Annotated in this window: 53 protein-coding genes and 1 pseudogene (2 of these 54 running past the window's edge); 40 read left to right on the top strand and 14 right to left on the bottom strand. The window is 63.6% G+C overall.

All coding sequences use genetic code 11. From position 1 onward, the window contains the following. From BGRAMDRAFT_RS15135 to BGRAMDRAFT_RS15115, 5 genes are all read left to right on the top strand, one after another. Positions 1-757 carry the 3' portion of an SMP-30/gluconolactonase/LRE family protein gene (locus BGRAMDRAFT_RS15135; RefSeq protein ID WP_006049647.1) on the top strand. It extends 194 nt beyond the left edge of the window, so 757 of the gene's 951 nt are visible here — the last part of the coding sequence; its start codon lies off the left edge, out of view; it ends in the stop codon at positions 755-757. 299 nt (positions 758-1,056) lie between these two features. Beyond that, complete coding sequence (locus tag BGRAMDRAFT_RS15130; protein ID WP_006049646.1) at positions 1,057-2,226, top strand: extracellular solute-binding protein; 1,170 nt, start codon at positions 1,057-1,059, stop codon at positions 2,224-2,226. Positions 2,227-2,310: 84 nt separating this feature from the next. Then, a complete protein-coding gene (locus BGRAMDRAFT_RS15125; protein ID WP_006049644.1) occupies positions 2,311-3,396 on the top strand; it encodes an ABC transporter ATP-binding protein in 1,086 nt (361 codons plus the stop codon). Beyond that, positions 3,393-4,298, top strand: coding sequence for an ABC transporter permease (locus tag BGRAMDRAFT_RS15120; protein ID WP_006049643.1), 906 nt, complete (start codon positions 3,393-3,395; stop codon positions 4,296-4,298). Before BGRAMDRAFT_RS15125 ends, BGRAMDRAFT_RS15120 begins: the two co-directional genes overlap by 4 nt. Next, positions 4,298-5,227, top strand: a complete 930-nt coding sequence (locus tag BGRAMDRAFT_RS15115) for an ABC transporter permease (protein WP_006049642.1) — start codon at positions 4,298-4,300, stop codon at positions 5,225-5,227. The genes BGRAMDRAFT_RS15120 and BGRAMDRAFT_RS15115 overlap by 1 nt, the downstream gene beginning before the upstream one ends. 49 nt (positions 5,228-5,276) lie before the next feature. Here BGRAMDRAFT_RS15115 and BGRAMDRAFT_RS15110 read toward each other — a convergent pair whose 3' ends face one another. Then, positions 5,277-5,882 carry a short chain dehydrogenase gene (locus BGRAMDRAFT_RS15110; protein ID WP_006049641.1) on the bottom strand — a complete coding sequence of 202 codons (606 nt, stop codon included), beginning with the start codon at positions 5,880-5,882 and terminating at the stop codon, positions 5,277-5,279. Positions 5,883-6,092: 210 nt separating this feature from the next. Next, positions 6,093-6,545, bottom strand: coding sequence for a DUF3005 domain-containing protein (locus tag BGRAMDRAFT_RS15105; protein WP_006049640.1), 453 nt, complete (start codon positions 6,543-6,545; stop codon positions 6,093-6,095). Between the two features lie 219 nt (positions 6,546-6,764). Here BGRAMDRAFT_RS15105 and BGRAMDRAFT_RS15100 point away from each other — a divergent pair, with 219 nt between their 5' ends. From BGRAMDRAFT_RS15100 to BGRAMDRAFT_RS15090, 3 genes are all read left to right on the top strand, one after another. Then, the gene (locus tag BGRAMDRAFT_RS15100; RefSeq protein WP_006049639.1) at positions 6,765-6,998 is read left to right on the top strand and encodes a hypothetical protein; all 234 of its coding nucleotides are present in this window, start codon (positions 6,765-6,767) and stop codon (positions 6,996-6,998) included. 129 nt (positions 6,999-7,127) lie between these two features. After that, positions 7,128-8,054: a serine O-acetyltransferase EpsC gene (gene epsC / locus BGRAMDRAFT_RS15095; RefSeq protein ID WP_006049638.1), complete on the top strand. Its 927-nt coding sequence runs from the start codon at positions 7,128-7,130 to the stop codon at positions 8,052-8,054. Beyond that, positions 8,054-8,899 (top strand): AraC family transcriptional regulator, encoded by an 846-nt coding sequence (locus tag BGRAMDRAFT_RS15090; protein ID WP_006049637.1) that lies wholly within the window; start codon positions 8,054-8,056, stop codon positions 8,897-8,899. The genes epsC and BGRAMDRAFT_RS15090 overlap by 1 nt, the downstream gene beginning before the upstream one ends. 60 nt (positions 8,900-8,959) lie before the next feature. Here BGRAMDRAFT_RS15090 and BGRAMDRAFT_RS15085 read toward each other — a convergent pair whose 3' ends face one another. Both BGRAMDRAFT_RS15085 and BGRAMDRAFT_RS15080 read right to left on the bottom strand, forming a co-directional pair. Further along, positions 8,960-9,478, bottom strand: a complete 519-nt coding sequence (locus tag BGRAMDRAFT_RS15085; protein ID WP_006049636.1) for a metal-dependent hydrolase — start codon at positions 9,476-9,478, stop codon at positions 8,960-8,962. Between the two features lie 170 nt (positions 9,479-9,648). Continuing rightward, positions 9,649-10,005: a hypothetical protein gene (locus BGRAMDRAFT_RS15080; protein WP_006049635.1), complete on the bottom strand. Its 357-nt coding sequence runs from the start codon at positions 10,003-10,005 to the stop codon at positions 9,649-9,651. Positions 10,006-10,421: 416 nt separating this feature from the next. Here BGRAMDRAFT_RS15080 and BGRAMDRAFT_RS15075 point away from each other — a divergent pair, with 416 nt between their 5' ends. Together BGRAMDRAFT_RS15075 and BGRAMDRAFT_RS15070 are read left to right on the top strand one after the other, a co-directional pair. Beyond that, the gene (locus BGRAMDRAFT_RS15075) at positions 10,422-10,979 is read left to right on the top strand and encodes an SH3 domain-containing protein (protein WP_006049634.1); all 558 of its coding nucleotides are present in this window, start codon (positions 10,422-10,424) and stop codon (positions 10,977-10,979) included. A gap of 211 nt (positions 10,980-11,190) precedes the next feature. Continuing rightward, positions 11,191-13,146 carry a PhoX family protein gene (locus tag BGRAMDRAFT_RS15070; RefSeq protein WP_006049633.1) on the top strand — a complete coding sequence of 652 codons (1,956 nt, stop codon included), beginning with the start codon at positions 11,191-11,193 and terminating at the stop codon, positions 13,144-13,146. A 66-nt stretch (positions 13,147-13,212) separates the two neighbouring features. On the opposite strand, the gene BGRAMDRAFT_RS15065 is transcribed toward BGRAMDRAFT_RS15070, so the two are convergent. Further along, a complete protein-coding gene (locus BGRAMDRAFT_RS15065; protein ID WP_006049632.1) occupies positions 13,213-13,680 on the bottom strand; it encodes a hypothetical protein in 468 nt (155 codons plus the stop codon). A gap of 355 nt (positions 13,681-14,035) precedes the next feature. On the opposite strand from BGRAMDRAFT_RS15065, the gene BGRAMDRAFT_RS15060 reads away from it, so the two are divergent. The 5 genes from BGRAMDRAFT_RS15060 to BGRAMDRAFT_RS15040 all read left to right on the top strand — a co-directional run bounded on the left by BGRAMDRAFT_RS15060 (position 14,036) and on the right by BGRAMDRAFT_RS15040 (position 18,980). Continuing rightward, positions 14,036-14,731 (top strand): CDP-alcohol phosphatidyltransferase family protein, encoded by a 696-nt coding sequence (locus BGRAMDRAFT_RS15060; RefSeq protein WP_006049631.1) that lies wholly within the window; start codon positions 14,036-14,038, stop codon positions 14,729-14,731. Beyond that, entirely contained in the window at positions 14,728-15,585 is an 858-nt protein-coding gene (locus BGRAMDRAFT_RS15055) for a HalD/BesD family halogenase (RefSeq protein ID WP_006049630.1), read from the top strand. Before BGRAMDRAFT_RS15060 ends, BGRAMDRAFT_RS15055 begins: the two co-directional genes overlap by 4 nt. Beyond that, a complete protein-coding gene (locus BGRAMDRAFT_RS15050; protein ID WP_006049629.1) occupies positions 15,582-16,610 on the top strand; it encodes a lysylphosphatidylglycerol synthase domain-containing protein in 1,029 nt (342 codons plus the stop codon). The genes BGRAMDRAFT_RS15055 and BGRAMDRAFT_RS15050 overlap by 4 nt, the downstream gene beginning before the upstream one ends. Before the next feature lie 27 nt (positions 16,611-16,637). Then, a complete protein-coding gene (locus BGRAMDRAFT_RS15045; protein ID WP_006049628.1) occupies positions 16,638-17,402 on the top strand; it encodes a phosphocholine cytidylyltransferase family protein in 765 nt (254 codons plus the stop codon). Positions 17,403-17,576: 174 nt separating this feature from the next. Continuing rightward, entirely contained in the window at positions 17,577-18,980 is a 1,404-nt protein-coding gene (locus BGRAMDRAFT_RS15040) for an MFS transporter (protein ID WP_006049627.1), read from the top strand. Between the two features lie 35 nt (positions 18,981-19,015). Here the strand turns inward: BGRAMDRAFT_RS15040 and ehuA are convergent. From ehuA to ehuB, 4 genes and pseudogenes are all read right to left on the bottom strand, one after another. Beyond that, positions 19,016-19,845, bottom strand: a pseudogene (gene ehuA, locus BGRAMDRAFT_RS15035) (ectoine/hydroxyectoine ABC transporter ATP-binding protein EhuA). A gap of 62 nt (positions 19,846-19,907) precedes the next feature. Then, a complete protein-coding gene (gene ehuD, locus BGRAMDRAFT_RS15030) occupies positions 19,908-20,567 on the bottom strand; it encodes an ectoine/hydroxyectoine ABC transporter permease subunit EhuD (protein WP_006049624.1) in 660 nt (219 codons plus the stop codon). After that, positions 20,564-21,223: an ectoine/hydroxyectoine ABC transporter permease subunit EhuC gene (gene ehuC, locus BGRAMDRAFT_RS15025; protein ID WP_006049623.1), complete on the bottom strand. Its 660-nt coding sequence runs from the start codon at positions 21,221-21,223 to the stop codon at positions 20,564-20,566. The genes ehuD and ehuC overlap by 4 nt, the downstream gene beginning before the upstream one ends. Positions 21,224-21,309: 86 nt before the next feature. Next, entirely contained in the window at positions 21,310-22,164 is an 855-nt protein-coding gene (ehuB, locus tag BGRAMDRAFT_RS15020) for an ectoine/hydroxyectoine ABC transporter substrate-binding protein EhuB (protein WP_006049622.1), read from the bottom strand. A gap of 279 nt (positions 22,165-22,443) precedes the next feature. On the opposite strand from ehuB, the gene ehuR reads away from it, so the two are divergent. The 11 genes from ehuR (at position 22,444) to ppk2 (ending at position 35,384) form a co-directional block, all read left to right on the top strand. Then, positions 22,444-23,847, top strand: coding sequence for a MocR-like ectoine utilization transcription factor EhuR (ehuR, locus tag BGRAMDRAFT_RS15015; RefSeq protein WP_044021128.1), 1,404 nt, complete (start codon positions 22,444-22,446; stop codon positions 23,845-23,847). Positions 23,848-24,019: 172 nt separating this feature from the next. Next, on the top strand, positions 24,020-25,027 hold the full coding sequence (gene eutB / locus BGRAMDRAFT_RS15010) for a hydroxyectoine utilization dehydratase EutB (RefSeq protein WP_006049620.1): 1,008 nt from the start codon (positions 24,020-24,022) through the stop codon (positions 25,025-25,027). Then, positions 25,024-26,025 (top strand): cyclodeaminase, encoded by a 1,002-nt coding sequence (locus BGRAMDRAFT_RS15005; RefSeq protein ID WP_006049619.1) that lies wholly within the window; start codon positions 25,024-25,026, stop codon positions 26,023-26,025. Before eutB ends, BGRAMDRAFT_RS15005 begins: the two co-directional genes overlap by 4 nt. A gap of 9 nt (positions 26,026-26,034) precedes the next feature. Further along, on the top strand, positions 26,035-27,261 hold the full coding sequence (doeA, locus tag BGRAMDRAFT_RS15000) for an ectoine hydrolase DoeA (protein ID WP_006049618.1): 1,227 nt from the start codon (positions 26,035-26,037) through the stop codon (positions 27,259-27,261). A gap of 5 nt (positions 27,262-27,266) precedes the next feature. Beyond that, the gene (doeB, locus tag BGRAMDRAFT_RS14995) at positions 27,267-28,289 is read left to right on the top strand and encodes a N(2)-acetyl-L-2,4-diaminobutanoate deacetylase DoeB (protein ID WP_006049617.1); all 1,023 of its coding nucleotides are present in this window, start codon (positions 27,267-27,269) and stop codon (positions 28,287-28,289) included. 5 nt (positions 28,290-28,294) lie between these two features. Then, positions 28,295-28,786 carry an Lrp/AsnC family transcriptional regulator gene (locus BGRAMDRAFT_RS14990; RefSeq protein ID WP_006049616.1) on the top strand — a complete coding sequence of 164 codons (492 nt, stop codon included), beginning with the start codon at positions 28,295-28,297 and terminating at the stop codon, positions 28,784-28,786. A 143-nt stretch (positions 28,787-28,929) separates the two neighbouring features. Continuing rightward, positions 28,930-30,432: an NAD-dependent succinate-semialdehyde dehydrogenase gene (locus tag BGRAMDRAFT_RS14985; RefSeq protein ID WP_006049615.1), complete on the top strand. Its 1,503-nt coding sequence runs from the start codon at positions 28,930-28,932 to the stop codon at positions 30,430-30,432. Positions 30,433-30,463: 31 nt separating this feature from the next. After that, on the top strand, positions 30,464-31,870 hold the full coding sequence (locus tag BGRAMDRAFT_RS14980) for an aspartate aminotransferase family protein (RefSeq protein WP_006049614.1): 1,407 nt from the start codon (positions 30,464-30,466) through the stop codon (positions 31,868-31,870). Between the two features lie 140 nt (positions 31,871-32,010). Further along, positions 32,011-33,744, top strand: coding sequence for a gamma-glutamyltransferase (gene ggt, locus BGRAMDRAFT_RS14975; protein ID WP_006049613.1), 1,734 nt, complete (start codon positions 32,011-32,013; stop codon positions 33,742-33,744). A gap of 164 nt (positions 33,745-33,908) precedes the next feature. Continuing rightward, positions 33,909-34,349: a VOC family protein gene (locus tag BGRAMDRAFT_RS14970; RefSeq protein ID WP_006049612.1), complete on the top strand. Its 441-nt coding sequence runs from the start codon at positions 33,909-33,911 to the stop codon at positions 34,347-34,349. Positions 34,350-34,457: 108 nt separating this feature from the next. Then, positions 34,458-35,384 (top strand): polyphosphate kinase 2, encoded by a 927-nt coding sequence (ppk2, locus tag BGRAMDRAFT_RS14965; RefSeq protein WP_006049611.1) that lies wholly within the window; start codon positions 34,458-34,460, stop codon positions 35,382-35,384. Between the two features lie 177 nt (positions 35,385-35,561). Here ppk2 and BGRAMDRAFT_RS14960 read toward each other — a convergent pair whose 3' ends face one another. After that, positions 35,562-37,148, bottom strand: a complete 1,587-nt coding sequence (locus BGRAMDRAFT_RS14960) for an inorganic phosphate transporter (RefSeq protein WP_006049610.1) — start codon at positions 37,146-37,148, stop codon at positions 35,562-35,564. Between the two features lie 215 nt (positions 37,149-37,363). On the opposite strand from BGRAMDRAFT_RS14960, the gene BGRAMDRAFT_RS14955 reads away from it, so the two are divergent. Together BGRAMDRAFT_RS14955 and BGRAMDRAFT_RS14950 are read left to right on the top strand one after the other, a co-directional pair. Continuing rightward, on the top strand, positions 37,364-38,245 hold the full coding sequence (locus tag BGRAMDRAFT_RS14955; protein ID WP_006049609.1) for a CHAD domain-containing protein: 882 nt from the start codon (positions 37,364-37,366) through the stop codon (positions 38,243-38,245). 88 nt (positions 38,246-38,333) lie between these two features. After that, positions 38,334-39,908 carry a GGDEF domain-containing protein gene (locus BGRAMDRAFT_RS14950; RefSeq protein WP_006049608.1) on the top strand — a complete coding sequence of 525 codons (1,575 nt, stop codon included), beginning with the start codon at positions 38,334-38,336 and terminating at the stop codon, positions 39,906-39,908. Between the two features lie 34 nt (positions 39,909-39,942). Here BGRAMDRAFT_RS14950 and BGRAMDRAFT_RS14945 read toward each other — a convergent pair whose 3' ends face one another. Then, complete coding sequence (locus tag BGRAMDRAFT_RS14945; protein ID WP_006049607.1) at positions 39,943-41,019, bottom strand: VTT domain-containing protein; 1,077 nt, start codon at positions 41,017-41,019, stop codon at positions 39,943-39,945. Between the two features lie 241 nt (positions 41,020-41,260). Here BGRAMDRAFT_RS14945 and BGRAMDRAFT_RS14940 point away from each other — a divergent pair, with 241 nt between their 5' ends. After that, complete coding sequence (locus tag BGRAMDRAFT_RS14940) at positions 41,261-42,166, top strand: DMT family transporter (RefSeq protein WP_006049606.1); 906 nt, start codon at positions 41,261-41,263, stop codon at positions 42,164-42,166. 12 nt (positions 42,167-42,178) lie between these two features. Here BGRAMDRAFT_RS14940 and folE read toward each other — a convergent pair whose 3' ends face one another. Both folE and BGRAMDRAFT_RS14930 read right to left on the bottom strand, forming a co-directional pair. Beyond that, entirely contained in the window at positions 42,179-42,829 is a 651-nt protein-coding gene (gene folE / locus BGRAMDRAFT_RS14935; RefSeq protein ID WP_006049605.1) for a GTP cyclohydrolase I FolE, read from the bottom strand. Positions 42,830-42,959: 130 nt separating this feature from the next. After that, positions 42,960-43,889 carry a LysR family transcriptional regulator gene (locus BGRAMDRAFT_RS14930; RefSeq protein WP_006049604.1) on the bottom strand — a complete coding sequence of 310 codons (930 nt, stop codon included), beginning with the start codon at positions 43,887-43,889 and terminating at the stop codon, positions 42,960-42,962. Positions 43,890-44,221: 332 nt separating this feature from the next. On the opposite strand from BGRAMDRAFT_RS14930, the gene BGRAMDRAFT_RS14925 reads away from it, so the two are divergent. The 5 genes from BGRAMDRAFT_RS14925 (at position 44,222) to pcaC (ending at position 48,259) form a co-directional block, all read left to right on the top strand. Then, positions 44,222-44,929, top strand: a complete 708-nt coding sequence (locus tag BGRAMDRAFT_RS14925; RefSeq protein ID WP_006049603.1) for a 3-oxoacid CoA-transferase subunit A — start codon at positions 44,222-44,224, stop codon at positions 44,927-44,929. Between the two features lie 13 nt (positions 44,930-44,942). Then, on the top strand, positions 44,943-45,602 hold the full coding sequence (locus BGRAMDRAFT_RS14920; RefSeq protein WP_006049602.1) for a 3-oxoacid CoA-transferase subunit B: 660 nt from the start codon (positions 44,943-44,945) through the stop codon (positions 45,600-45,602). Positions 45,603-45,693: 91 nt separating this feature from the next. After that, positions 45,694-47,073, top strand: coding sequence for a 3-carboxy-cis,cis-muconate cycloisomerase (locus tag BGRAMDRAFT_RS14915; RefSeq protein WP_006049601.1), 1,380 nt, complete (start codon positions 45,694-45,696; stop codon positions 47,071-47,073). A 5-nt stretch (positions 47,074-47,078) separates the two neighbouring features. Beyond that, positions 47,079-47,870, top strand: a complete 792-nt coding sequence (pcaD, locus tag BGRAMDRAFT_RS14910) for a 3-oxoadipate enol-lactonase (RefSeq protein ID WP_006049600.1) — start codon at positions 47,079-47,081, stop codon at positions 47,868-47,870. Continuing rightward, positions 47,867-48,259 (top strand): 4-carboxymuconolactone decarboxylase, encoded by a 393-nt coding sequence (gene pcaC, locus BGRAMDRAFT_RS14905; RefSeq protein ID WP_006049599.1) that lies wholly within the window; start codon positions 47,867-47,869, stop codon positions 48,257-48,259. The genes pcaD and pcaC overlap by 4 nt, the downstream gene beginning before the upstream one ends. A gap of 94 nt (positions 48,260-48,353) precedes the next feature. On the opposite strand, the gene BGRAMDRAFT_RS14900 is transcribed toward pcaC, so the two are convergent. Then, positions 48,354-49,064 (bottom strand): TetR family transcriptional regulator, encoded by a 711-nt coding sequence (locus BGRAMDRAFT_RS14900; RefSeq protein WP_006049598.1) that lies wholly within the window; start codon positions 49,062-49,064, stop codon positions 48,354-48,356. A 424-nt stretch (positions 49,065-49,488) separates the two neighbouring features. On the opposite strand from BGRAMDRAFT_RS14900, the gene BGRAMDRAFT_RS14895 reads away from it, so the two are divergent. The 6 genes from BGRAMDRAFT_RS14895 to BGRAMDRAFT_RS14870 form a co-directional block, all read left to right on the top strand. Further along, the gene (locus tag BGRAMDRAFT_RS14895) at positions 49,489-51,081 is read left to right on the top strand and encodes a hypothetical protein (protein ID WP_006049597.1); all 1,593 of its coding nucleotides are present in this window, start codon (positions 49,489-49,491) and stop codon (positions 51,079-51,081) included. Between the two features lie 39 nt (positions 51,082-51,120). Further along, on the top strand, positions 51,121-52,065 hold the full coding sequence (locus BGRAMDRAFT_RS14890; protein ID WP_006049596.1) for a UPF0280 family protein: 945 nt from the start codon (positions 51,121-51,123) through the stop codon (positions 52,063-52,065). After that, positions 52,041-52,631 (top strand): amino acid synthesis family protein, encoded by a 591-nt coding sequence (locus tag BGRAMDRAFT_RS14885; RefSeq protein ID WP_006049595.1) that lies wholly within the window; start codon positions 52,041-52,043, stop codon positions 52,629-52,631. Before BGRAMDRAFT_RS14890 ends, BGRAMDRAFT_RS14885 begins: the two co-directional genes overlap by 25 nt. Before the next feature lie 67 nt (positions 52,632-52,698). Next, entirely contained in the window at positions 52,699-53,283 is a 585-nt protein-coding gene (locus BGRAMDRAFT_RS14880; RefSeq protein ID WP_006049594.1) for an amino acid synthesis family protein, read from the top strand. 163 nt (positions 53,284-53,446) lie between these two features. Continuing rightward, positions 53,447-55,399 (top strand): ABC transporter permease, encoded by a 1,953-nt coding sequence (locus BGRAMDRAFT_RS14875; protein WP_006049593.1) that lies wholly within the window; start codon positions 53,447-53,449, stop codon positions 55,397-55,399. Beyond that, positions 55,396-55,726, top strand: the 5' end (the start) of a protein-coding gene (locus BGRAMDRAFT_RS14870; protein ID WP_006049592.1) for an ABC transporter ATP-binding protein. It continues 479 nt past the right edge of the window; 331 of the gene's 810 nt are visible here — the first part of the coding sequence; it begins with the start codon at positions 55,396-55,398; the stop codon falls past the right edge of the window. Before BGRAMDRAFT_RS14875 ends, BGRAMDRAFT_RS14870 begins: the two co-directional genes overlap by 4 nt.

Genomic DNA, 55,726 nt, shown 5'->3' with positions numbered 1-55,726 from the left:
GGACGAAACGAGCGGCGCGGTCAGCACGTTCCGTCAGTCGTCGAATAATGCGAACGGCCATACGCGCGACCGCCAAGGCCGGCTCGTGAGCTGTGAGCATCTGACGCGCCGCGTCACGCGCACCGAATACGACGGCTCGATCACCGTGCTGGCGGATCGTTATCGCGGCAAGCGTTTCAATTCGCCGAACGACGTGGTCGTGAAATCGGACGGCTCGATCTGGTTTAGCGATCCGACCTTCGGCATAGACAGCTTCTACGAAGGCGAGAAGCAGGAGTCGGAGCTGCCGGCTTGCGTGTACCGCATCGACGGCCAGTCGGGCGAAGTGAGCGTGGTCGCCGACGACATACTCGGACCCAACGGCCTCGCGTTTTCGCCGGACGAGTCGTTGCTCTATGTCGTCGAATCGCGGGGCGAGCCGCGCAAGATCCGTGCGTTCGACGTCGATGCCGATGCCGGCGGCAAGGGCGCGGCGCTCTCGAACAATCGCGTGCTGATCGACGCAGGACCAGGCACGCCGGATGGTTTTCGCGTCGACATCCACGGGAACCTGTGGTGCGGTTGGGGCATGGGCACCGACGAACTCGACGGCGTGCGCATCTTCACGCCGCAAGGCGAGCCGATCGGCCATATTGCATTGCCGGAGCGTTGCGCGAACGTGTGCTTCGGCGGGCGTCATCGCAACCGGCTTTTCATGGCGGCGAGCCACGGCCTTTACTCGCTATATGTGAACACGCAAGGCGCGCGCGGCGGCTGATCGCAATCTCAGCTTTCTATGCCGCAACGCTGCGCGCATGGTTTGCCCAGGCTAGTTGCCTGACAAACGCCCGCTGCCTCCATCCACGAATCAGCGGCTCGGGGTTTGCCCTCGTATACAACTTCGCCAAATCATTGACGGCAAAGGCCTTCGGGCCTTAGACAGCGAAATCCCGTGCTACGCGCCAACAAGCACATTTGCTTGACATCGGCTGTTCCGCTTCGCTATGTTGCAAGGGTTGAAAGAGACGCTCGGGGCACTCGACCGGCGGACCTCATACCAAGAAGCGAGGAGACGCAATGACTGTTTCACACAGGTTGGCGCTCAGGCTGGTGTCGGTATGTTTCGCGGCGAGCGCCGCATTCGGGTCCGCCGCGTTCGCGGCCGATCCTGTCACGCTCAATATCGTCGACGTCGCCGGCGATCTTCAACTCACGCAAAAGGGCTTCGAGGCATTCAAGGCGAAGTACCCGAACCTCGTCGCCAATATCACCTACACGAACGCGCCCGCGCCGCAACTGCCGGGCAAGATCAAGGCGATGCAGGGGGCGGGCCGCTCGGACATCGACCTCGTGCTGACCGGCACCGACGCGCTCGCGGCCGGCATCGAACAGAACCTGTGGACGAAGCTGCTGCCCGATAACGCCGCGCAGTTCCCCGGCGTGCTCGACAAGTACGCGCCCGGCCCGCGCAAGATGCAGGAGCTCGCGCAAGGCTTCGGCCTCGAAGTCGCGTATATGCCGGCCGGACCGCTACTCGAATACAACCCGGCCAAAGTCAGCGATCCGCCGAAAACGCCCGAGCAACTGCTGCAATGGTGCAAGGCTCACCCGGACAAACTTATCTACGCACGGCCCGCGAACTCGGGACCCGGCCGCACGTTTCTGATGGGCTTGCCCTATGTGCTCGGCGATAAAAATCCGCAGGACCCGATCAACGGCTGGGACAAGACCTGGGCTTTCCTCAAGCAATTGAACGAGTGCATTCCGTACTATCCCGGCGGCACGTCGGCGGTCATGAAAGAACTCGGCGAGGGCACGCGCGACATGACGGTGACGGTGACGGGCTGGGACATCAACCCGCGCGCGCTCGGCATCGTGCCGGCTGAATTTCGCGTGCAGGCGTTCGACAACATGACGTGGGTGAACGACGCGCACTTCATGGTGATTCCGAAGGGCGTGCCGAAGGAAAAGCTCGACGTGCTCTACAAGCTGATGAATTTCATGCTCGAGCCCGCGCAGCAGGCGTTGACTTACGACGACGGTTACTTCTATCCTGGCCCGGCGATCAAGGGCGTTACCGAAGCACAAGCGCCCGCGCATAGCCAGGAAGTCCTGAAGAAGTACGGGCGGCCCGAGTACGCCAAGCTGCTCGCGGAACGTCCGCACGCGTTGCCGCTCAATGCAGCGGCGATGGTCGCCGCCTTCAAGAAGTGGGACACGGAAGTGGGTGCGCAAAAAACCAAATAGCCACGGCGGACAGCCCGCGCTTCCACTCATGCCAGTGCGATTCGCGCGCGACCCGTGACGGGTCGCGCGCATCAGGGAACCGCCATGAAGCATCACTTTGAACAGTTGCGGCTCGATTCGGTGAGCCGCAGTTTCACGAATGCGGAAGGCCAGTCGATCGCGGCGCTGCAAGGGCTCGATCTGGACATCCGGCGCGGCGAGTTCATCGCATTGCTGGGACCGTCGGGCTGCGGCAAGTCGACGGCGCTCAACTGCATCGCCGGTTTGCAGCCGTTGAGCGGCGGCGGCATCTGGCTCGACGACAAACGTATCGACGTATTGCCGCCGGAAAAACGCGGCTTCGGCATGGTGTTTCAGAACTACGCGCTGTTTCCGCACATGAGCGTGCTCGACAACGTCGGCTTCGGTCTGAAGATGCGCGGCGTCGGCAAAAGCGAAATCATGCGGCGCGCGCGTGAGGCGCTGCAACTCGTGCAGCTCGTCGGCCACGAACGCAAGTTGCCGGGACAGCTCTCCGGCGGCCAGCAACAGCGCGTGGCGATTGCACGCGCCATCGTGATCGAGCCGCCGCTCATTCTGATGGACGAACCGCTTTCGAATCTCGACACGAAGCTGCGCATCGAAATGCGCGCGGAGATCCGGCGCATTCACAGCCAGCTCGAACGCGCGACGCTGTACGTCACGCACGATCAGGACGAAGCGCTTTCAATGGCTGATCGCATCGTCGTGATGAGAGAGGGCGTCGTGCAGCAGGTCGCGACGCCGAAAGAGGTGTACACGCGTCCGCGGAATCTGCATGTCGCGCGTTTCATGGGCTATCGCAATGTCGCCGAATTCACACTCGAAGGCACGCAAGGCGAAGGCGTTCTGGTGAGCGCAGACGGCGTGCGTCTGATCGGCACGCCGATGGCCGGGTTCAACAGCAAGCGCGTGAGCGTCGCGCTGCGTCCGGAAGACATGGAACGCGCGGCGCCTGGCGCGGAGAACGCGTTCGATGCGTTGGTCACCGTCGTCGAATATGGCGGCAACAGTTCGCTGCTGCGCGTGAAGACCGCGTTCGGCGAATTGTGGGCGCGCGTGGCCGGCGAATTCGAAGAGGGCGAGCGCATCAGCCTGCGCGTGCCGCCGTTGCGCACGCTCGTCTACGACGCCGAGGCGGCACAACCATGAATACGCCGACGTATCCCGCGCCCGTTCCGCCGACAGCGCCCACCGCTCGCGCAAGACAGCGCGACGGCAAGGCATGGCTTGTTACGCCTGCGCTGCTCGTCATCGTCGCGTTGTTCATCTATCCGTTCGCGTACGGCCTTGCGTTGTCGTTCCGGCCGATGAACGGCGGCAGTGCATGGGCCAACTATCTGACGTTCTTCACCGACACGTCGATGTGGCCGACCATCATCGTCACGCTGAAACTCGCGGTGCCGGCGACGCTGATCAACGTCGGCGTGTCGGTGCCGGTCGCGTTCGCATTGCGTCGGCATTCGCGTTATCAGAAGTTCGTGACGACGTTGCTGGTGATTCCGGTCACGCTCGGCACCGTGCTGATCGCCGACGGCATGCTCACTTACTTCGGACCCAACGGCTGGTTTCCGCAGGCGCTGCAGGGCCTGCATCTCTATACGCGCGAAGTGCGGCTCACGCATAACTTCTGGGGCGTGCTGATTTCGCTGATCGTGTCCGGCTTTCCGTTCGCGTTCCTGTTGACGCTCTCGTATGTGACCGGCATCGATCCGACGCTCGCGAGCGCCGCGGCCACGCTCGGCGCGAGTCCGTGGGAGCAGTTCCGCCGCATCTATTTGCCGCTGCTGATACCGGGCTTGACGATGGCCGCGTGTCTTTCGTTCGTGCAGGCGTTTTCGGTGTTTCCGTCGGCGGTGCTGCTGGGTGCGCCAGCGGGGCCGACGCGCGTGATGTCGATTGCCGCCGCCGAAGCCGCGTTCGAAAGCTACGACTATTCGCTTGCGTCGGCGATTGCGATGGTGATGGGCTTCGTGCAGCTGCTGGTGGTCGTCGCGATGCTCGGTGCGCGCCGCCTGTCGTATAGCGGCCCGGCAACAGGAGGCAAAGGCTGATGACGAGCGAACATCGCGGCGCGCCGGGCTCATGGCCAAGATCCGCATCCACGCAGCAGGGCGACGACGCTCGCGAACCCCACAAGCGCGCGAAGCAGCGCGCGAGCGTGCCGGGCCGCGTGTGGCGCGTGATCGTGTGGGGCGCGATGGTGTTCTTCCTCGTCAACGTCGTGCTGCTGATCGCGACGGTGGCGGTCAACTCGATCGCGACGCGCTGGTTCGGCACCTTGCTGCCGCAAGGCTTCACGCTGCATTGGTATGCGCAGGCGTGGAGCGATTTTCAACTGGCGAGCGTGCTGTGGGTCACGGTCGAAGTGGTCGGCGCGGTCGTGCTGCTGTCAGTGCTGCTCGGCGTGCCCGCGGCCTATGCGCTTGCGCGCGTGCAGTTTCCCGGCAAGCGCCTCGCGATGCTGATATTCCTGTTGCCGTTGATGGTGCCGCCCGTCACCTATGGCATTCCGATGGCGACCGTGATGTACAAGGTCGGCCTCGCCGGCACGCTGAGCGGCGTGATACTCGCGAACCTCGTGCCCGCGCTGCCGTTCGTGATCCTCGTGATGACGCCATTCATCGAGCAGATCGATCCGAATCTGGAAGCGGCGGCGCGCATCTTCGGCGCCAACACATTCCGCTATTTCCGCTACGTGCTGCTGCCGCTGCTCGTGCCCGGCATGCTCGCCGCCGCGCTGCTCGTGTTGGTGCGGACCATCGGCATGTTCGAGCTGACGTTTTTCACTGCGGGGCCCGCGACGCAAACGCTTGTGGTCGCGTTGTACTACGCGGTGTTTTCAACGGGCGTGCGCGCGCCGCAATCCATCGACGCGATGGCGATGATCTACATGGCGATCACGCTGATCTGGGTGTTGATCGCGCTGCAGTTCGTGAGCCCGACGCAGATCGTCTCGCGCGTGAAGGAGCAGAAGCATTGAGCGGAGCCGCGCATCGCGCGCGGCTCACACGTGGGCCCACACGCGAGGCTTATTCGCCGACGCGATAAACGCGCCCCGTTTGCGCGCCTTCCACGCTGCGCAGATACGCTTGCGCGGCGCGTTGCGCGGTGACCGGCTCGAAGCCGCGGAAGTACGGCGCATAGCTTTCCATCGATTCGCTCAGCACTGTCGGGCTCACGACGTTGATGCGGATGCCGCGCGGCAGTTCGATCGCCGCGCCTCGCACGAAACCCTCTAGCGCGAGATTGACGGTCGTCGCATTCGCGCCTTCGCGGATCGGCTCGTCGGCGAGAATGCCGCTCGTTAGCGTGAACGAGCCGCCGTCGTTCACATAGTTCTGCCCTGCGAGCACGACGTTGATCTGTCCCATCAGCTTGTCGCGCAGGCCGACCCAGAACTGCTCGCTCGTCATTTGCGGCAGCGGTCCGAAATGCACTTTGCCGATGGCCGTGACCACGCCATCCACCTTGCCGATCTCGCGAAAGAGCCGCTCGACGCTCGCAGGGTCGGTGCTGTCCACCTGATACTGGCCGCGCGTCGCGCCCACTTCGATGACTTCATGCCGAGCCTTCAGCTCCGCGCTCACTGCCTGGCCGAGTGTGCCGGTGGCGCCGATCACGAGGATCTTTTTCATTTACCGCTCCGTCGAGTTGATGTGCGCCGATTGTGCACCGGGCCGCATGGCAGAAAAACGCCCGGCGGCGAGCAGGTCTCGCAACCACCGGTTTGTAATCGAAGACATCCGATAAAAAGCGCGCATTGCTATTTAAACGGCGTGCGCGCTGTTATGTCCGGGCCACTCGGCTTCATCGCCGTGATTCAAACACGCGCGCAAACCACATGATTATCTAACTCGATGTATTTCGATCACGCGCGTAGGCCGCAAATGATTAAGGGCATAATGGATGCGGCCGCGTTCACCGCGATTCTCGCCCGCACGCGAATAGTCGAAGAGATCCTCTGCGGAATGGATTCCCTGCGGCTCGACCATGCCTTTGTCGACGACGGTATAGCCAGGCTCGAGCGCAAGCAGCAGATGATTGCCGCCGACCCGGCTGTCGAATCCCGCCATGCCGTCGAGCGCTTCCGCGACGCTGTTGACGAGCGTCGCGTTGCTGGTCGTGATTTCGTCGACGGCAATGGGGCTTTGACCCGCAATGCGCGCGGCTTCGTGGTTCTTGCCGTCGGTGTCCACGGTGCTGTCGTGCGTGCGGTCGTTATACAGTTCCGCGCTGCATGAGTGGCTTTTGACGGTTGCTTTGGGCGCGTCTGCGGAATTGTCGATAGCGCTGTTCATATGCATTCTCCTTTCAGGAAGTGAGGTCCCCGAGAGCAAGGTCCGTTCCTTTTGCAGGGCGATTGCGTTCGCGCGTCTTTCGTTTTTTTTAATGAACGCGCATTTTCTACAGAGTATGATCATACTCCGGCGTGGAATTGCTGCCGCTGTTTGCAAACGCGGCGCGATGAACGCGGGCTTACTTAAAACATTCTACGGGGCCGTCAGGGCGGGTGACATATGCACTTTGATGCTGCATTCACACATCGCGGCTATTTGTTAAATTGCGCACCGGCGCGCGCCGGCGATGGCAAGTGGCAGCCTTACGTGGTCATCTCGCGCTCGAGCGACGGCGAACTCGTCGCCAACCGTTTTTTTCCAACCGACCTTTGCTTCCCCGACGAAGCCACGGCCATCGCCCATGCGCGCGATTGGGCCGTGCGCTGGATCGACGCGAGCAGCGTGACCATCTAGGCGGGCAGTTGCGCCTGGACTTGCACCCGCACTCGCGCTTCGCGCAATGCTGCGCGAGCCCGCGCAAAACGCGGTAATCTCTCGGGACAATCACTCGATACCGTGCTCGCCGCACGGCGCTGTCCGTTTATGCCTAATGTGCCTTCCCAGAACTGGGGCCTAGAACAGATCGTCGCGGACTTGCGCGCGTCGCGTGAAGAACTGCATCGCACGCGGCATCCGCTCGGCATTCGCGAGTTGCCGTCACGCGAAGCGGTGGTCGGCATCGTCGCCGGCTTGCGTGCCGCGCTGTTTCCCACGCACTATGGCGCGCCCGATCTGACTGACGAAACCGTCGACTACTACGTCGGCCATACGTTAGAAAGCACCTTGCGTTTGCTCGCCGAACAGATTCGCCGTGCGCTGCGATTTCTGCCGGAACACGCGCAAACGCCGGAGGCCGAGTTGCGCGAGCGCGCCTTCGAAGTGGCTCGCCAGTTCGGCACGCAGTTGCCGGGCATTCGCGCGCTGCTTGTCAGCGACATTCAGGCCGCGTTCACCGGCGACCCGGCCGCGCAGCACATCACTGAAATTCTGCTTTGCTATCCGGGCGTATGGGCGATGACGCATCATCGTCTCGCGCATGCGCTGCATCGTCTCGGCGTGCCGTTGCTCGCGCGCTTCATCAACGAGATCGCGCACTCCGCGACCGGCATCGACATTCACCCGGGCGCGACGATCGGCCCGAGTTTTTTCATCGACCACGGCACGGGCGTCGTGATCGGCGAAACGGCGATCATCGGCGAGCACGTGCGCGTGTACCAGGCGGTGACGCTCGGTGCGAAGAGCTTTGCCGCCGATGTCGACGGCACGCTCATCAAAGGCAATGCGCGGCATCCTATCGTCGAGGACCACGTCGTGATCTACGCCGGCGCGACCATTCTCGGACGCGTGACGATTGGGCGCGGCTCGGTGATCGGCGGCAATGTGTGGCTCACGCATAGCGTGCCGCCCGGCAGCAGCGTCTCGCAAGGCAAGGTCCGCGAAGGCGAGCGCGGCGACGAAGGGCGGCGCTGATGCCCGCGCGCGACGGGACGCGTGGCCGCGTCCACATGCCCCGTTGCGCGATTGCCGGCGTCGAGGCGACCGTCGCCGAAACCGCGCGCGCGTTTCCGCGACATTCGCATGACCGGTTCGGCGTGGGCGTGATCGTCAGCGGTGGACATAAGTCGGCGAGCGGCCGCGGTCCCGTCGAAGCGCGCATGAACGACACGATCATGGTCAACCCCGGCGAAGTGCACGACGGCAGTCCGCTCGACGAGCGCGGCCGCGCGTGGCACATGCTGTATTTCGAGCCGTCGATGCTCGTCAGCGCCGCAGCCGAACTGAACGCGACCGAAGCCCGCGAGGTCGAGCTCACGCAGCCGGTCGCGCACGATCCGCTACTCAAGCATTTGTTCGAACGATTGTTTGCGATGGCCGTGCAGCCTTCCGCGCGTGACGATCTCGCGTGTGAACAGGCGCTGGTCGAGTTGGTCGCGCATTTGCTGTCCGCGCATGCAACGTGTCGGGCAACCGGTCATGCGCGTATGTTGGGCACGAGTTCGGTTGCGACTATCGCGCACGCGAAAGCACGCATCGACGACGACCCCGCCGCGCCCCTCACACTCGCCGATCTCGCCGATGAAGCGGGCATCAGCCGCTTTCAGTTACTGCGAGCTTTCGCGCACGAAACGGGTTTGCCGCCGCACGCGTACCGGATGCAACGGCGCGTGGTGCTGGCGCGGCAATTGATAGCGCGCGGCGTATCGCTTGCCGACGCGGCGGCTGCGGCCGGCTTCGCCGATCAGAGTCACATGACGCGGGCTTTCGTGCGCCTGCTCGGTGTTACGCCGGCCAACTATGCTGCAGCGATGCGTTAAACAGCGTGGGGGGACGCGTGAGCCGAGCGGCGCTTCGATGCGCGTTCGGCAAGCCCGCCGCTAGAACCGCAAATGCTTCAGCAGATCGAGTTCGCGCATGCCGGGCAGCCCCACATGTCGCCCGATAAACCAGGCCGCGGCCCATGAAGCGGCGACCACGATCAGATCGCAATGTCCGCTATTCCATAGGTTCAACGAATGCCGTCCGGCGATCCACGGTACTCCGAGCGGGTTCGGCCAGTCGGCGAGCAGATGCATCAGTCCGCCGCATGCGAAGCCGAAGGCGGCCGCCGCATAGATGGAGTGCCCGAGCTGGAAGTATGAAACCGCGAGCAATGCGATCCAGCCGATGCCCCAGTGCGTCAACGTACGGTGCGTGATCCACAGCTTGCGTTTGCGCGACCACCAGGCGACTTCGAGCCAGTCGGGCGCCGTGCTTCCCGCGACGCCCGCGATAAAGCTCATCAGTACGCCGAGATAAAACAGGCCGTCGTGGCCGCCGCCCGTGTGCATGACGAGCGCCGCGGCAATGGCGCCGGCCGCGAAACCGGTTGCGTGATGTGCGTTGCTGGATGCCATCGGAATGAGTGGCGCGCCGCGCCGCGTGAAGAAGAAAGGGCGGCTATGTTCGCAGATGCCCGCCCAAAAAAATAGCCGGGACGCCGAACTAAAAGTTCATCTCCCGGCATGGCGCGTGAAGCGCGAGTCATGCGCGCATCACATGAGAACGAGCATGCCTCGCACAAACCTCACGTCGCGCATCGCGCAATGTTAAAGCGCATTTCCGGTTCCGGCGGATCGTCGGGCGCATTGGCCGGATGCATCACCTTGATGACGGAGCCGGCGTTCGACGGCGTCAGCGTCACGAAGTACGAATTGTTCGAGTCGGAGCCGACTGCGATTTCGGTCGCGGTGCCGACGCGCGACAGACGCACTCGCGACAAGCGGCTCTCGAGGCAACTCGCCACGTACGCGGGGGCGCGCTGCGAGGACACATAGATCATGGGCTGCGACGGGTCGCGCGCGGAAGGTCCGCTGGACGAGCCGCAAGCCGCGAGTGTCGTAATGACAGCGGTGGTGGAAGCGAGCAGAAAGATTCGTTTCATGTCGATGTCGTCGGCGTCCGTGCTCGGGCGCGGGAACTTGTGGCGGGCGAAGCATGACGTGCGCCGTGCACTAATCAATGCGCTGGCTAATGCAGCGGCCAACGCAATGCACGCTTCGCGACAAAGCCGCTCTTCGCCGGTTTGACAATCGTGCTGCGAGCACGATTTCAATCGCGAGCAAGAAGCGGACGCCCGAGTATACCCAGCACGCATTCGCGCCGTCACTTCCGTTACAAGCTGATACGTCGCTGCGTTTTTGAGCGGCTTTTATAGAGGCTTTACAAGCGGCCGCGCAAATCGCCAGATGCCCGCTTCGACTTGTCCGTTCGTCATAGTGCGGCGTTCCGCGCGCTCAAGGCAGGTAGAATTGCAGGCTCGACATGTGTACTAGTCCAGCGAAAGTGAGTGAACCTGCAATGACCGACCCCAACCTTCCATCGTCCGATCCTGCTCTTTCCACGACGGAAGGCTCGTCCGCACCGGACGCCGCGCAACTCGAAGGCGAGCTGGACGTGGTGCATGAAGACCGTCTTTGGCGCGACGACGGCTGGACCGCGCGCGTCATCAAGAACGAAGACGACGAAGGCTGGGCCGTCGCAATGATCAAGGACGGCGAAGCGGAACCCGCGCTCGTCGGCCCGTGGACGATGGGCCGCAACAAGAAAGACCCGAAGCCGCTCGACACCGGCGCATTCAACACGCTCGTCAAAACCGCGTCCGAAGTATTGCGCCGTCATGAGCAGCAGTTGCGCGCGCAGCTTCACAAGGCCGTACGTGTGCCGACCGCGGACGGCAACGACGAGCTCGACATCACGCTCGACATCGTGCCCGACGAAGACGAGCCGTACGCGCTGCTGACCGCACTCGACACCTTCGGCGAGCAGCTCGCGCAAGTGCAGGTCGCGCCGAATTTCAAGCTGAGCAAGGCGAGCGCTTCGGCGTGGGTCGAAAACGAATTCCGCCGTCCTGGCTGAAAATCCCGCTCGCAAAGGAATGAGCAGCGCAGGGCAAGGAATGAGCAGCGCAGGGTAGGCGCCGCAAGTATTACCAACGGCTGTCAATATACTTTCACATTCGCTTCATAGAATCCTCGCGTCATAGCGGCGCGAGCGTGAACCATGGTTTCGATCCGGGTCGTGCCGGCTGTGAGTTAACCCACGCCACCACAACCAGGATTACGACAACATGGCAGAGCCGTTCGATCTCTCCCGCCGCAAGGCCCTGAAACTGTTTGCCGGTGTACCGATGCTGCCGTTAGGCGGCCTCGCCACCGCGTCCATGTTGAGCGCCTGCGGAGGCAGCAGCAACGATCTCGCGACGACAGTCAAACCGGTTGCCAACTTCGTGTCGGCGGCTTTCAGTTCGATGGCCGCGCCGACGCTGGCCGACCCCGCGGCGATGGCAAAGACCACGGTCGCCTCCACGCTGACGGTGCAGTTGAGCGACGGCAGCAGCCGCGCGTTCAAGCTGTCGTATCAGCCGTTTTTCATCACCGGCGACATGGTGCCGAACATTCAGGGCGGGACGATTCTCGCGGGCGGCTACGTCGACATCAACAATCAGCCGATCGTCGATCAATCCGTGGCCGGCAAGGAGCGCCAGTTCTATTCCGATTGCCCGGACGGCAGCTCGCTGATTCGCCTCGACAATCCCACGGTCAAGGGCATCAAGGGCAAGGCGGTGTTCGCTGTCGTGCAATTCGAATACGCCACGCGCGATCAGAGCCTCGTGTCGATGTACGGCCAGTTGCCGTCGCCGATTGCCGTGCTCACGCTCGACCAGGACCAGGCGACCGGCAAGCTCACGCTGGTCGGCTATCACAACGTGGATACGTCGAAGGTGCATGGCTTGTGGATCACGTGCGGCGCAAGCCTGTCGCCGTGGAATACGCATTTGTCGAGCGAAGAGTACGAGCCGGACGCGGCGACGATCTCTTCCAATAGCCAGTTCAAGGGCTTTAGCCGCAACCTGTACGGCAGCGACACCGCGGCGAATCCGTATCACTACGGCCATTTGCCTGAAGTGACCGTGAATCCCGACGGCACCGGCAGCATCAAGAAACATTACTGCCTTGGCCGCATCTCGCACGAACTGGTTCAGGTAATGCCGGACAAGCGCACCGTGCTGATGGGCGACGACGCCACCAACGGCGGCCTCTTCATGTTCATCGCGGACCGTGAAGCGGACCTGTCGGCGGGCACGCTGTACGTCGCGAAATGGACGCAGGTGTCGTCGAGCGGCGCGGGCGCGGCGACGCTGTCGTGGATCAACCTCGGCCACGCGACGAGCGCCGAAATCGAGTCGCTCGCGAACACGCTGACCGCGGCCGACATCATGGACGTCAAGACCGCCGATCCCGCCGACGCGTCGTACACGAAGATCAATTTCAACGGCACGTTCAACTGGATTCGCGTGAAGCCGGGCATGAACAAGGCCGCGACTTTCCTGGAGACGCATCGCTACGCGGCGCTTGCCGGCGCGAGCATGGGCTTCACGAAGCTCGAAGGGACGACCGTCAATATCAAGGACAAGGTGCTGTATTCGGCGATGTCGCGTGTCGAGAAGTCGATGGTGCGCGGCAATGCGGCATCGACGGATGTCGCGGTCGACAAGACCATCAGCGCCGGCGCGGTCTACGCGCTGAACATGAAGGGCGGCCAGCTCGACCGCAGCGGCGGCGCGATCAATAGCGAATGGGTGCCGGTCGACATGGCGGCGCCCGCGGCGCTCGTCGGCGAGGATCTCTCCACGGCGGATGCGCTGGGCAACGCCGCGAACCCAGAGCGCATCGCGAACCCGGACAACCTCAAGTTTTCGGAGAAGCTGCGCACGCTGTTCATCGGCGAGGACAGCGGCATGCACGTGAACAACTTCCTGTGGGCGTACAACGTCGACACGAAGACGCTCTCGCGCGTGCTGTCATGTCCGGCCGGCGCGGAATCGACAGGCCTGCACGCGGTCGATGAAATCAACGGCTGGACCTACGTGATGAGCAATTTCCAGCACGTCGGCGATTGGGAAAGTCCGCTGCACGACAAGGTCAAGGCGACGCTCGATCCGCTCGTGCGCGCCAACTATAAGGACCGCTTCGGCGCGACGGTCGGCTATCTGACGGCCGATCCGACGTCGATCAAGCTGTAACTCTCGCACCCGAGGCGGCGCGCGCCTGCATCGAATCGCCCATGCGCGGGGCGCCCATGCGCCGCCTCAGCTCCGCTTGCAGAAGATCGCCGTGATGAGCGGCGCCACGCGGTGCACGATCGCCGTCCCGCCGGCCGACGTCACCGCGTTCTTCACCTTCGATTCGCTCCCGAACACGACCACGCCATAGGCCGAGCGCGCGACCGGCTCGCCGTCTCCCACGCGGAACATCGGGTCGTCCTTTTCGTAGCCGACCACCGCGAAAACGTGAAATCCGAATGCGCTGAGGTCTGCGCCTTGCGCGGGAGAGAATGCGTTGATCGAATTGCTTTCGACCCGCGTCGGTTTCGGATCGATCAGTTGCTGCCCGGCCAGATCGGCGATGAACTGATGGCCGGTTTCATTGCAGGCGAGCGGCGCGTCGAGCGCGGCGGCATGCGCGGCGAGCGGCAGCGCGCCGGCCGCGATAGCGAAGACAGTGAGGACGGCACGGCCTAAGGCACGCGATACGGAAGAAGAAAAAAAGCGTTTCATGGCACGAACGGCGGCATAGTCGATCTGGCGCGATGTAGTGTCGATATAGTGTCGATGTAGCGTGTCTACAACGCGCGGCGCGGCGATAAACTCAGAGCAGGCAGCTCGCGAAGACGTTGCGCATTGGTGCGATCGCGCGAGGCCGGCCCAGCAGGACTCGCACTTTATCGCGGTTCGGCAAATCCTGCTTCATTCGCGGTAGGTGACAAATCATCGCAAGTCGTCGGCAAAGCATTGGCAAATTACCGGCAACCGATCCGCAAACGATTAGCAAACGATTAGCGAGCCGCATAAACCGCAAAGAAACTGACGCGAAGAAAGCAATCTTTCGCGATCCCGTATATATTTCCGGGTTATGAATTCAACACCGCACACTCCAATTAATGTGCCGCCGCCCAGGACCTGGGACGCGCGGCTGGCCCGCCGGCTCGTGACTCCGCTCGTGAACACGCGCGTTTCGCCCAATCATCTGACTACGCTGCGTCTGTTGATCGGCGTCGCAGGCGCGCTGTGCCTCGCGCGCGGCGGCTTCGCATGGGCCAATGCGGGCGCGGTGCTGATCGTGCTCTCAAACTTTGTCGATCACACCGACGGCGAGCTTGCGCGCATCAGCGGCAAGACGAGCCGGATCGGTCATTTTTACGACCTGGCTTCGGACGCGCTCGTCACCGTCATGCTGTTCATGGGCATGGGTATCGGCGCAGGCGCGTCGAATCTCGGCGGCTTCACCGTGGATGCCGGCTGGCTTGGCGCCGTCGCGGGCGTCGCGGTCGCGCTGATTTTCTTTCTGCGCATGCGTATCGAGGAAATGGCGGGCAAGGCGGGCACCAAGCAGGCGGCCGTCGGCGGATTCGAGACCGAAGACGTACTGTATCTGCTGCCCATCGTCACGTTGACGAGTGTGACGATGCCGTTCGTCGTCGCCGCGTCGATCGGCGCGCCGCTCTTCGCGGTGTGGGTCATGATCGACTACTGGCGCGTGGTGCGCCGTACGGCGCAGCCGTCCGCGGCGGCTGCCACCGAAACGACTCAGGCGTGGGCAGGCAAATGAGTACACACGCCGAAGACGACGTGAGCGCATCGATTCCCGAACAACACGCCGCGGCTGCGCTGGACATAGCCCCGGCAGTTCCCGCAGCCCCGGCAGCCCCGGACGCCGACCGTGCCGTCGCGAGCCGCACCCGTGCATTCGACACTCCGCGGCTGCGCAACGACTTCGCCGATCAGGGCGCGTTCCTCTACATGGAGGACTTCCTCGCGCCTGAAGTCACCGCGCAGCTCGTGCACAGCGCGCGTGCGCTGCTCGACGAAGTCAACCGCAACTATCTGCCGGGCCACAAGCAGGGCGGCAGCGTGAGCCGTCATACGATCGACCGCCTCGCGCCGTTCATCGCCGAGCTGTATCGCTCGAAAGAGCTGATCGGCTGGCTCGAACAACTGAGCGGCGACAAGCTGCAAGTGTCGCCGGCCGACGATCCGCACGCCTACGCGCTGTATTACTACACGCGGCCCGGCGATCACATCGGCTGGCACTACGACACTTCGTACTACGACGGCCGCCGCTACACGCTGCTGCTCGGCGTGATCGACGAATCGTCGTGCCGGCTCGACTATGAATTGCATACGCGCAATCCCGATGTGCCGGACCAACCCGGCTCGGTGCAAATTCCGCCGGGCGGCCTCGTGTTTTTCGACGGCGACAAGCTGCGCCATCGCATCACGCCGGCCGGCCCGAACGAAATGCGCGTATCGCTCACGTTTGAATACGTCACGGACCCGAACATGCGTCCGTGGTGCCGTTTGATTTCCAACATGAAAGACGCGATTGCTTATTTCGGCTTCCGCCAGGTGTTTCGTCAAATGACTCAGGCGAATACCCGCGGTACTCGCAAGGACCGCGCATGACTCGCGCGGCCCTGATTCTGCTGTCGATCGGGACGGCGCTGTTTGTCGGCCTGCTCGCATGGCAGGGTTTCGGTTCGGTCGCGTCGACGCTGCTCGCGGCCGGCTGGGGGCTCGCGCTCGTCGCGGCGTTTCACGTCGTGCCGCTCGCACTCGACGCGGTCGCGATCTCCGTCCTGTTGCCGCGCGGCCGCGAGCGGGCGCCTCACCCGCAGCAGCATCTTGCAGTGCGCGACGCGCTGTTCGCCCGCTGGATCGGCGAATCCGTGAACAGCCTGCTGCCGGCCGGTCAGATCGGCGGGCCTGTGGTGATGGTTCGGCAACTGTCGCAGCGCGGCATGCGCATGCGCGACGCGGCCGCGGCCATCACGGTTAGCACGACGGCCCAGGCGCTCGCGCAAATCATCTTCGCGCTGTTCGGGCTGCTGACGTTCGGCGCCTATGCCGCGCACGGCGCGCTGCACGACCTGCAAACCGCGACGTGGATCGCAACGGCGGTGCTCGGCGGCATGATCGTCGGTTTTTACTATGCGCAGCGGCGTGGGCTGTTCGGCCGGCTGCTCGGCGTATTGTCGAAAGTGTTCGGCAAACGCGACTGGTCCGGGCTGATGAACCGCGCCGAAGCCGTCGATGCCGCCGTGCAGGCCATGTACCGCGAGCGCGGCCGGGTCGCGGCGAGCTTCGCGCTCAGCCTCGCCGGCTGGATCGTCGGCACGGTGGAAGTGTGGCTCGCGCTGCGCTTTCTCGGCCATCCCGTCGACTGGGTCGACGCGCTGCTGCTCGAAAGCCTCGGCCAGGCGATTCGCGGCGCGGCTTTCATGATTCCGGGCTCGCTCGGCGTGCAGGAAGGCGGTTATCTGCTGCTCGCGCCGCTGGTCGGCTTGCCGCCCGACGCGGCGCTCGCGCTCTCGCTGACCAAGCGCGCGCGCGAAATCCTGCTAGGCTTGCCGGGTCTGCTGGTTTTGCACTTCAGCGAAAGAAGCTGGCAAAGGCGGCGTGCCCTTGGGCGCGTTCCCGCTGTCGATTAAACTCCGTATCTTTTCAAAGGACCGCGCATGCGTGCCATCATTCTCGCTGCGGGCCTCGGCCTGCGTCTCCAGCAACCGCCGGAAGCCCAGTTCCCGAAATGCCTGTTGCAGTTCGACGGCATGAGCCTGCTCGAGCGGCATCTGCAGATGCTCGAAACCGCCGGTGTGACCGAAGTCGTGCTGGCGCTCGGCTTTCAGCCCGAGTCGGTGCAGGCGGAACTGGCGCGCATCAACTGGCCGCACCCGGTCGAAACCGTGCTGAACACGCGCTATGACCTGGGCAGCGTGCTGACGGTGCACACGGTGGCCGAGGCGCTCACGCGCGGCGGCGACGTCCTGCTGATGGACGCCGACGTGCTCTACGACGAGCGCATCCTGGCCGCGCTGGTCGCGGGCGAAACGGTCAACCGTCTGTTGATCGACCGCGACTTTGAAGCCGGCGACGAGCCCGTCAAACTGTGTCTGAAAGACGGCGTGCCGGTCGAGTTGCGCAAGCAGCTTGCCGTGAATCTTGAGTACGACACGATTGGCGAGTCGGTGGGCTTCTTCCGTTTCCGCGAAGAAACCGCGCGGCGCTTTGCGGAAATCGTCGCGGGTTATGTCGACAGCGGCCGGGCCAACCTGCCGCACGAGGAAGCCGTGCGCGACCTGCTGCTCGAGCGCAGCCAGGTATTCGATACCGCCGACGTGACCGGCGCGCCGTGGATCGAAATCGACTTCCCGAACGACGTGGCGCGCGCCACGACTGAAATCCTGCCGCAGTTGCAGCCGCTCGTCAGCGCTTCGCGGTGAGTTTGCGCTGAGTTCTCGCTAAGCGCGTTTGACGCACACGACAAAGAGCCGGCTCGATGCCGGCTCTTTGTCGTTCAAGGTCTATACGAGCACCATCGGCAACAACATGCGTCGCCGATGCAATGCCATAATCGACGCTTTACGCCGACGGCCTTGTCACCCGTCGCCCTGCCAATGCCCTTCGCTTTAGGCGCTTTCATCGTCCCGCTGATCGTCGCGTGCGCGATGTTCATGGAAAACGTGGACGGCACGGTTATCGTGACGTCGCTGCCCGTGCTGGCCCGCGATCTCGGTCAGGACCCCATCACGCTAAAGCTCGCCGTCACCGCGTATGTGATCGGCCTCGGCGTCTTCATTCCGATTTGCGGCTGGGTCGCGGACCGCTTCGGTTCGCGCACCGTGTTTCGCACGGCGATCGGCATTTTCATGGCCGGCTCGCTGATGTGCGCGGCGTCCACGTCGCTCGGCATGTTCGTGGTCGCGCGCTTCGTGCAAGGCATTGGCGGCGCGATGATGGTCCCGGTCGGCCGCATCATCATCTTCCGTTCGGTGCCGAAGCCGGACTTCATACGCGCGGTCAATTATCTGACGGTGCCCGCGTTGCTCGGGCCGGTGGTCGGTCCGCCGCTCGGCGGATTTATCACGACGTATCTGCATTGGCGCCTGATCTTCTTCGTCAATATTCCGATCGGCCTGTTCGGCATCTGGCTGGCGAACAAGCACATCGCCAATGTGCGTGAGGCACATCCTGGCCCGCTCGACTGGACCGGCTTTCTGCTGTCCGCGAGCGGCGCGTCGCTGTTCATGCTCGGGCTTTCGCTGGTGGGCGGCGAACTCGTGTCGAATCCGGTGTCGTTCGGCATGTGCGGCGTCGGCGTCGTGCTGCTCGTGATTTATGTGTTGTACGCGAATCGCGTGGAAGCGCCGGTGCTCGATCTGCGCCTGTTGCGCATTCCCAGTTTTCACGCGAGCGTGGCGGGCGGATCGCTCTTTCGCATTGGCCTCGGCGCGGTGCCGTTTCTGTTGCCGCTCGCGTTGCAGGAAGGTCTCGGCATGACCGCATTCGTGTCGGGTTCGATCACCTGCGCTTCCGCGTTCGGTTCGATCTTCATGAAGGCGGCGGCCTCACGCATACTCGGACGCTTCGGCTTTCGCACGGTACTGATGTTCAACGCGGGCTGTGCGGGCGTGGCGATTGCAGTCTACGGCCTGTTCTTTCCCGGCACACCGCACTGGTTGATCTGGTGTGTCGTGCTGTTCGGCGGTTTCTTTCCGTCGCTTCAGTTCACTTCGCTCAACACGCTGGCGTATGCCGACATTCCGAGCCGCGACGTCGGCCGCGCGACGAGTGTCGCCAGCGTGATCCAGCAGATTTCGCTCGGGCTCGGCGTGACCATCGCGGGCATCGTGCTGCAGATTTCGCACAACGTGCAGGGCCATTCGAGCATCGTGTTCTCCGACTTCTGGCCGGCGTTCGTGGTGGTCGGTCTGTTCTCGTTCCTCTCGATTCCGGTCACCGCGCGCCTGCCGCACGATGCCGGCGATGAAATCGCACGCGGCCGCCGCGGCACCGCGTGACCGCATGAAGCGGCGCGAGAAGCGCCGCGCTGACGCTATACCGCTTCCTTCACCGCGCGCAGGAACTGTTGCGTGCGCTCATGCTGCGGCGCGCTGAAGAACTGCTGCGGCGGACCTTGCTCGATGATCTTGCCTTGCGAGAAAAAGCACACACGGTCCGCGAATTCGCGCGCGAAGCCCATCTGATGCGTGACCATCAGCATGGTCAGATTGTGCTCGCTCCCAAGCCGGCGAATCACGTTCAGCACTTCGCCGCACAACTCGGGATCGAGCGCCGACGTCACTTCGTCGAATAGCATCACCTTGGGCCGCATCACCAGCGCCCGCACAATCGCGACGCGCTGTTTACTGACCAACCCGACAACTGCGAGGGGTAGTGATTGCACTTGTCCTCGAGGTCGAGGAGCGACAGCAGATCGCGTGCGCGCTCGGTCGCTTCCTTGCGCGAAAGGCCGAGTACCTGCATCGGTGCTTCTATCGTATTGGCGAGCGCCGTCATGTGAGGAAACAGATTGAAGCTCTGAAACACCATGCCGATCTTGCTGCGCACGCGCCGCAAATGTTTCAGCGATGCGGGCACCAGCTCGCCGTTCTTGCGCATATGCGTGAGCGGCTCGCCGTCTACTTCGATCATGCCGCCCGTGAGCGGGTCGAGCGTCATCAGCACGCGCAGCAACGTCGACTTGCCCGAACCGCTCGGACCGATGATCGCGACTTTCTCGTTGCGGCCAATATCCAGGTCGAGTTCGTCGAGCACCGTCAGCGCGCCATAGCGCTTCGTGACGCCGGCGAAGCGCACCATGGGCGCCTCGCCCGGTGCGCCGGCCTGCGGGTCGAGTACGGAAGCGGGATCGTCTCGTTTCATCGGGTTCTCCACGGATAAGGCCGAATGCGGCGGGGTCGGGGTGTCGACGTCGGTTCTCACGGTCATGGCAACCTCAAACCGTATTCGAGCCGCCGCACGAGTTGCGCGAACGTGATGCTGATTAACAGAAAGAAGATGCCGGCCAGCGTAATCGGCTCGAGATAGCGAAACGTTTCGGAGCCGATGTTCTTCGCCTGCTGCATCAACTCGACGACGGTAATCGCCGACAGCACCGGCGTGTCCTTGAACATCGCCACCAGGTAATTGCCGAGCGCGGGAATCACCGGGCGAATCGCCTGCGGCAGAATCACGCCGCTATATGTGCGCCACGGCGACAGCGACAACGCGCACGCCGCTTCCCACTGGCCGCGCGCCACGCCGTTCAGTCCCGCGCGATACACCTCCGACGTGTAGCACGCGTAATGCAGCGCGATACCCACGGTGCCCGCCGTCAATGCGGACATCGTGATGCCATACACCGGCAGCACATAAAACAGTACGTAGACCTGAATCAGCAGCGGCGTGCTGCGAATGAATTCGACGATAAAGCCCACCGTGCGCGACACGGCCTTGACCGGACTGCGCCGCAGCACGGCCAGCACGAGGCCAAGCACGAGCGCGATCGCAAAGCCGATCAACGTGATGAAGATCGTGTACATCGACGCGCGCAACAGCGCCGGCAGAATCTGCTCCGCGTAATGCAGGTCGAAGAAGCTGTTCATCGGGCGGCCCTCTGGAGAATGCCGTGGCTCACGCGGTGCTCGAAATGCCGCATCAACGCGACCAGAATCTGCGCGAGCACGAAGTAGATGACGAGCGTGAGCATGAAAATCTCCGCGGTCTTGAAGGTCGCCTCGTCGAGTTGCCGTGCGCGAAACGTCAGATCGGAGAGCGTAATCAGCGACACGAGCGAGGTGCCCTTGAGCAACTCGATCATCAGATTGGTGGCGGGCGGCAGCGCATTGATCATCGCTTGCGGCAATATGATGCGGCGCATTCTGGTGAGCGGCGACATGTTGAGCGCGAGCGCGGCCTCGAATTGTCCGCCGGGCACCGAACGCAACGCGCCGCGCAAAATCTCGGAACCGTACGCGCCGTAATGCAAACCGAGTCCGACGATAGCCACCGTAAACGGCGTCATTTCGATGCGAAACGGCGGCAGCGGCAGCACGAAGAAAAACCAGAACAGTTGCACGAGCAACGAGGTGCCGCGGAATATCTCGACGTACGCATTGCCGAGCCAGCGCAGCGGCGTCCACGGCGCGAGCTTGGCGGCGGTCGCGATAAACGCCATCGCGATCGCGAGCACCGTGGCCAGCGCGGCGATCTCGACCGTCACGAGTGTGCCTTGAAGCAGCAGGGGAAACAGTTCACGCATGGCGGGTCCTCGCTTGCATGACGGCATGTGCGTGTGCACACGCCTTTGAATTCAGAGCCGGCGTGGCCGGCACGCCCGAGACTCGCTTACTTGCCGCAGATGTCGGCGGCGGTGCGCGTCGTCAGATTGGTCTTGTCGAAACCGAATGCGCCGACGGTTTGCAGATGATCGGGCGTGCCGAGCCAATCGTGCAATTGCTTGTTGACCGCATCGCGCAGGTCCGTGTCTTCGGGGCGGAATGCGAGCGCGCCGTAGCCGGTGTGCTTCGGGTCGCCCTTGAAATTGGCAACCGCTTCCACCTGGTCGGAGGCTTTCGCGGCGAGGCCCTTCATGGTCAACGCGGTGCCCGCCGCGGCGTCGGCGCGGCGCGCGCGCACGGCCTGCAATTGCGCGGTCGTGTCGGGCACTTGCATGAGTTGGGCGTCTTTCACGCCGGCATCGCGCGAATTGGCGAGTTCCACCGCGCCCGCCATCACCGCGAGCTTGATGTCGGGCTGCTTGCCGATATCCGCATAGCTATGAAGATTCTTCGGATTGCCTTTGGGCACGAGCAGCGTGTCCTGGATCTGATACTGCGGATTCGCGAACGCGACCTGCTTGCAGCGCTCAGGCGTGATGTACATGCCGGCCGCGATCACGTCGAAGCGGCCCGCGCGCAGGCCAGGAATCAGCGAGCCCCATTCGGTCAGCACGCCGTCCACTTTCTTCACGCCCATCCGCGCAAAAATCTTGCGGGCGATTTCCGGAGATTCGCCGGTCACCTTGCCGTCCGGCGTCGTGTACGCGAACGGCGCTTCGTTCGCGTAGCCGATACGTACTTCGCCGGTGCGCTGGATGCGCTGCAACGTCGTTTCAGCCGACGCATGTTGCGCCGCCATGCTCAGGGTCGCCGCGGCGACGCAGAGGGCTCCCAGCAATCCTGAAGTGCGCTTCGCTTTCATATCGATTCCGTTGATAGCAGTGGTGAATGAGGTGATGAATGAGGCGATGAATTAGGCGTCTTGCCCGGCCTTCCGCCGCAACCCTGAATGCAGCATACAAAGCCAATTTTTTAATCCGATTGCTCTAGGACAATAATTTTCCGGGCCTGTTTCGCGGCAGTATGGGAAGCGGGAATAGGCGGCGCGGCGGGCTTATACGCGGCTGTCGGGCAAGGGTATACGACGACAGGACGGGCGCAGTAACTCGTCGCACGGGCTCGCGACATCGAATGACGGAGGATGCAAGTGATTGGGCAGTGGCGTGATGCGGTGCGTGCGGTGCACGGCGTGGAGTCGAAGTACAAACGGCTGGTGAAGGCGATTGCGGGCGATATCGAAAGCGCGTCGCTGCCTGCGGGCGCGCGGCTGCCGCCGCAACGCGATGTCGCCGCGGAACTGGCGATCAGCGTGCAGACGGTGACCAACGCCTATAAGGAGCTCGAGCGGCAAGGGCTGATTCGCTGCGAGGTCGGGCGCGGCAGTTTCGTTGCGGCGCGCGTCACGGAAACCATGTCGAACTACATGCTCGATACGGCCGAGCGCTCGGTGGTCGACTTTTCGATTGCGCGCATCATTCATACGCCCGAGCACGATGCGATGTGGCGCAAGGTCTGCGCGACGCTGTCCACGCTCGACGACCAGCCGTGGATTCGCGCATTCCGGCCGATCGCGGGCTTCGAGCATCATCGGCAGGCGGGCGTGGCGTGGCTCGCGTCGTTGGGCATGCCGGCTTCGGCGGATACGTTGCTCGTGACGAACGGCGCGGCGCACGGCATCTTTCTCGCGCTCGCGTCGCTCGTCGGCCCCGGCGATACCGTGCTGTGCGAAAGCCTCACGGATCACGGCGTGATCGGCTCGGCCAACGTGCTCGGCTTCACGCTCAAGGGACTCGAGATCGACGAATACGGCATCCATCCCGAGCATTTCGAAGAGATGTGCGACAGCGAGCGGATCAGTGCGCTGGTCTGCACGCCCACGCTGAACAATCCCACTGTCGCGATGATGCCCGACTCGCGCCGCCGGGCGATCGCACGGATTGCGGAGCGCTACGGCGTGTACGTGATCGAGGACGACGTCTACGGACCGTTGCCCGCCAAGGCCGCGACGCCGATTGCGAGCCTCATCCCCGAGTTGTCGTTCTACTGCACGAGCATGACGAAGTCGGTGCTGACGGGCTTGCGCATCGGCTATCTGACCACGCCGCGGCGGCTCGCGCTGCGCGCGGAAAGCGTGCTGCGCGTGAGTAGCTGGATGGCCACGTCGCCGATGGCCGAGGTCGCGACGCGCTGGATCGTCGACGGCACAGCGGAGCGCCTCGTGCAGGTTCAGCGCGAACGGCTCGGACGACGCCAGGCGCTGCTTCAGCAAACGCTCGGCGGCTATGTGCTTGGCGCGCATCCGCAAGCGTTGTCCGCGTGGCTGCGCGTGCCCGAGCACTGGCAGGCCGAGCGGCTCGTGCGGGAACTGCGCAATCGCGACATCGCGGTGACTTCCGCCGATCCGTTTCTCGTGCGCGGCGCGGACCGGCCGAACGCAGTGCGCGTGTGTGTCGGCGCGGAAGTGAGCGACGAAACCTACAAGGCGGCGCTCGACACGATGCGCGAGGTGTTCGAGCAATATCCCCAAGTGCACGATTTCACATAAGCGCTGCACTGACTCACCCAGTGTGCGCGAAATGAACTAGGACAATAGAAATCGTTTTTTAGAACATTAGACTGGGCTGCATTCAAACGATGCGGCCGCAGCCGGCATGACGCGTTAGTCGTCGTGAAGCAGCGCAGGCATCGAATTAACCCTTTCGTGCAGGGCCGAGTTCATGTCCGCTGTTCTGTCGCTGGCCGATGTCTATCGCGCGCGTCGCCGTATCGAGGGGCGCGTGTTGCGCACGCCGCTCATCGAATCGCCGAGCCTGTCGGCCATTGCCGGTGCGCCGGTGTTCCTCAAGCTCGAAACGGTGCAGCCCACCGGCAGCTTCAAGCTGCGCGGCGCGACCAACGCGCTCGCTCAACTTGTCGAGCAGGGCTGTCGCAAGGTCGTCACTGCATCGACGGGAAATCATGGGCGTGCGGTGGCACATGCGGCGCGTGCGCTCGGTATCGAGGCGACGGTCTGCATGTCGGCGCTCGTGCCCGGCAACAAAGTAGAGGCCGTGCGCGCGCTCGGCGCGCAAGTGCGCATTGTCGGCAAGAGCCAGGACGATGCGGAACATGAAGCGCTGCGGCTCGTGCGCGAAGAAGGCTTTGCTTATGTGCCCCCGTTCGACGATCTCAACGTGATCGCGGGGCAGGCGACCATCGGGCTCGAGATCGTCGAAGCGTTGCCGGACGTCGCGCATATCGTCGTGCCGTTGTCCGGCGGCGGTCTGTTTGCGGGCGTTGCGTTCGCGGCCCGAAGCGCGAATCGCGCGATTCGCATGACGGGCGTGACGATGGCGCGCGGCGCAGCCATGCATGCGAGTCTCGCAGCGGGACGCCCCGTGCTTGTCGAAGAGCTGGATACGCTGGCCGATTCGCTCGGCGGCGGCATCGGCCTCGAAAACCGCTATACGTACCGGCTCACGCGCGATCTCATCGACAACACGTTGTTGCTCGATGAGGACTCGATTGCGCGCGGCATCGTGCATGCCTATCAGCATGAGCGTCTCGTCGTGGAAGGCGCGGCCGCAGTCGGCATCGCCGCGCTGCTCGACGGCTTGCTGCACGACACGCGTGTTGAACGCGGCCCGCTGGTCATCATCGTGACCGGCGCGAATATCGACATCGATCTGCATCGCCGCATCGTCAGTGCGATGCCCGCGCAATCCCATTCTCATCAAAGCTCATGACGTCCATCACATTGCTCGGCGAAGCGCAGCTTCGCGAACTCGTGCCGCTCGATCTCGCGGCAATCGATCAGGTCGAAGCCGCCTTCCTCGCGCTGGCCACGGAAGATGTCGCGATGCCGCCGATCCTGCGTCTCGATCTGCCCGCGCAAAACGGCGAGGTCGATGTCAAGACCGCTTATCTGCCGCGCTTCGACAGCTTCGCGATCAAGGTGAGTCCGGGCTTCTTCAATAACCCGGCGCTCGGTTTGCCGAGCCTGAATGGCTTGATGCTGGTGCTGTCCGCGAAGACCGGCCTGACCGAAGCGGTGCTGCTCGATAACGGCTATCTGACGGCGGTGCGTACCGCAGCCGCCGGCGCGGTCGCGGCGCGCTGGCTCGCGAAGCAGCACACGCCGCAAGTCGCGGTGCTCGGCGCGGGCGAACAGGCGCGTCTGCAATTGCAGGCGCTGATGCTGGTGCGCCGCGTCGAACACGTTCGCGTGTGGGCTCGCAATCGGTCCAACGCAGAGCGGTTTGCCGAAGAGATGACCGCAACGCTCGGCGTGCGCTGCGAAGCCGCACGCGATGTCGCTCATGCGCTCGCCGAAGCGGACGTCGCGATCACGACGACGCCGAGCCGCACGCCGCTGATCGAAGCCGCGCATCTGCACGCCGGTTTGCATATCACCGCAATGGGCTCGGACGCCGAGCACAAGAATGAGATCGCGCCGGCCGCTTTGGCGGCGGCGCGCTACATCTGCGATCGCGTGCAGCAAACCCGCGTACTGGGCGAATTGCATCATGCGCTGAATGCGCGCGCGATCAAGGCCGACGCGTCGATTGCCGAGCTGGGCGAAGTGATCGCGGGCAAGGCCGTGGGCCGGACGAGCGATACGGACGTGACGATCTGCGATCTCACCGGCACCGGCGCGCAGGACACGGCGATTGCCGCGCTCGCATTGCAGCGCGCGCGAGCCGCGAACGCAGGAACCGTTTTTCGTAACGATATAGAGCGCTAAGAGGGGACGATGTCCGAGACAACTCAACTGGAACGCAATGTGAGCGATCAGGCGTTGGCTGTACGCCTGCCGTTCGAACGAGCGGAATACGACGCACGTATCGGCAAGACCCGCAAGGCGATGCAGGCCGCCGGGATCGAACTGCTGATCGTGTCGGACCCGACCAATATGGCGTGGCTGACCGGCTACGACGGCTGGTCGTTCTACGTGCACCAGTGCGTGCTGCTTGCGCTCGACGGCGAGCCGGTATGGTTCGGCCGCGGTCAGGACGCAAACGGCGCGAAGCGCACGGTGTTCATGCAGCACGACCATATAGTTGGTTATCCAGATCATTATGTGCAGTCCGCCGTGCGTCACCCGATGGACTACCTCGCGCGCGATATCATCGAAGCGCGCGGCTGGGGCGCGCTGAGAATCGGCGTCGAAATGGATAACTACTATTTCAGCGCAGCGGCTTATCGTTCGCTCGTCCAGCATCTGCCCAACGCGAAGTGGCATGACGCGACGAGCCTCGTGAACTGGCAACGTGCGGTGAAGTCGCCGCGTGAAATCGAATATATGCACGTGGCGGCGCGTATTGTCGAGGCGATGCATGAGCGCATTGTCGAGCGAATCGAGCCGGGCATGCGCAAGAACGATCTGGTGGCCGAGATCTATTCGACGGGCATTCGCGGCGTGGACGGTTACGGCGGCGACTATCCGGCCATCGTGCCGTTGCTGCCGACCGGCGCGGACGCGGCCGCTCCGCATCTCACGTGGGACGACACGCCGTTCGCGAAAGGCGCAGGCACGTTCTTCGAAATTGCCGGCTGCTTCAAGCGCTATCACTGTCCGCAGTCGCGCACGGTGTTTCTCGGCAAGCCGCCCAAGCATTTCATCGACGGCGAACGCGCGGTGGTCGAAGGCATCGAGGCCGGGCTTGCCGCGGCGAAACCGGGCAATACCTGCGAGGACATCGCCAATGCATTCTTCGCGATGCTGCACAAATACGGCATCGAAAAGAACAGCCGCTGCGGTTATCCGATCGGCGCGAGCTATCCGCCCGATTGGGGCGAGCGCACCATGAGCCTGCGTCCAGGCGACAAGACCGTGCTCGAACCGGGCATGACGTTTCACTTCATGCCGGGCCTGTGGCTCGACGATTGGGGACTCGAAATTACCGAAAGCATCCTGATCACGGAGAACGGTGTCGAGACGTTCTGCAATACGCCGCGCAAGCTGTTCGTGAAGGAGTAGTGCATATGCGCGCCTCGCCTATTCAGCCGACCGTCGACTTCAATGTCGACGGCGAACAGCATGGCTTTCTAAAACTGCCGCATTCGCACGATGCGTCCGCGTGGGGCGCCGTGATGATTCCCGTCACCGTGATTCGCAACGGCGAAGGGCCGACCGCGTTGCTCACGGGCGGCAATCACGGCGACGAATACGAAGGGCCGATCGCGCTTTCGCAACTCGCGTCGACGCTCAAAGCCGCGGACGTGAAAGGCCGCGTGATTATCGTGCCGTTCATGAACTACCCGGCGTTTCGCGCGGGCAGCCGCACGTCGCCGATCGATCGCGGCAATCTGAACCGCAGTTTTCCTGGCAAGCCGGACGGCACCGTCACCGAAAAGATCGCCGATTACTTTCAGCGCCATTTGCTGCCGCTCGCCGACTATGTGCTCGATCTGCACGCCGGCGGCCGCACGCTGGATTTCGTGCCGTTTGCCGCGATCCATCTGCTATCCGACGAGCGGCAGCAGGCGCGCTGCGAAGCGGCGATGCGCGCATTCGGCGCTCCTTATTCAATGCGTATGCTGGAACTCGACAGCGTTGGGCTCTTCGATACCGCGGCCGAGGAAGCGGGCAAGGTTTTCGTATCGACGGAACTCGGCGGCGGCGGCACCGCCAGCGCAAAAAGCGTCGCGATCGCAGTGCGCGGCGTGCGAGGATTTTTGCAGCACGCGGGCATTCTCGTTCAGGAACCGGGCGAGCAAGCGGCACGCACCACCACATTGCTCGATATGCCCGACGGCACCTGCTTCACCACGAGCGAACACGATGGCCTTCTCGAATTGTGCAAGGACCTCGGCGAGATGGTGGAAAGCGGCGAGGTGATCGCGCGAATCTACGATGCGTCGCGCACCGGCGTTGCGCCGGTCGAATATCGTGCACGCCGCGGCGGCCTGCTCGCGGCGCGGCATTTTCCGGGGCTCGTGCGCATCGGCGATACGGTTGCGGTGGTGGCCGATGTCGTCGAGCGCGGCATACCGGTGAGCGTCTGAGCGCGATGAAACTCGACCGCTACGACCTCGCGATTCTGCGGATTCTTGCGCGCGACGGACGCATCACGAAGTCGCGCCTCGCGGAAGAAATCAATCTGTCGATTTCGCCGGCGTGGGAGCGCGTCAAGCGCCTCGAGGACAGCGGCGTGATTCGCGGTTACCGCGCGGACGTCGACTGGCTGCGCGCGTTCAAGGGCGCGCGCGTGGTGGTTGAGGTCACGCTCGCGCGGCATACCGCGCAGGACATGCGGCGTTTCGAGGAACGCATTGGCGCGTCGCCCGAAGTCGTGCAATGCCATGCGACGGGCGGCGGCGTCGACTATGTGATGCACGTGATGGCGCGCGACATCGACCACTATCAGCGGTTTATCGATTCCTTGCTCACGGCTGAACTGGGTATCGAAAAGTACTTCACGTACATCGTCACGAAGGTCGTGAAAAGCATGCCCGAAGGTGTGCCCGACTGGGCCGACGAATCGTTCGGCGACGACAGTTGAAGCACGCGGCGACGCTGCCGAAAAAACACCACGCGCCGCCGCGCATTACGGAAAAAACGCCGGCTTCGGCGCACGCGAACCGAAAAAACCGCGAGGCCGCTCAACGTACAGTGACAGACATACATCGCACACAGGAGGTCGTCATGTTGCTGGGTCATCCGGTTCTGTTCAAATCGCTGTGTTACGTCGACGGGCGCTGGGTGCATAGCGCAAGCGCGGCAAGTGTCGCCGTGCGCAATCCCGCGGATCAGGAAGTGCTCGGGCATGTGCCGATGCTCGACGCGGCGCAGATCACGGAAGCCGTCGATGCCGCGCAGCGTGCCTTTTCCGCGTGGCGCTGGCTGCCGGTCGCGAAGCGCTCGACGTTGCTGCTGCGCTGGCACGAACTGATCCTGCGCCATCAGCACGACCTTGCGGCGATTCTCTCGCTCGAACAGGGCAAGCCGCTCGCCGAAGCACGCGGCGAGATTGCGTATGGCGCGAGCTTCGTCGAATGGTTCGCGCATGAAGTGCGGCGTCTGAATGGGCGCACCATTCCCACGCATATCGACGGCGCGCAACTGGGCACCGTGATCGAACCGGTGGGCGTTGCCGCGTTGATCACGCCGTGGAATTTCCCTTGCGCGATGATCACGCGCAAGGCGGCCGCCGCGCTCGCGGCCGGTTGTACGGTTGTCGTGAAGCCGGCGCATGAAACGCCGTTCTCCGCGCTCGCGCTCGCTCAACTCGCCGAAGAAGCCGGTTTTCCAGCGGGCGTATTCAACGTGGTGCTCGGCGAACCGCAAATGGCGATGCAAACGCTCGTCGGCGATTCCCGCGTGCGCTCGGTGAGCTTCACCGGTTCGACTCGCGTCGGCGGGCTCGTGATGCAGGCCGTCGCAAACGCGGGCATCAAGAAGACGGCGCTGGAGCTGGGTGGCAACGCGCCGTTCATCGTCACCGAAGACGCCGACCTCGAACAGGCCGTGCGCGTCGCCATCGCCGCGAAATTCCAGACGTCGGGCCAGGATTGCTGCGCGGCCAATCGCATTTTCGTTGCGCGTCCGTTGTACGAGACGTTCGTCACGCGATACAGCGACGCGGTTCGCGCATTGAAAGTGGGCTCGGCACTCGAAGCCGATGTGGACGTCGGCCCGCTGATGCATCAAGCCGCATTCGACACGACCATGCAGCGCGTCGCCGATGCGCAAGCCAAGGGCGCGCGCATCACGGTTGGCGGATCGGCGCACGAACGCGGCGGCTGGTTCTTCGAGCCGACCGTGGTGGCCGACGCCGCGCCTGGCATGCGCATCTACGACGAAGAAAACTTCGCGCCGATTTCCGCACTCACGCCATTTGATTCGCTGGACGAAGTAATCGAGCGCGCGAACGACACCGAGTACGGTCTTGCCGCATATGTCTGCGCGCGCGATCTGAACACGGTCTTTCAACTGATTCGGCGCCTCGACTTCGCGATGGTCTCGGTGAACGGCGCCAAGTTCACGGGGGCGCCGATTCCGTTTGGCGGCATCAAGTCGTCGGGACTCGGCCGCGAAGGCGGCGCCGAAGGCTTCGAACCTTTTGTGGAAACACGCTATTTCTGCCTCGGCCAACTCGGCTTGCCGGTGACGCAAAGCCTGCCCGCTCGCAGCGCCGCGGCCGCCTAACTCATTCACGCATTCAACGAAGGAGCATTTGATGACTCAGCCCGAACAACTCGATCAACTCTTCAGCGCCGACCGCGCGCATTTCATGCACCCGTCGACGCATGCTCACGACCACGCGAGCGGCGCGCTGCCGGGCCGCATTGTGACGGGCGCAAAAGGCATCCGCATTGAAGACCATCAAGGCAAGTCTTTTATCGACGCCTTCGCGGGTCTCTATTGCGTGAACATCGGCTATGGACGCACCGAAGTTGCCGAGGCCATTTACGAGCAGGCGAAGAAGCTTGCCTACTATCACACGTATGTCGGCCACTCGACCGATACGATCATCGAACTGTCGTCGCGCATCATCGATTGGGCGCCGCAGGGCATGAAGAAGGTGTACTACGGCATGTCGGGCTCGGACGCGAACGAAACGCAGATCAAGCTCGTCTGGTACTACAACAACGTGAAGGGCCGGCCGAACAAGAAGAAGATCATCTCGCGGCAGCGCGGCTATCACGGCTCGGGCATCGTGACGGGCAGCCTCACGGGTCTGCCGAGTTTTCATCAATACTTCGACCTGCCGATCGAGCGCGTCAAGCACACCACGTGTCCGCACTGGTATCGCAATGCGCCGGCCGGCATGAACGAAACGCAGTTCGTCGCATATTGCGTCGAGGAACTGGAGCAACTGATCGCGCGCGAAGGCGCCGACACGATCGCTGCGTTCATCGGCGAACCGGTCATGGGAACGGGCGGCATTCTGCCGCCGCCTGCCGGCTATTGGCCCGCGATCCAAGAGGTGCTGAAGAAGCACGACATTCTGCTGATCTCCGACGAAGTGGTGTGCGGCTTCGGCCGTCTCGGCTCGAAGATGGGCGCGCAGCACTACGGCATGACGCCCGACCTCATCACCGTCGCGAAGGGTTTGACGAGCGCGTATGCGCCGCTCTCCGGCGTGATTGTGAGCGAAGGCGTGTGGGATGTGATCGACAAGGCTTCGCAGGAATTCGGTCCGATGGGGCACGGCTGGACCTACTCGGGACATCCGGTCTGCGCGGCAGCGGCGCTGGCGAACCTCGATATTCTCGAGCGCGAGAATCTTACGCAAAACGCGGCGCAAACCGGCGCGTATCTGCTCGAGCAATTGCATGCCGCGTTCGATTCGCATCCGCTCGTCGGCGAAGTGCGCGGTGTGGGCATGCTGGCCGCGCTCGAATTCATGGCCGACAAGGACGCGCGCCGTCCGTTCGATCCGGCGCTGAAGGTCGGCCCGCGCGTGTCGGCTGCTGCGTTGCAACGCGGGCTGATTGCGCGCGCGATGCCGCATGGCGACATCCTCGGTTTCGCGCCGCCGCTCGTGACTTCGCGCGACGAGGTCGACGAAATCGTGAAGCTCGCTCGCGCCGCAGTGGATGAAGTGGCCTCGCAGGTTCTCACGCCGGCGGCTGCTGTTTAATCGAAGTCATACGCCTCTTTGTGTGCCGCAGCAGGTGCCTTACGGATTTGCGCGGCTTCGCAAAGAGGCGCTTCGCATGTTATAAGCCCAAGGGAACTGTCGTTATCGTCAGGTGAAACAGTCGTCTTGGGGGATTAACAATGAGGTTGTTCCGCAACGCCAGATCGTCGGCCAGCGTGTTCGCACTGGCCACTGTGTTGTCTGTTTCCTTCGGCTTTCTCGAGGCCACGCCGGCCGTCGCGAAGCCGCCCGTCAAAGCGCAGCCCGCGGTTCTCACCGCGTCCGCCATCGCGGTCGCGGACGAGTACAGCGCGGATGCCGCCGAACAGATTTTCAAGGAAGGCGGCAATGCGGTCGATGCCGCGGTGGCCATCGCCTTCACGCTTGCCGTGACTTATCCGGAAGCGGGCAACATCGGCGGCGGCGGTTTCATGACGCTGTACGTGGCCGGCAAGCCGTACTTTCTCGACTATCGCGAGCGCGCGCCGCTGGCGGCAACGAAGAACATGTATCTCGACGATAAGGGCGAGGTCATCAAGGGCATGAGCCTGTACGGTTATCGCGCGGTGGGCGTGCCCGGCACCGTCGACGGCATGTGGCAGGCGCAGCGCCGCTTCGGCAAGCTCAAATGGAAGCAGGTGCTGGCGCCGGCCATCCACTATGCGCGCGACGGCTTCGTGGTCAGCGAGCAATTGCAGGAGCGCCGCGATGCGGCGGCCAAGGAATTCGCCGGCAAGACGAACTTCGACACGTACTTCGGCAACATGAAGCAGGGCGTCAACTTCAAGCAACCGGATCTCGCCGCCGTATTGCAGCGGATTTCCGATCAGGGCGCGAAAGATTTCTATTCCGGCAAGACGGCTGATCTGATCGCCGAGTCCATGCGTGGTCACGGCCTCATCACCAAGGCCGACTTGCAGCAGTACAAGGCCGTATGGCGTCAGCCAATTCAGGCCGACTGGAAAGGCTACCGCGTGTACACTGCGCCGCCTCCGAGCTCGGGCGGCATCGGCCTCGTGCAACTGCTGAAGATGAAAGCCGATCGCGCGGACGACTTCAAGGATGTGCCGCTCAATTCGCCGCAATACATTCATCTGATCGCGGAAATCGAAAAGCGCGTATTCGCGGACCGTGCGCAATATCTCGGCGATCCGGACTTCTACAAGGTGCCGGTCGCGCAATTGACCGACGACGCCTACATCGCGAAGCGCGCCGCCGAGGTCAATACGGAAACGCCGTCGGACACGAAGAGCGTGCAGCCGGGACTCGGCACGTCGATGCCGGAGAAAGCGGAAACCACGCATTTCTCGGTCGTCGACAAGTGGGGTAACGCGGTGTCGAACACGTACACCGTGAACGGTTACTTCGGCTCGGGCGTGGTCGCCGATCGCACGGGTATCGTGCTGAACGACGAGATGGACGACTTCTCCGCGAAGCCGGGCGTCGCCAACATGTTCGGCGTGGTGGGCAGCGACGCCAATTCGATCGAACCGAAGAAGCGCCCGCTTTCGTCCATGAGCCCGACCATTCTGACGAAAGACGGCAAGGTGTCGCTTGTGATCGGCACGCCGGGCGGCTCGCGCATCTTCACGTCGATCTTCCAGGTGATCAACAACGTCTACGACTTCAATATGCCGCTGCCGGAAGCGGTCGCCGCGATGCGTTTCCATCATCAGTTGCTGCCGCCGAACACGATTTTCTGGGAGCCGTATATGCCGATCGACGGCGAGCTTGCAAAGGCCGTCGAAGCAAAGGGCTATACGCTGAAGGCGCAGAATTTCAACGGCGACATTCAGGCGATCAAGATCAACGACAACACGCCCGAACCGGCAGCCGATCCGCGTGGCCGTGGCGTGACGCGGATTATCCAGTAAGCGTTGTGCGGATTGTGTGAGCGGTGCATGGGTTGAGATGTGCCGCTCACAATTAACGGAAGACCTCGCGCTCGAAAGAGCCCGGGGTCTTTTTTTCGTGCCGTGTGAGACACTTTCCGGTACTCGCGAGCCATTCGCGGCCGCTACCCAGGGAGTGAGCCACCATGAATCTGTCTGCGACGCCTTCCGACGTGCCTGCACCATCGTCCGATGCCGAGCCGCGCATCGAGTCGCTCAGCGCGATTACGCTCGCCACCGGCGACATGCGGCAAGCGGTGCGCTTCTATCAGGCTCTTGGCTTCCCGCTCAAATTCGGTGGAGAAGACGCGGCGTTCACGTCGTTCGAATTCGGCGGAACGTATCTGAATCTGATCGCCGATCCGCGTGCGCCGGTGAATTGGTGGGGCCGCGTCATCGTCTATGTGTCCGATGTCGACGCGGTTTATCGCAAGGCGCTGGCGGCGGGCTTCGAGCCGTCGTTGGAGCCGTCGGATGCGCCTTGGGGCGAGCGCTATTTTCATATCAGCGATCCGGACGGCCACGAACTCAGCTTCGCGAAACCGTTGCGCGACGCGCGGGCGTCGGCGAAAAACTCGCTATCATGAAACGGCTGAACGGTAACACGGCTGACACCGGGCGCACCGATAATCGGGCGCGTCCGCGTCGCGCTTGCCGCCGCGCGCCCGATCATTTCCGTCGCCAGGAGAGCCGCAATGAAAGAGCAGGACCCGAGACCCGAAGCCGAGTTGCTGACTGAGCGGCAACGCCGTTTCGAGGAGGACCTCATCGACGCGTACGACGAGGAACTCGAGATGGAGGTCGACGACCGCATACTCGACGGTTCGGAAGCCTTCACGCCGGAGAACCGCGAAGCACGCAAGATGTACTTCCGCGAGTTGTTCCGCCTGCAGGGCGAACTGGTCAAGCTGCAGGACTGGATCGTGGAGACGGGGCATCGCCTTGTGGTCATTTTCGAAGGACGCGATGCCGCGGGCAAGGGCGGCGCGATCAAGCGCATCACGCAGCGGCTCAATCCGCGCGTGTGCCGCGTCGCGGCGCTGCCGGCGCCGAACAACCGCGAGCGCACGCAATGGTATTTCCAGCGCTATGTGTCGCATCTGCCGGCCGGCGGCGAGATGGTGCTGTTCGATCGAAGCTGGTACAACCGCGCGGGCGTCGAACGCGTGATGAATTTTTGCACCGACGACGAATACGAAGAGTTCTTCCGCTCCGTGCCGGAGTTCGAAAAGATGCTGGTGCGCAGCGGCGTGCAGATCGTCAAGTACTGGTTTTCGATCACCGACGAAGAGCAGGAAATCCGCTTTCAAAACCGCATTCACGATCCGCTGAAGCAGTGGAAGCTCAGTCCGATGGATCTGGAAAGCCGGCGCCGCTGGGAGGCCTATACGCAGGCGAAGGAAGTGATGCTGCAGCGCTCGCATATTCCCGAGGCGCCGTGGTGGGTCGTGCAGGCCGTCGACAAGAAGCGCGCGCGGCTGAACTGCATCCAGCATCTGCTGAACCAGGTGCCGTATCACGAGATCGAGCATCCGCGTGTCGAACTGCCGGCGCGTGTTTATCACGACGAGTACAGCCGCCAGCCGGTGCCGGCTTCGATGATCGTGCCTGAGGTTTATTGAGGGGGGAGTCGATTACGTGCGCGCGATCGACTCAGAAGCGCGCGCCTTTTAATCGACTCATGATTTGAGGCGAATGCGGGCCTTAATCGCCTCAAATCTCATCAGTATCATGTCGGCGCCTTCAGACCGCAGCAGCGGCGCTAAACCACTGCGGTCTGAGCGAAGCTGCATAACACCTCAGAACACCGCCCGAAACACCCAATACAATCCCGCCGCGAGCGCGATCGAAACCGGCAGCGTCAGCACCCACGCGAGCACGAGGCTGCGCACCGTCGCCCATTGCAAGCCCGAGCCGTTCGCGGCCATCGTGCCCGCCACGCCGGAAGACAGCACGTGAGTCGTCGAAACCGGCAGACCGTACATGTCGGCCGCGCCAATCGTCATCATCGCGACCAGTTCGGCGGACGCGCCCTGTCCGTACGTCAAATGCTGCTTGCCGATCTTCTCGCCGACAGTCACGACGATCCGCTTCCATCCGACCATCGTGCCCAGGCCCAGAGCAATCGCGACCGCGACCTTGACCCACGTCGGAATGAACTTGGTGGCGTGATCCGTTTGCGCCTTGAAGTTGTCGATGGCCTTCGCGTCTTCCGGGGCGAACGCCGGTTGCTTCGCCTTGTTCATCAGGCGGATCGCTTCCGACGCGACATACATGTTGTTGCGCACGTTATCGACGATGCCTTGCGGTACGCCGGCCATCGAACCCGAGGCGCCGACCTGCTGCGCGATCACGTCCGTCAGTTGTTTTAGCGCGGGCACGGTTGCAGGCGTGAGTTGATGCGTGCGCACATACGCTTCGACATCGGCGCGCGGATTGGCCGACGGCGGCGCGCCGTTCGTATAGCGCGCAAGCGCGGCCGACGTTTGCTGGGCGACCGCGACGAAGGTCTGCGTTTCGGCGGGCGTGACGGCCTTGTTCAACGCATACGCCGTCGGCACGGTGCCGATCAGGATCAGCATGATGAGGCCCATGCCCTTCTGGCCGTCGTTCGAACCGTGCGCAAACGAGACGCCCGTGCAGGTCAGAATCAGCAGGCTGCGAATCCAGAACGGCGGCGGCTCCTTGCCCTTCGGTTCGGCGTAAAGCGCGGGCACGCGCACAACGGCTTTGAGGATCATCAACAGCAGGCCGGCCGCGAGAAAGCCGATGAGCGGCGAAAACAGCAGCGACTTGCCGACGCCCAGCGCCTGGTTCCAGTCCACGCCACTCGTGCCGCTCGCGCCATGCATCAATTGATTCATCAGGCCGACGCCGATGATCGAGCCGATCAGCGTATGCGAGCTCGACGACGGCAAGCCGAAATACCAGGTGCCGAGGTTCCAGATGATCGCGGCAATGAGCAGCGCGAACACCATCGAAAAGCCGGCGCTGCTGCCCACTTGCAGAATCAGTTCAACCGGCAGCAGTTGCAGAATGCCGAACGCGACCGCGCCGCTCGACGTCAGCACGCCGAGAAAATTCCATGTGCCCGACCACACCACCGCGAGATTCGGCGCGAGCGAATGCGTGTAGATGACGGTCGCCACCGCGTTCGCGGTATCGTGAAAGCCATTGACGAATTCGAAGCCGAGCGCGATCAGCAGCGCCACGCCGAGCAGCAGATACGGCAGGATGGAACCTTCGCGCACGGGTTGCAGGTCGCCCACGAGCTGCATGCTGCAATAGCCGATGCCGACTACGATCACGGCGAGGAAAACCACGAGGCCAAGATTGCGCCCCTTGCCACTGACCCCGCTCGATTGCGGGTATGAAAGCTCCGGCATGACGTGTGCCCCTGGAAGAATGTCGCGGAACCACCGATCCTGCTGGGCGCGTGTGTCGGTACGATGACAACGGCCGGCGCTCGCACAGAAGGGCTCGCACCTGACGACGCTGGCGGATCGCGCCTCGGTTTTGCCGCTGCGCGGCAGGGTGCTAGCGGCATGCGGGAATCTTTTTTGCTACGCTGGAAACGCGCAGCACTTTCCAGGGAGCTTCAATGAAGCGCGACGGTCACAAGGAAAACCGCAAAGCGGACGCAGGCGCCGCGGCCAGCGGTTCCAACGCGAGCGAGCCGACGGCGCAGGCGGCGTTTGCATCGTATGCGGCTCCGCTCGTGAGCGACGCGATCGCGTACGCCAATGCGGTGCGCGACGATCCATCGCCCGAAGCGCTGCACAAACTCCGCGTTTCGCTGCGCCGCTTGCGTTCGTTGTGGTGGGCCTTTGCGCCGCTCCTCGAAAAGGGCGAAAACACGCGGCAACGCGCGCTCTACAAGTACCTGGCCACGGCGGCCGGCAAGACGCGCGACTGGGACATCCTGATCGAACTGATCCGGCATGAAGACAGTGGCGCGGGCAGCGTCGCGCCGACGCTCGAGAAAGCGCGCGGCGATGCGCTCACAACGAGCCGCGAAACGCTGACGAACGCGGACGTCAAACATCTGCTGCGGGACGCGTTGACGAGCGCATCCACCGACATCAATACCGCACATGAACGCGTGCCGCTGCGCAAGTTTGCCAACAAGCGGGTCGCAGCGTCCGAGCGTTCGCTGATGAAGCGCGCGAAACGCGCGCGCCACGCAAAGCGCTCGAACTACGCGGCTTTTCACGACGTAAGAAAGGCCGGTAAGAAGCTCCGCTATCTGCTGGAGTTTTTCGAGCCGGTGTTGAGCGGCAGCCATAAGCGCACGCTCAAGCGTCTGAAGCAGGTACAAAAACGTTTCGGGACACTAAACGATATCGTCGCAAGCGAAGTATTGCTGCGCGACAACGCCGGCCTGTTCGCCGGCTCGGGCGACGCAGCGGACGTGCTGCAGTGGCTGCACAAGGAGCGCAAGCGCCGGATGCGTTCGGCAGCCGGGCTGCTGCGCAAACTGTGACGCGCGAAGGTAACGCGCGAAGGTAAATAACTCATAACGGCCCGATGTCGATTCATGCGGGCCCGCTTGCAACGGAGGCAACGCGCAGGTGGCACATCGAGCGCATTGGCAGCGACGGCGCTGGCGCAGAAATTTGCGGCACGGAGCAGCCGGCGTCGCGCGTTACGTGGGCAATCATCCGGTGCTCGCGGGTCTGGCCGGCACGCTGGTCGCCGTCGCGATGGCGGGCCTCACGCTGCTCACGCTCCTCAACGGCCGCGCCGACGCGCTCGACCATGCGCGCGAGACGTCGCAGAATCTCGTCTCGATCATTTCCAGCGACCTCGAAAGGAACGTCGAGATCTACGCGCTTTCGTTGCAGGCGATGGTGGACGGCGCCGAGCATCATCTGAGCGCGGATCTGCCGCCCGACCTTCAGCGAGCGGTGCTGTTCGATCGCGCGACCACGGCCGCGTATCTCGGCGGCGCATATGTCGTCGGTGCGAAGGGCGAGGTGATCGCGTCGCAAAGCGGCGAGATCAGCCCGACCGTTCGCTTCACCGACCGCGACTATTTCGTCGTGCATCAGCGCAATCCGGCAGTGGGACTTTATCTGTCGCATCCGTTTCGCTCGCGCTTGCGCGACGGCAAGTTGTCGATAGGTCTGACGCGGCGTATCAATGACGAAAACGGCGGCTTTGCCGGCGTCGCATTGCTCGCGATCCGCATCGAGTATTTCCAGCGTCTGCTCGACCGGATCAGCGTGGGCCAGCACGGCTCCGTGTTCATCGCGATGGACGACGGCACGCTGATCGCGCGCAAGCCGTACTCGCCGCGCGACATCGGCGCGAGCATCGCCGGTTCGCCGACTTTCCTGCGCATGGCCGCGCAGCGCGACGGTTCGTATGTGGCGCGCTCCGCCGTCGACGGTGTGCAACGCATGTTCACGTTCGTGCATGTGCCGGGCACGCCGCTGATCGCAGCCGTCGCGCCCGCCGTCGACGACGTGCTCTCGCCGTGGCGCCACCGCGCGATGATCGTCGGCGCGCTGACGCTCGCGTTCGGCACGGTGTTCGTGATCGTGTCGTGGCTGCTGGCGTTTGCACTGCGCGACAAGCTGCGCGCGCAGGCCGCGCTGATGCGGCTCGCCGCGACCGATCCGCTGACCGGTCTCAGCAATCGCCGCGTGCTCGACAACCGGCTCGACGAGGAATGGCGACGCGCGCGGCGCACGGGTCAGCCGCTGTCGGCGCTTTTCATCGACATCGATCATTTCAAGCGCTTTAACGACACCTACGGCCATGCAAGCGGCGACGACGCGCTCAGCGCCGTGGCCGAATGCATTTCGTCGACGGTGCGCCGTGCCGTCGATCTGGTCGCGCGCTATGGCGGCGAAGAGTTTGCCGTGATTCTGCCGGACACGTCAGCCGATGGCGCCGCTGCCGTGGCCGAAAAGATTCGCCGGAACGTGCAGGCGCAGGACATCTTGCATGGCGGCGACGGCAGCGTGGCGGTCACGGTGAGCGTCGGTTGCGCGACGATGGTGCCCGCGCAGGGAGCGAACGCGCTCGATCTGCTGGCCGCCGCCGATCGGCAGCTTTATCTCGCGAAGGCGGCGGGACGCAATCGCGTTTCTTGCGGACGCTCGGCGGTGGGATCGGTGGCGGCGGACTCGCCGTCGTAAGCGAGACGACGCTCGGCCAACGCGCCGACGTTGCTCATGCGTTGGCCCTGCGTCGCGGCGCAAAACCGCGCAGCGTCACGGCGTTGTCCGCGGTGCGTGCATTGTCTGCGTCGCTGCCCGATTCGGCGTGCGAGTGCTCGAGCTTGCCCGTCGACGGCTCATCGGCGAGCAGCAAGCCCACCGGAAAACCGCGCCGCTGCCATGCATCGAGTCCGCCATGCAGCGCGCGAATCCGCGTATAGCCGTAGTTGCGCATCCGCACGCTGATCTCGGCGGCGGTGGCGCTGTCCGGGCATACGCAGTAGATCACCATGTCGTAGGCGCGCAGTGCGAAGTCGATCTGTTCGGGCGAGTGCGGATCGAGTGCGAGCGCGCCGGGAATCGGCGACGCGGCGTCGAGCGCCGCGCTTTGCGGGCGGGCGTCGAGTACCTTGGGCGTCGGCTTGCGGCCCGATGCGTGCGATCGTCGGCCATCCGCGTCGGCATCGCCATCGGCGATGAGAGCGGCCTCACGCCGCGCCCGCCGCTGCATCACGAGCCGGTACGCGAGATACAGCAACGCGACGGCTATCAGCAGGTCGATCACGGTCCCGCCTTGTGCTCTGACGAACGCGAACAGCATGTGCAACTGCCGCTCCGCCGCCGCGCCGCCCAGCAGCCAGAACGTGGCCCACGCCATCGCGCCGGTGAGGTCCCACAGCGCATAGATGCGGGCGTCGACGGCTGTGGTGCCCATCAGCGGCGGCGTGACCAGCGCGAGGCCAGGCACGAACTTCGAGATCGACACGAGCGGCACGCCGAAGCGCTCGAACAGCGCGCGCGCCTGTTCGACGCGGGCATCGACGGCAGGCAGCATCTGGCCAAGCACGCGGATCAGCTTGCGGCCGTAAAGACGGCCCGCGGTGAACCAGACGCCGTCACCAATCAACGCGCCCAGCACGGCCGCGGAGAGCACCGGCCAGAACGACAGGTTGCCCGCGGCAATCGCGGAACCGGCGAACAGCAGAACGGGGACCGCGGGAATCGGCACGCCGAGGCGCGTCAACAGCACGTTGACGAAGACAATCGCGCCGCCCCAGGTGGATACCGCCGACGACGGAAACTCGACCAATTAAGCGGCTCCTGTTTGTTGTTGGCAAGTTGGCTGCGCCGGTATTGCCGGCTGCCTCGCCCGACGCCTACGCAAAGCCTGTTCCCGCACGGCTTCGCATGCTTCCTTCGCGTGCTTCGTCAATCAGGATACTCGATGGATCGCGCACGCGGCCATCGCGCGTCGGTCTGCAATTTCGTTCAAGACCTGCGCGCGCCGCATGCTTAATCTGCGTGCTGGTCCCTTGTCCTGGAGAAGCACGATGAATTCACGGTATGTCGGCTACATCTGCTGCGCGCTCGCGATGATCGGCGTCGGCAGCACGGTGGTGGTCAGCAAGTCCATTGCGGCCGGCTTGCCGCCGTTCAGCGCGACCGCGCTGCGCTTTGCGATTGCGTTCCCATTGTTCGTGCTCGTGATGCGTTGGCGCGGCGTGCGCTGGCCGCGCCTCGACCGTCGCGACACCGCGCTGGTGATCGCGCAGGCCGCAGCGGGCAGCGTCGGCTATACGGTGTTGCTGATCAGCGGCATGAAGTTCGCTTCTGCCGGCGATGCCGGCGTGATCGCCGGCACCTTGCCCGCGGTATCGGCGATGGTGGCCATGCTCGCGTTGGGCGAGCGCCCGTCGCCGGCCCTGCTCGGCGCGATCGTTCTGGCGACAGCGGGCGTGCTTGCGTGCACCGTGTATGCCGGCGACAACGCCGCGCCGCACGCGGGCGGCTCTATTGTTGGAAACCTGCTGGTGTTCGCGGCGATCGTCTGCGAGGCGCTGTTCATTCTGCTCAATCGCAAGCTGCGCACGCCGGTTGCACCGCTGCCGCTGTCGGCGTTGATGTGCGGCATCGGCTTCGCGGTTTCGATCGTGCCCGCCTGCTTCGAGCGAGCCTGGAACATGCCGATCGACGCCGCGGCTCTCGGCGGCGTGCTGTATTACGCGCTGGTGCCGACGGTGGCCGGTTTCGTTCTCTGGTATGAAGGCGCGGCGCGCGTCAGCGGCGCGGAAGCCGGCCTGATGACCGCGCTCGTGCCGGTCAGCGCGTTGGCGTTGGCCGCGCTGCTGCTGCGCGAGCCGGTCAGCGCGGCGCAGCTTACGGGCGTGGCCTGTGTGCTGGGCGCCGTGATGCTCGCGACGTTCGGACAATCGCTCGGCGCGCGGAAGATGGCGTGATGGACTCCGCGCTTACGTGTTATGCACCGCCACCGCGCCAGGATTGCCGACGATCGACAGAAACTCGCGCCGCGTGGACGGGTCCGTGCGGAACGTGCCCAACATGCGCGACGTGACCATCGTCACGCCCGCCTTATGCACGCCGCGCGTCGACATGCACTGATGCGAGGCTTCGAGGATCACGCCGACGCCCTCCGGTTGCAGCACGTCGTTCAGCGTATCGGCGATCTGCACCGTCATCTTTTCCTGAATCTGCAGACGCTTCGCGAATGCGTCGACGAGCCGTGCGAGCTTCGAGATGCCGACCACGCGATGTCCCGGCAAATAAGCAACATGCGCGCGCCCGATAATCGGCACCATGTGATGTTCGCAATAGCTTTCGAAGCGGATGTCCTTCAGCACGATCATCTCGTCGTAGCCGTCCACTTCGGAAAACGTGCGGGCGAGAATCTCGCGCGGGTCGATCTGATAGCCCGCATAGAACTCCTCATACGAGCGCACGACGCGCGCCGGTGTGTCGATGAGCCCTTCGCGCTCCGGGTTGTCGCCGGCCCAACGCAGCAGCACGCGAACCGCTGCTTCCGCTTCCTCGCGGCTCGGGCGGCCATTCGCGGCCTCGGTTGCATTCGTGGCTGTGGTTTGTTCTGTCTTGCTGCTGGTCATCCGTCGCTCCTCCGCGATCGCGCGTCGACCTCGAGTGGAGTGGAGCGCGCGGGTTCATGAGTACAGCCATTGTTCCATGTTTACGGCATAACGTGCCGATGCCCCTTCAGGCGTCGCGGAGCTGACGGTTTCATTTCGGCCACTCGTCGAGCGCGTCGTTGAAGAGTTCCGCGACCACGCCGCGCAGCCAGGTGCCGCGCGGATCGTTATGAAACTTGCGATGCCAGTGCTGCCGCAAATCGAAGCGCGGCAGCGGCAGAGGCGGTTCGACGAGCGTGATCGACGCATGCTCGGACACATACGCGAAGCCGATCGCGTGCGGCACCGTGGCGATCAGGTCCGTGCGCGCGAGGATGAACGGCAGGCTCATGAAATGCGGCGTTTCCAGCACCGCGCGCCGCTTGATGCGCTTTTTCACGAGGTACTGTTCGAGGACTTCCTGGCTGCGTCCTTCGGCGCGCACCACCGCATGTCCCGACGCGACATATTGCGCGAGCGTGAGCGGCGCTTTTGATAGCGGATGACCGGTGCGCATCAGGCAAATGAACCGGTGCGTGAAGAGCCGCTGCTGAAAGAAGTTATTGCCCGACAGATCGGGGAAGTAACCGACCGCGAGATCGACATCGCCCGATTCGAGCCCGCGTTCCACATGCGAGGGCGGCAGCGACACCGAACGCAGATTCGCGTGCGGCGCGCGCTCGGCGAAAAGCTGCAAAAGCCGCGGCAAAAACACGATTTCGCCGACGTCGGAAAGCGCGATCGAAAAGGTATGCGTGCTCGTGTCGGGATCGAACTCCTGCGCGTCGAGCATGCCTTTTTCGATTCGCAGAAGCGCGTCGCGCGCCGCGGGCAGAATCGCCAGCGCGCGCGGCGTGGGCTCCATGCCTTTGGACGTGCGCACGAACAGCGGGTCGTCGAAATATTCGCGCAGCCGGCCGAGCGCCGTGCTCACGCGCGGCTGGCTCACGCCGAGCTGCTCGGCCGCGCGGCTCACGTTGCGCGTGTCCTCCATCGCAACGAGGTAGGGGATCAGGTTCAGGTCAAGGTTCGTGTCCGACATGCTTTTCGACGAGGGTCGCGTGGTGCTGTTCGTATTCGATGTGTCGATAAAGGGTAGCGGAAGAATCGTCGAACGCGATAGTGGGGTTTTCTTTGCTGCCGATCAGAATCGGCGGCTCGCGACGGCCAGGTGGCGCGCACTTCGCCTTGCGGGAACCTATGATTAAGGGAAAAGTCCGCGCCTTGACAATGCGGCGCAAGCGCAACCATAATCTTCGAATCGTTCGCTAATCGAATCAGTGTTCGCTATAAGAACATTGCAAGGTTCGCGAAACAGCGCCGACAACGCGATGGCGAGCCCGACGCGCGTAGCGCCTCTCAAGGAAATTCGACATGATCAACAAGATTTTCGAGTCACTTCAATCGGCCGTCGCCGATGTCCACGACGGCGCGACCGTCATGATCGGCGGCTTCGGCACGGCCGGCATGCCGTCGGAACTGATCGACGCGCTGATCGAGCAGGGCGCGCGCGAACTCACCATCGTCAACAACAACGCGGGCAACGGCGACATCGGCCTCGCGGCGCTGCTGAAGGCGAAGCGCGTGCGCAAGATCATCTGCTCGTTTCCGCGTCAAACCGATTCGTATGTGTTCGACGCGCTCTATCGCGCCGGCGAAATCGAACTCGAACTCGTGCCGCAAGGCAATCTGGCCGAGCGCATCCGCGCGGCCGGCGCGGGCATCGGCGGATTTTTCACGCCGACCGGCTACGGCACGAAGCTCGCCGAAGGCAAGGAAACGCGTCTGATCGACGGCCGGCATTACGTGCTCGAGTCGCCGCTTCACGCGGATTTCGCACTGATCAAAGCGTATAAGGGCGACCGCTGGGGCAACCTCGTTTATCGCAAGACGGCTCGCAACTTCGGGCCGATCATGGCAAGCGCCGCAAAGACCGCCATCGTGCAAGTGTCGGAAGTGGTGCCGCTCGGCGCGCTGGACCCGGAAAACATCGTGACGCCGGGCATTTTCGTGCAGCGCGTGATCGAAGTGCCGCAAGCGGCACATGCCCCGCAACCCAATCCGCGCGACGCCGCAGCCTGAACCGGAGACCGACATGAAGAAACTGACCCGCGATGAAATGGCCAAGCGCGTCGCACTGGATATTCCGGAAGGCGCGTATGTGAACCTCGGTATCGGCGTGCCGACGCTGGTGGCGAACCACCTCGCCGCCGACAAGGAAATCTTCCTGCACAGCGAAAACGGCCTGCTCGGCATGGGCCCGGCGCCCGCGAAGGGCGAGGAAGACGACGAACTGATCAACGCCGGCAAGCAGCACGTCACGCTGCTGACGGGCGGCGCGTTTTTCCATCACGCCGATTCGTTTGCGATGATGCGCGGCGGCCACCTCGACTTCTGCGTGCTCGGCGCATTCCAGGTCTCGGCGAAGGGCGACCTGGCGAACTGGCACACCGGAGCGCCCGACGCGATTCCGGCGGTCGGCGGCGCGATGGACCTCGCGATCGGCGCGAAGCAGGTCTACGTGATGATGGAGCATCTGACCAAGCAGGGCGAAAGCAAGATCGCCGCGGAATGCACGTATCCGGTGACGGGCGTCGGTTGCGTCGACCGCATCTACACTGATCTCGCGATGATCGACGTGACCGACCAGGGCCTCGTCGTGCGCGAGATTTTCTCGGACATCGACTTCGATGCCTTGCTGAAGCTCACGGGCGTGCCGCTGATCGACGGCACGCAGGCGGCGCGGGCGGCTTAAGCGCGCTGACAACTGCGGGCACTGTGACGCGCAACGCGTCATACTGCCCGCAGTGCTACATTCACCAGATCATCCGATCATCGACGTCATCATGCTCGACTCCAGCGGCCGGCTCACCGGCCTTCTTTGCGGCACGCAGCCGATGAACGACATCTGGGCGCCGCGCGCCACACTGCAACGGATGCTCGACGTCGAAGCGGCGCTCGCGCGCGCTTCGGCCGCGCACGGCGTGATTCCCGCAGCGGCCGTCGCGGCAATTGAAGCCGCGTGTCATGCGGATCAACTCGACGCCGACGCGCTCGCACGCGACGCCGCGCTCGGCGGCAATCTCGCGATTCCTCTCGTCAAGCAACTCACCGCGCGCGTGAAAGCCGCCGACGCGCAAGCATCGAAATACGTGCATTGGGGCGCGACGAGCCAGGACATCATCGACACGGCGACGGTCCTGCAACTGCGCGACACCTTCGATTTGCTCGACAGCGGCTTGCAATCCACCTGCGACGCCATCGCGAAGCTCGCGGCCACGCATCGCGCGACGCCGATGATCGGCCGCACGTGGTTGCAGCAGGCGTTGCCTATCACGCTCGGTCTCAAGTTCGCGCAATGGCTCGACGCATTGCTGCGTCATCGCGAACGGCTCGACGCATTGCGCGCTCGCTCGCTCGTGCTGCAATTCGGCGGCGCGGCCGGCACGCTCGCGAGTCTGCGCGATGCGGCGCCGCAGGTCACGCAAGCGCTCGCGCAGGAACTCAGTCTTGCGGTGCCCACTTTGCCGTGGCATACGCAGCGCGATCGCATCGCTGAAACGGCATCGTTCTTCGGCATGCTGATCGGCACGCTCGGCAAGATCGCGCGCGACATCTCGCTGCAAATGCAAACGGAAATCGACGAACTATCGGAACCGGCCGCGGCCGGCAAAGGCGGATCGTCGACGATGCCGCACAAGCGCAATCCGGTCGGCTGCGCGGCGGTGCTCACGGCGGCCACGCGCGCGCCGGGGCTCGTCGCCACAGTGTTCGCGGGCATGGTGCAGGAACACGAGCGCGCGCTCGGCGGCTGGCAAGCCGAGTGGGACGCGTTGCCCGATCTCGCGCGGCTCGCGGGCGGCGCGCTTGCGAACATCGGGCAGATCGCGAGCGGACTCAACGTGAACATGCCGCGCCTGGCCGCGAACCTCGACGTCACGCATGGCCTGATTCTCGGCGAAGCGGTGATGCTCGCGCTCGGCGACAGCATCGGCCGGCTCGACGCGCATCATCTGGTCGAGAGCGCGTCGAAGGCGGCGATCCGCGAAGGGCAGACGCTTTTGGACGTGCTCTCCGCGGACTCCGCCGTGACTCAGCATCTTTCTGTCGAGCGCCTGAAGCAACTGCTCGATCCCGCTCAATACGTCGGCCAGGCGCACGCTTACGTGGATGCGGCGCTGGCGCTTCATACCGCGCGTTCGCAGCGCGCCACTTCGAAGGAGTAACCGGCATGCCATACGCCGCAGTCAACGGCACCGAGCTTCACTATCGGATCGACGGCGATCGTCACGGCAGCGCGCCGTGGGTGATTCTGTCGAATTCGCTCGGCAGCGATCTGTCCATGTGGACGCCGCAAGTCGCGGCCTTGTCGAAGCACTTTCGCGTGCTGCGCTACGACACGCGCGGTCACGGGCATTCGGAAGCGCCGAAAGGACCGTACACGATCGAACAATTGGCGGGCGACGTGCTCGGCCTGATGGATACGCTGAAGATCGCGCGCGCGCATTTTTGCGGCGTGTCGATGGGCGGACTCACGGGCGTCGCGTTGGCCGCGCGTCATGCGAGCCGCTTTGAGCGCGTCGTGCTCGCGAACACGGCGGCGCGCATCGGCTCGCCGGAAGTGTGGGTGCCGCGCGCCGCGCGCGCTCGCACGGAAGGCATGCAGGCACTCGCCGACGCGGTGTTGCCGCGCTGGTTCACGGCGGATTACTTCGAGCGCGAGCCCGTCGTGCTTGCGATGATTCGCGACGTGTTCGTGCATACCGATAAGGAAGGCTACGCGTCGAACTGCGATGCGATCGACGCGACCGATCTGCGTCCTGAGACGCCTGGCATCAAGCTGCCGGTGCTCGTGATCAGCGGCACACACGACGTGGCCGCGACGCCCGCGCAAGGCCGCGAACTGGCGCAGGCGATTCCGGCCGCGCGTTACGTCGAACTGGACGCCTCGCATATTTCGAACATCGAGAAGGCCGATGCGTTCACGAAGGCTGTGATCGATTTTTTGACGGAGCCCAAATGAACGACGAAGACCGCTACGAAGCCGGACTCGGCGTGCGCCGCGCGGTATTGGGCGACGCGCATGTGGACCGCTCGCTTGCGAACCGCACCGAGTTGACGGAAGAGTTTCAGAACTTCATCACGCGTTATGCGTGGGGCGAAGTGTGGACGCGCGAAGGTTTGCCGCGGCACACGCGCAGCCTGCTCACGATTGCGATGATGGTCGCGCTCAATCGCAGCGAAGAACTCGCGCTGCATTTGCGCGCCGCAAAAAACAACGGCGTGACGCGCGAGCAGATCAAGGAAGTGCTGCTGCAAACCGCGATTTACTGCGGCGTGCCGGCGGCGAACTCGGCGTTTCATCTCGCCGATAAGCTGTTCCGCGAAGACGATGCGGCGGCGAAGACTTGAGGGTTTTGCTGTGGCGATGGTTTGATGAAGAAACGCGCGCCTGTGCTACGGCGCGCGTTTTTTATTGGGCGGCTCTCTCTCTTGAGTGCTTTACTTATGCCTCCGTGTCCGCACTCAAGCTCGCATTCGACGCGACCTCAACCGGCAATTGCAGACGCACCGCGCGCAACACCGTGTCTTTGATCACTTCACGCCAATGCGCGAGCGCTGCCTTGTCCATCAGCGCTTCGCCGAGAAACGCGCCTAACGTGTACTGATTGGCGTTATAAAAATAACCGAGCGACGCGATCATCAGATACACGTCGCGTGCTTTGACATCCGCGCGAAAAACGTGCTGCGCCTTGCCTGCGTCCAGCAACTTCTGCACGACTGAAATCGCATAGCCGGAAATCTCCTTCAGCTTGGACGACTTCTTCGCATGCTTGCCTTGATGCAGATTCTCGCTCGATAGCAGCGTGACGAACTCAGGGTGATCGAGGTAGTACTGCCAGACGAATTCGACCATTTGTTCGAGGCCGTGAACCGGGTCTTCGAGGTCGAGGTCGAGTTTGCTTTCCGCTTCGTTGAACTGCGTGTAGATGGTCTCAAGCACTTCGACGAACAACTGCTCCTTGCTGCCGAAGTAGTAGTAGATCATGCGGTCGTGCGAGCGCGCGGCCTTCGAAATGCTTTCCACCCGGCCGCTCGCATAGCCCTGCTTCGCGAAGACCTTGATTGCCGCTTTCAGAATCTTGGCGCGCGTGTCCTGTGCCTGTTTCGCACGGATGCCCGTGGCGCCCGGCTTGCGGCCGGCAGTGGAATTCATGGCGATCTGGTATCTCTTCGTTGGCGTGTTGAAGGGATTGAACTCTCTTGCGCGCGCTTCGTTGGAATGCAGGCATCCTCATCATACCGTGCGCATTGCAGACTGCCGAGTCTCTTTCTAGCGATGCACGGTGAACTGCTTCGGCGTAAATTGAATCTTTGTGACGAGGCCGCGTTCAATGTTCGAGTCAGCGTTTGAATGCGGCGGCGCACCATCCGCTCGCCGGCCGGAAACTCATTGCGCAGTCTATTTTGATCGGGTAGATTTCAGACAGCTTTGGTGTAGCGAATACTACACGAACGGTAAGTGACCGCAACATGGAATCATGCGTGGAAACAGGCGAGTCACGCGAAAGTGCCCTGAAACAAGGGCTATTCGTCAGCCGGGCAGGACCGATTGTGATGTCGTCGTATGGAACCCCACTATGACAGAACATACGAAGGTCGATTTCGGTGCGGAACGCGTCGACGGCGATATCGCCTCGACGCCCGGTCCCACCGTGCTCGAGAAGGCGGCGCCGCGCAGCGAGCGTATGGCGTCGAACAAGATCGAATGCAATGCCTGTCCGGTGCTGTGTCAGATCTCCGAAGGGCGCACCGGCGCATGCGATCGCTATGCGAATGCGGACGGGCGGCTGATTCGCGTCGACCCTGTCGTATTCCTGTCGCGCTCGCAAGCCGATAGCACAGATGCCCTGGTCGAATTCGGCGCATCTCAAGAAGAAGCGCGAGACGATACGGCCGACGCCGCGCTCTTCGTCACGGGCGTGGGCGCATCGTCCACCTATCCCGACTACAAGCCCGCGCCTTTCATCGTTGCCTCGAAGCTCGACGACGTCGACATGGTCACGGTCGTCACCGAAGGCATCTTCAGCTATTGCAGCTTCAAGGTCAAAATCGACACGGACCGCTTTCTCGGACCCGAGCAGGCGAACGTGCGTTGCCAGGGCGAGATCGTCGGCCATGTGACGACGGCGGAATACGGTTCGCAAATGTTGAGCCTCGGCGGCGTGCATCATCTGACTGGCGGCAGCAAGAAAGAAGGCCGCGTGACCTGCGACATGATGCTTGCACTCGGCAACAAGCAGGCGGTTGAACTCAGCATAGACGGCGGCGCGAGCCTCGTGGTGCGCGCGGGCGCGGCGCCAGTGGTCGACGGCGTCGAGGAACGGCGCATGCGCGTGGGCTGCGGTTCCGCGACCATCGGCATTTTCGCGAAACAATGGTTCGGCCATGTCGATGAGGTCGTGGTCGTCGACGATCACATCACTGGCGTCTTGACCGAGCATCAGGCGGGGCGCTGCCTCGGCATGACGCGCTCGGGCATCAAGATTCGCGGACGCAAATCGACGCCAGGACGCTATTTTCAGGTGGCCAATCCAGGCATCGGTTGGGGCGGCACCGACATACAAGACCCGCTCGCGATTATCGAAGGCTTCGATCCCGCTGTCGCTCAACCCGGCATGCGTCTCCTGATGGTGTCGACTACCGGCGAGCACGCGCAGTGGTATGAACTCGATCATGAGCTCGTGCCGCGCGTCGCGGCGATGCCCGATGCGGTGCGCCGCACGGTGGAACGCATCGGCGAAAACTGCGAGCCGTCGCTTGCCACGGTGCTGTTTCTCGGCGGCGCGGGCGGCAGTCTGCGCGCGGGCGCGACCGAGAACCCCGTGCTGCTCACGCGTGCGATCAAGCAGCAGCTCGTGAACGTGACGTGCGGCGGCGCGCCGGCTTATGTGTGGCCAGGCGGCGGCATCACCGTGATGGTCGACGTGTCGCGCATGCCCGACCGTTCGTTCGGCACCGTGCCCACGCCGGCGATCGTCGCGCCGATCGAATTCACCATGACGTATGACGCTTATCGCGATCTCGGCGGCCATCTGGATGCGGTGCGTTCGTTGGAGAGCGTGCTCGCGAATGGTCCCGAACATACGGAAGGCGCGCCGCTCGCGCGTCGAACGTTGGCGCGCAATCCGGACAATCCGTGGCCGCCCGCCATGCCGCCGATGCTGGGCTAACCGACTAACGCGGCTAACAATTCGGCCCACAACCACGCGATGAATCCAACCCGCACCCGTATCGACGCGACGCGCTGGCATTGGCAGCATGGCCCGATCGATCTTATCCTCAGCGCCGACGGCGAACCTGCCGCGCTGCAAGCCGCATATGAAGCGTGCTGGACGCGTTTCGTCGATGTATTGCCCGAGCTGGTCAGCGAACTCAAAACGCTTCGGCAACCCGTGCGCGCCGATGCACCGCTCAACGAATGCCCGTTGCAAGGCCGCGTGGCGCGCAGCATGTGGGCCGTGTGCCATCCGCATCGCGCGCGCTTTATCACGCCGATGGCAGCCGTTGCAGGCAGCGTCGCCGACGAACTGATCGATGCATTCAAACGCGAAGGCGTGTCGCGCGCGTTTATCAACAATGGCGGCGACATCGCGTTTCATTTGACCGAAGGCCAGCAATATCGCGTGGGCGTGTTCGCGGATCTCTCGCAGTGGCTCACGAAAGCGCAGCGTTCAAACGGCGATACGCTCGACGCTAACCTCACAATCGACGCAAGCATGCCGATTCGCGGCATCGCGACGAGCGGCTGGCGCGGCCGCAGTTTCAGCCTCGGCATTGCCGACAGCGTGGCCGTCCTCGCAGGCGACGCGGCGAGCGCGGACGCGGCCGCGACGATGATCGCAAACGCGGTGAACCTCGATCATGCGGGCATCGTGCGAAACCCGGCTTCGTCGCTGAAGGACGATACCGATCTGGGCGATCGGCTCGTGACCGTGGATGTCCCTGCGCTGCCGCAACCGCTCATCGACTTCGCGCTTGCTCGCGGCGTGGAAGCCGCGCGGCGCTTGGTCCAGCGCGGCCTGATAGAAGGCGCCGCGTTGTTCCTGCAAGGACGCGTGCGCACGGCCGGCATGCACGGCACACACGCGTTGCTGACGATGCATCGCGCTCACTCAACAACGGAGGCTCCGTGTTCGAAATACGCCGCGTGCTGACGCACGTCGAAGACATCTTTCACGAGTTCGGCCCCGCGCCGGCAGAGCCTTTAAGGCGCGGCGCAATCGCCGCCGTGATGACGAACCCGTTCGCCGGCCGCTACGAGCCGAACATCGAACACGCGATGGAAGCGCTCAAGCCGATCGGCTTCGACATGGCGCAGCGTCTGCTCGCGGCGATGGCGGTGCCGCATGCGTCGATAGAAAGTTATGGCAAGGGCGCGATTGTCGGCTCGCGCGGCGAACTCGAACACGGCGCGTTGTGGCATGTGCCGGGCGGCTATGCAATGCGCGAACTGCTAGAAAAGAACGGCGTGCCGACCAACGCAATCGTGCCGTCGACGAAAAAAGTGGGCGCGCCGTCCACCGCGCTCGACGTGCCGCTCACGCATGTCAACGCGAGCTATGTGCGCAGTCACTTCGACGCAATCGAAGTGCGCGTGCCAGGCGCGCCCGCCGCCGACGAAGTGGTGTTCATCCTCGTGATGAGCACGGGACAGCGCGTGCATGCGCGCGTCGGCGGGCTCGCCAAAGAGGCGATTGTGGGCAAGGACGGCTTGCGCTGAACCACGCTGCATGTTCACTGAAGGTCGCTGAAGGTCGCAACGCATACATCGAATCTCGGAGAGCGAAATGGCAATCAGGCTTCGCAAGCTGGTCGTGCAAGTGGACGAAACCCGCATTGAAATGGGCCAGAACATCGATCCGCCCGCGCGCCGCGCGGTGGCGATCGCGGTGATCGACAATCCGTATGCGGGCCGCTATGAAGCGAAGCTCGACGCGCTGATCGACGCCGGCGAGGAACTCGGCGCGCTGCTCGGCAAGCGCTGCGTCGAGGCGCTCGGTATCGAACCCGGCGAAGCGCAGAGCTACGGCAAGGCCGCGATTGTCGGCGAGGCGGGCGAACTCGAACACGCGGCCGCGATCTTGCATCCGAAGCTCGGCGCGCCGCTGCGCGCAGCCGTCGAAAAGGGCGCGGCGCTCGTGCCGTCGGCGAAAAAAATGGGCACGCTCGGCACGGCAATCGACGTGCCGCTCGGCCACAAGGACGCCGCTTTCGTGCGCAGTCATTTCGACGCCATCGAGGCGCGCGTGTCGGACGCGCCGCGTGCCAATGAAATCGTCGTCGCGGTCGCGGTGACGGCGTCGGGCCGGCCGCTGCCGCGCATCGGCGGCTTGCAGGCGAACGAGATCAAGGGCGAGGATGGTTTGCGCTGAGGTGTGCATGCATTTGTTTCGCGCGTCCCCACAAGGGATTTCTTTCAGGTAGTGTGCTGCCGTTGATGCGTGCGAGCACGGTGCCGCACGCGCCGCAACGTCTGCTGGCCGAGTGGCATGCGCATGTCGCGTGCGGGCGGTCGGCAAGCTGCCGAGGGTCTCGATGCTTTCGAATTTGCTGGTACAACTGGTCAACGGACTCGCCGATGCGTCGACGCTCTTTCTCGTCGCCGCCGGTTTGTCGTTGATCTTCGGCGTGACGCGCATCGTCAATTTCGCGCACGGCTCGTTCTATATGTTCGGCATCTACATCGCGTACAGCATCGCGAGCCGCTTCGGACATACGGCGGGCGGCTTCTGGCTGTCGGTGCTGGCCGCGGCGCTCGTCGTCGCCACGCTCGGCGCGCTGGTCGAGGTCATCGTGTTGCGGCGTATTTATCAGGCACCCGAACTATTTCATCTGCTTGCCACGTTCGCGCTCGTATTGATCTTTCGCGATGCCGCGTTGTGGCTATGGGGCCCGGAAGATCTGTTCGGGCCGCGCGCGCCGCATCTCGCGGGCGCGGTGAATTTCCTCGGCCATCCGCTGCCGACCTACGACATCGCGTTGATCGTGATCGGCCCGGTCGTGTTGCTGCTGCTCTGGTATGCGCTGACGCGCACGCGTTGGGGCACGCTCGTGCGCGCGGCGACGCAGGACCGCGAGATGCTCGGCGCGCTCGGCATCAATCAGGCGTGGCTGTTTACCGGCGTGTTTTTCGTCGGCGCGTTTCTCGCGGGTCTGGGCGGCGCGCTGCAAGGGCCGCGCATGTCGGCGAATCTCTCTCTCGATCTCGAGTCGATCGGCAATGCGTTTGTGGTCGTCGTGGTCGGCGGCATGGGTTCGATTCCGGGCGCATTCGTGGCCGCGCTGATCATCGCGGAGATCAAGGCGCTGTGCATCGGCATTGGACATGTGACGATTTTCGGCGTCGGCCTGTCGTTGAGCCGCTTTACGCTGGTCGCGGAATTCGTCGTGATGGCGGTCGTGCTGGTCGTGCGGCCCTGGGGTTTGCTCGGCCGCGCGAGTGCCGCGGTGCGCGGCATGGCGGCGCCCGAAGCGCCGCTGCGTCCCGCGGGCAAGCGCGTCAAATGGCTGGCTGCGATCATGCTGCTGGTTCTGCTGCTCGCGCCGCTCTTGGCCAACGCATTCCCGTATATGCCGGTGCTGCTGGTGGAAATTCTGATCGCTGTTCTGTTTGCAACGAGCCTGCATTTCATCATGGGACCGGGCGGCATGCATTCGTTCGGCCACGCCGCGTATTTCGGGCTCGGCGCGTATGGCGCGGCGCTCTTTCTCAAAGTACTCAATCTGCCGATGGAAGCCGCGTTGCTGCTCGCGCCGCTTCTCGCAGTCGGCGGCGCGCTCGTGTTCGGCTGGTTCTGCGTGCGTTTGTCCGGCGTCTATCTCGCGATGCTGACGCTCGCGTTCGCGCAGATCGTCTGGTCGGTCGTTTTCCAATGGGACGATGTGACGGGCGGCAGCAACGGCATTCTCGGCTTGTGGCCGGCCGACTGGCTTTCGTCGCCGGTGGCGTTTTACTACGTGACGCTCGTGTGCGCGGTGATCGGCGTGTGGCTGTTGCGGCGCATGCTGTTTTCGCCGCTCGGTTACGCGATGCGCGCGTCGCGCGATTCGGTGTTGCGCGCGGAGGCCATCGGCATCGACGTGAAGCGCGTGCAGTGGGCGGCGTTCGTGATCGCGTCGCTGTTCTGCGGACTCGCGGGGTCGTTGTATGCGTTCTCGAAAGGCACGATTTCGCCGGAGGTGATCAGCGTGAGCCGTTCCGTCGACGGTCTCGTGATGGTGCTGCTCGGCGGCTTGCAGACGCTCACCGGCCCCATCGTGGGCGCGGCCGTGTTCACGTGGCTGCAGGACACCGTCGCGCGGCAGACCGACTATTGGCAGGCGCTGCTGGGCTTCGCGATTTTGCTGCTCGTGATCGCGTTTCCGCAAGGCATCGTTGGCTTTATTCTCGATCGTTTCGGTGACGACATCAACGACAATGCGAACGACCCGGCCGGCAAAACCACCGCACCCACTTCGCAGCGCGCGGCGATCAAGGAGGGGCTATGAGCTTGCTGCAAGTGTCCGGCCTCTCGAAGTCGTTCGGTGGACTGAAGGCCGTCGACAACGTGTCGTTCACGCTCGAAGCCGGCCAGCTTCTCGCGCTGCTCGGCCCGAACGGCGCGGGTAAATCGACGTGCTTCAACATGGTCAACGGACAGTTGCCGCCTTCGTCGGGGTCGATCCGTTTCGGCGAACACGAACTCGTCGGCATGCGTCCGCGCGACATCTGGCGGCTCGGCGTCGGCCGCACCTTCCAGATCGCCGCGACCTTCAATTCGATGACCGTACTCGAAAACGTGCAGATGGCCCTCGTTTCGCGCGAACGCAAAACCT

Source organism: Paraburkholderia graminis C4D1M, from assembly GCF_000172415.1.
Classification (GTDB): Bacteria; Pseudomonadota; Gammaproteobacteria; order Burkholderiales; family Burkholderiaceae; genus Paraburkholderia; species Paraburkholderia graminis.
This window is presented reverse-complemented; position numbering and strand designations above follow the sequence as displayed.

Excerpts from the sequence above, each read along its gene's own strand:
- BGRAMDRAFT_RS14985 (WP_006049615.1), top strand. The coding sequence starts at position 28,930 with ATGTTGCTGGGTCATCCGGTTCTGTTCAAATCGCTGTGTTACGTCGAC.
- pcaD (WP_006049600.1), top strand. The coding sequence starts at position 47,079 with ATGCCATACGCCGCAGTCAACGGCACCGAGCTTCACTATCGGATCGAC.
- ehuB (WP_006049622.1), bottom strand. The coding sequence starts at position 22,164 with ATGAAAGCGAAGCGCACTTCAGGATTGCTGGGAGCCCTCTGCGTCGCC.
- BGRAMDRAFT_RS15125 (WP_006049644.1), top strand. The coding sequence starts at position 2,311 with ATGAAGCATCACTTTGAACAGTTGCGGCTCGATTCGGTGAGCCGCAGT.
- BGRAMDRAFT_RS15070 (WP_006049633.1), top strand. The coding sequence starts at position 11,191 with ATGGCAGAGCCGTTCGATCTCTCCCGCCGCAAGGCCCTGAAACTGTTT.
- BGRAMDRAFT_RS15060 (WP_006049631.1), top strand. The coding sequence starts at position 14,036 with ATGAATTCAACACCGCACACTCCAATTAATGTGCCGCCGCCCAGGACC.
- BGRAMDRAFT_RS14880 (WP_006049594.1), top strand. The coding sequence starts at position 52,699 with ATGGCAATCAGGCTTCGCAAGCTGGTCGTGCAAGTGGACGAAACCCGC.
- BGRAMDRAFT_RS14900 (WP_006049598.1), bottom strand. The coding sequence starts at position 49,064 with ATGAATTCCACTGCCGGCCGCAAGCCGGGCGCCACGGGCATCCGTGCG.
- pcaC (WP_006049599.1), top strand. The coding sequence starts at position 47,867 with ATGAACGACGAAGACCGCTACGAAGCCGGACTCGGCGTGCGCCGCGCG.
- BGRAMDRAFT_RS14895 (WP_006049597.1), top strand. The coding sequence starts at position 49,489 with ATGACAGAACATACGAAGGTCGATTTCGGTGCGGAACGCGTCGACGGC.
- BGRAMDRAFT_RS14890 (WP_006049596.1), top strand. The coding sequence starts at position 51,121 with ATGAATCCAACCCGCACCCGTATCGACGCGACGCGCTGGCATTGGCAG.
- BGRAMDRAFT_RS15115 (WP_006049642.1), top strand. The coding sequence starts at position 4,298 with ATGACGAGCGAACATCGCGGCGCGCCGGGCTCATGGCCAAGATCCGCA.
- BGRAMDRAFT_RS15005 (WP_006049619.1), top strand. The coding sequence starts at position 25,024 with ATGACGTCCATCACATTGCTCGGCGAAGCGCAGCTTCGCGAACTCGTG.
- BGRAMDRAFT_RS14920 (WP_006049602.1), top strand. The coding sequence starts at position 44,943 with ATGAAGAAACTGACCCGCGATGAAATGGCCAAGCGCGTCGCACTGGAT.
- BGRAMDRAFT_RS14930 (WP_006049604.1), bottom strand. The coding sequence starts at position 43,889 with ATGTCGGACACGAACCTTGACCTGAACCTGATCCCCTACCTCGTTGCG.
- BGRAMDRAFT_RS14875 (WP_006049593.1), top strand. The coding sequence starts at position 53,447 with ATGCTTTCGAATTTGCTGGTACAACTGGTCAACGGACTCGCCGATGCG.
- BGRAMDRAFT_RS14925 (WP_006049603.1), top strand. The coding sequence starts at position 44,222 with ATGATCAACAAGATTTTCGAGTCACTTCAATCGGCCGTCGCCGATGTC.
- BGRAMDRAFT_RS14955 (WP_006049609.1), top strand. The coding sequence starts at position 37,364 with ATGAAGCGCGACGGTCACAAGGAAAACCGCAAAGCGGACGCAGGCGCC.
- BGRAMDRAFT_RS15100 (WP_006049639.1), top strand. The coding sequence starts at position 6,765 with ATGCACTTTGATGCTGCATTCACACATCGCGGCTATTTGTTAAATTGC.
- ehuR (WP_044021128.1), top strand. The coding sequence starts at position 22,444 with ATGCAAGTGATTGGGCAGTGGCGTGATGCGGTGCGTGCGGTGCACGGC.
- doeB (WP_006049617.1), top strand. The coding sequence starts at position 27,267 with ATGCGCGCCTCGCCTATTCAGCCGACCGTCGACTTCAATGTCGACGGC.
- ggt (WP_006049613.1), top strand. The coding sequence starts at position 32,011 with ATGAGGTTGTTCCGCAACGCCAGATCGTCGGCCAGCGTGTTCGCACTG.
- eutB (WP_006049620.1), top strand. The coding sequence starts at position 24,020 with ATGTCCGCTGTTCTGTCGCTGGCCGATGTCTATCGCGCGCGTCGCCGT.
- ehuC (WP_006049623.1), bottom strand. The coding sequence starts at position 21,223 with ATGCGTGAACTGTTTCCCCTGCTGCTTCAAGGCACACTCGTGACGGTC.
- BGRAMDRAFT_RS14960 (WP_006049610.1), bottom strand. The coding sequence starts at position 37,148 with ATGCCGGAGCTTTCATACCCGCAATCGAGCGGGGTCAGTGGCAAGGGG.
- BGRAMDRAFT_RS15050 (WP_006049629.1), top strand. The coding sequence starts at position 15,582 with ATGACTCGCGCGGCCCTGATTCTGCTGTCGATCGGGACGGCGCTGTTT.
- BGRAMDRAFT_RS15040 (WP_006049627.1), top strand. The coding sequence starts at position 17,577 with ATGCCCTTCGCTTTAGGCGCTTTCATCGTCCCGCTGATCGTCGCGTGC.
- doeA (WP_006049618.1), top strand. The coding sequence starts at position 26,035 with ATGTCCGAGACAACTCAACTGGAACGCAATGTGAGCGATCAGGCGTTG.
- BGRAMDRAFT_RS14915 (WP_006049601.1), top strand. The coding sequence starts at position 45,694 with ATGCTCGACTCCAGCGGCCGGCTCACCGGCCTTCTTTGCGGCACGCAG.
- BGRAMDRAFT_RS15075 (WP_006049634.1), top strand. The coding sequence starts at position 10,422 with ATGACCGACCCCAACCTTCCATCGTCCGATCCTGCTCTTTCCACGACG.
- BGRAMDRAFT_RS15105 (WP_006049640.1), bottom strand. The coding sequence starts at position 6,545 with ATGAACAGCGCTATCGACAATTCCGCAGACGCGCCCAAAGCAACCGTC.
- BGRAMDRAFT_RS15085 (WP_006049636.1), bottom strand. The coding sequence starts at position 9,478 with ATGGCATCCAGCAACGCACATCACGCAACCGGTTTCGCGGCCGGCGCC.
- BGRAMDRAFT_RS14940 (WP_006049606.1), top strand. The coding sequence starts at position 41,261 with ATGAATTCACGGTATGTCGGCTACATCTGCTGCGCGCTCGCGATGATC.
- BGRAMDRAFT_RS14980 (WP_006049614.1), top strand. The coding sequence starts at position 30,464 with ATGACTCAGCCCGAACAACTCGATCAACTCTTCAGCGCCGACCGCGCG.
- epsC (WP_006049638.1), top strand. The coding sequence starts at position 7,128 with ATGCCTAATGTGCCTTCCCAGAACTGGGGCCTAGAACAGATCGTCGCG.
- ppk2 (WP_006049611.1), top strand. The coding sequence starts at position 34,458 with ATGAAAGAGCAGGACCCGAGACCCGAAGCCGAGTTGCTGACTGAGCGG.
- BGRAMDRAFT_RS15065 (WP_006049632.1), bottom strand. The coding sequence starts at position 13,680 with ATGAAACGCTTTTTTTCTTCTTCCGTATCGCGTGCCTTAGGCCGTGCC.
- BGRAMDRAFT_RS15120 (WP_006049643.1), top strand. The coding sequence starts at position 3,393 with ATGAATACGCCGACGTATCCCGCGCCCGTTCCGCCGACAGCGCCCACC.
- BGRAMDRAFT_RS15045 (WP_006049628.1), top strand. The coding sequence starts at position 16,638 with ATGCGTGCCATCATTCTCGCTGCGGGCCTCGGCCTGCGTCTCCAGCAA.
- ehuD (WP_006049624.1), bottom strand. The coding sequence starts at position 20,567 with ATGAACAGCTTCTTCGACCTGCATTACGCGGAGCAGATTCTGCCGGCG.
- folE (WP_006049605.1), bottom strand. The coding sequence starts at position 42,829 with ATGACCAGCAGCAAGACAGAACAAACCACAGCCACGAATGCAACCGAG.
- BGRAMDRAFT_RS15055 (WP_006049630.1), top strand. The coding sequence starts at position 14,728 with ATGAGTACACACGCCGAAGACGACGTGAGCGCATCGATTCCCGAACAA.
- BGRAMDRAFT_RS15090 (WP_006049637.1), top strand. The coding sequence starts at position 8,054 with ATGCCCGCGCGCGACGGGACGCGTGGCCGCGTCCACATGCCCCGTTGC.
- BGRAMDRAFT_RS15130 (WP_006049646.1), top strand. The coding sequence starts at position 1,057 with ATGACTGTTTCACACAGGTTGGCGCTCAGGCTGGTGTCGGTATGTTTC.
- BGRAMDRAFT_RS14990 (WP_006049616.1), top strand. The coding sequence starts at position 28,295 with ATGAAACTCGACCGCTACGACCTCGCGATTCTGCGGATTCTTGCGCGC.
- BGRAMDRAFT_RS15080 (WP_006049635.1), bottom strand. The coding sequence starts at position 10,005 with ATGAAACGAATCTTTCTGCTCGCTTCCACCACCGCTGTCATTACGACA.
- BGRAMDRAFT_RS15110 (WP_006049641.1), bottom strand. The coding sequence starts at position 5,882 with ATGAAAAAGATCCTCGTGATCGGCGCCACCGGCACACTCGGCCAGGCA.
- BGRAMDRAFT_RS14970 (WP_006049612.1), top strand. The coding sequence starts at position 33,909 with ATGAATCTGTCTGCGACGCCTTCCGACGTGCCTGCACCATCGTCCGAT.